This window comes from Tritonibacter sp. SIMBA_163 (genome assembly GCF_046535935.1).
Classification (GTDB): Bacteria; Pseudomonadota; Alphaproteobacteria; order Rhodobacterales; family Rhodobacteraceae; genus Epibacterium; species Epibacterium scottomollicae.
In genome coordinates this window covers 1-56,440 of sequence record NZ_JAWJBP010000006.1, presented here as the reverse complement: position 1 = coordinate 56,440, position 56,440 = coordinate 1, and the positions used below count along the sequence as shown (strand labels likewise).

Sequence of the window (56,440 nt, the reverse complement as noted above, 5' to 3'; positions counted from 1 at the left end):
AAACGCCACGAACACCTTCCTGTACAACTACTCTTTCTGGGCTGACTACCGCGACGATATCGATGCGAAGTTCCAAGCCTGGCTCGCTAAGTAATAGGGCGCACCGCCCGTACCGGAGAGCGATCTTCGCTCTCCGGTCTCCTCTTCGGCGCGGCATCGCATGACCCGCCTGCGGCGAAGAGATAAACCCCGCTCTCAAAAAACGACGCGGGAAGACAACAGGGACAATCATGAGTGACACAACTCAATCCGGCCCGGTCCTTGCGGCAGACGGTACGCCGCTGAAGCGCAGCCTGGCCCGTGCGTTGAGGATGCAGAAGGTGCGGGCCTTGATGCTTATCGCACCGCTTCTGCTCTTCGTTCTTCTGACATTCATTCTCCCGATCGCGGACATGTTGTTCCGCTCGGTTGAGAATCGCATCGTATCCGACACCCTGTCCGAGACCGTGGTGAGGCTGGAAGACTGGGATGCTCTCAGTGGTGAGACCCCGGATGAAGCGGTCTACGAAAGCCTCTATTACGATCTTTTCGTCGCAGCCGAGGCCAAGGAGCACACCAAACTTGGCACCCGACTGAACTACGAGCAGACTGGCATTTCATCGCTCTTCCGTGGCAGTGGCCGTAAAGTGGATGATATTGGCGAAGATCACGTCAAGGCCATCGAACGTGCCAGCGACGGGGCGCTGAAGGACGAGGCGCTCTGGTTCGAGATCATGACAGGCGGTAGCAATGCCGAGGGCAACACGGCCCTTCTGGACGCTCAGCGCTTGAAAATGGAACAGCTGACGAGCGAGAGTTTTGCGGCTGACATCGGCTTTGTGCCCGGCGCTGAAATCTCAGAACTCTTCCCGCGCATGGCTGTTGCCTACACGGATTTCGCGCTCTTCACAGCTGTCGCTGACGAAGATGTCGTGGCTGAAGAAGATCCATGGGAAACGGTCTTCGTGGCCTTCGCGCACTCAGTTCAGGCAGACGGCGGTGCCGAGGCTTTGGCCAGTTACTCCGGTCCCGGAGCGGCAGAACTTCAGGCTGCGGCTGCGGCCATCGCTGATCTGGAGCCGATCGCGTTCAAAACCGCATTCCTCGAAATCGACGAGGATTGGGGCGACCTTGGCAACTGGCGGACGATGCAGACCTATAGCCCGACGTACACCAGCGGTTATTTTCTGAATTCCATCGACATGCAAAAGGGGCCGGAAGGCGCCGAGCCACGTCCTGAGAATCAGCAGATCTACATGACGCTGTTTGTACGCACGATGATCATGTCGCTGATGATTACCGGGTCCTGTATCCTTCTGGGGTATCCGGTTGCCTGGATCTTGGCGAACCTGCCGACACGCTCGGCCAACATGCTGATGATTCTCGTTCTGTTGCCATTCTGGACATCGCTGTTGGTGCGGACCTCTGCCTGGAAAGTCATGCTGCAGCAGCAGGGTGTCATCAATGATGTGCTTGTCTGGCTCGGACTGGTGGGCGACGATGCGCGCCTGGTGATGATCAACAACCAATTCGGTACTATCGTGGCAATGACCCACATCCTGTTGCCGTTCATGATCCTGCCAATGTACTCGGTGATGCAGACCATCAACCCGACCTACCTTCGGGCGGCGAAATCGCTGGGTGCAACCAATTGGACAGCCTTCTGGCGGGTCTACTTCCCGCAGTCGGTGCCCGGTATCGGCGCGGGTTCGATCCTCGTCTTCATTCTGGCGATCGGCTACTACATCACGCCTGAAATCGTTGGTGGTACCAAGGGTGTCTTTATTTCCAACCGGATTGCCTACCACATCTCGTCCTCGCTCAACTGGGGCTTGGCGGCGGCGCTCGGGAGTATCCTCCTGGCTGTCGTGCTGCTGCTCTACTGGGCATATGACAAGATCGTCGGCATCGATAATGTGAAGTTGGGATAAGACAACATGGCACTGACACCTGTTCAAAATCAGACCCCCGCCTTCACTGCCGCAGTGGCAGCCTGCGCGGGGGGCTTCTTCGGCCTCTTCGTTGGCACCGCGCAGGGATCGGGTCTTCTCGGTCTTGTGATCGGCGCTGTCCTTCTGGGGGCGATGGGCTTTGCCTTCACCCATATGCTGGACCAGCAGAAACCGATCCGCTGGGCGACTACTGCGATCTTTGGCGTGCTGGGCTTCCTGTTCGGCGGCCTGCCCGCAGCGGTACTCGGGTTGCTCTTTGGCTGGTTTGCTGGCTGGTTCACCTTCTGGCTCGCGACCTCCAGCTATCGCAAACGCCTGCCGCCTTACCTGACCCCCGGTCAGGTTCTGTGGCACTTCAGTTTCCGGGTGATCTGCGGTGCGATCTTTGTGTTCCTGATCACGCCGATCCTCGTGGTGATGCCGCTGAGCTTCAACGCCGAGAACTTCTTCACCTTCACCCCGGAGATGTTGCGGTTCGATCCGGAGGGCTACTCGCTCCGCCACTACAGGGACTTTTTCACCAATGACGACTGGCAGCAGGCGTTGTGGAACAGTCTGAGTATTGCGCCGATGGCCACACTGCTTTCGGTGAGCTTCGGAACCTTGGCGGCGATCGGTCTCAGCCAGCCCCATGTGCCCTTCCGCCGCGCGATCATGGCGGTGCTTATCTCGCCAATGATCGTGCCGTTGATCATTTCGGCTGCGGGCATGTACTTCTTCTACAGCCGGATCGGCCTGCAAGGCACCTACTTTGGTGTGGTTCTCGCGCACGCGGCGCTTGGCATTCCCTTCGTGATCATCACTGTCACCGCAACACTGGTGGGTTTTGATCGTTCGCTGACGCGAGCGGCTGCGAATATGGGGGCGGGACCCATTACGACCTTCTTCCGGATCCAGATGCCATTGATCCTGCCCGGTGTGATCTCGGGCGGCCTGTTTGCCTTCATTACTTCGTTTGATGAGGTGGTTGTGGTGCTTTTCGTCGGCTCTGCCGGTCAAAAGACGCTGCCGTGGCAGATGTTCACTGGTCTGCGTGAGCAGATCTCGCCGACAATCCTTGCGGTCGCGACCATTCTGGTGGGGATCTCGATCTGCCTGTTGACGACGGTCGAATTCCTGCGCCGTCGCAGCGAGCGCTTGCGGGGCATGTCCCCCAGCTGATCCGGCGTACCTGCATGAAACAACAAAGCCCCGCTGAAAGGCGGGGCTTTTGGTTTGTGGGAAGCTGCGTGTGGGCACGAGGGCGAGCATGCCCGTCCGTTGGCCTGTGTCACCTCAGCATTTTCAGCAGATCGAGCGAAGCATATCCATCGGGCATTACGTTTTGGGTCGTTTGATAGGACCGGATCGCGGAGACGGTGTTGGGGCCGATCCGCCCGTCGATGCCTTGCGTTGAAAATCCGGCCTCGGTCAGCCGCTTCTGAAGTTCCTTGCGTTCGGTGAAGGTCAAGGCACGATCTCCGCGTGGCCAATCGCCTTGGATCTTTGCACCGCCTTTCAGCCGATCACTCAGGTGGCCGACGCCGATGACATAGGCGTCGGCGGTGTTGTAACGCTCGATCACGGCGAAATTCTTGAAAATCATAAAGGCCGCCCCTTTGCCGCCTGCGGGGAGCAGGATCGAGGCGCTGCCATGGTTGGCCACCGGTTTTCCATCCACCCCGCGCACGCCAAGTTTCGCCCAGTCGTCGGGGCTTTTCTTGATCTTGCGACTCGCCAGAGCGTAGTTGAAATTGCGGGGCAGGGTGACTTCAACGCCCCAGGGTTGGCCCTGAACCCAGCCGAATTTCTTCAGATACGCGGCGGTTGAGGCCAATGCGTCCGTTGGATTATCCGACCAGATGTCACGCTTGCCATCCCCGGTAAAATCGACTGCGTAGTCGAGGTAGGAGGTCGGAATGAACTGGGTATGCCCCATTGCGCCAGCCCAACTCCCGGTCATGTTGCGCGGTGCCACGTCACCGGATTGCAGGATCTTCAGCGCCGCAATCAACTGACTCTCGAAGAACGGACCACGCCGTCCGTCAAAGGCCAGCGTCGCGAGCGAGCGGACGATGTCCATGCTGCCGCGATAGCTGCCATAGTTGCTCTCCAACCCCCAGACAGCAACCACCACTTCCTTGTCGACCCCATAGGTCTGTTCGATCTGGTTCAGAGCGCTGCGATTCTCACGCAGGGCTTTGCTGCCGCTTGTCACACGGGTATCTGAGGCCGCGCTGTCGAGGTACTCCCAGATCGTTTTGCTGAATTCGGATTGGTTCCGGTCGCGTTTGATCACCTTGGGGTCATAGGTCACACCCTCAAAGGCCTGAGACAGGGTGGCCTTACGAATGCCCTGCGCCTGTGCACGGGTCTCAAACCCCTGCATCCAAGTCTGAAATCGCAGGTTTCCCGCCGCTTCAGTTGGTGTCGAAGTTGAGGGCGTGGGGATGGCCACAGAACTCCGGGCGACGGGGCGGACGGTCGTGGCGGCGGCGATCTGCACTGGCGCCGGAGCGTCCTGACTCGTCTCAGGCCGCACCAGAGGGCGCGGTGTATCGCTCAAACTACTCTGACCCGATGGCGCTGCGTGCAGCAGACCCGCTTGGAATGCGACCCCGAGCCACAGCGCTGTTTTTGCCCAACTGCGCATGTTCCACCTCAATACCGTTTTATGATCTTTAGATCAGTGTAGCTTGATGCGGACGGGTGCAAAAGCGCCCTGACGCGACAGGCTGGCGGTCAGCGCGCCATTGCCGGTCAGTCGAAGGTCTGGCTGCGCAGATGGTCCAGCGCCTCGCGATAGAGCCGCACGCGATGCGGACGAAAGGAAACCTCCGTCACCACCAGCTCGCACATCCGGTCCAGTCGGAATACCCGGAAGCCCTTTCGCAGCAAGCACCAGGCCACCAAAACCGTGGATCGATCAAAGTAGACCAGACCCAATGGCTTGACTTGGCGCTGGGTGATCGCGCCCTTGGCATCTGCATACCCAAAGGCCACTTCGCATTCATCCCATGTGGCCTGCCTCAGCTGCGCGGCATCAACTGCAGGCAATATGGGTGGGGCAAATCTGTGGGCCGAGAGCACCGCATGTTGCAGCCTGTCCGCCTGACTCTGCGGCAGACGTGCGCGGAGCTTTTTCAGCGCGATGCCGGCGGCTTCTGCCAGATCCGGGTCGCCTCTTTGCTGCACTTCGCACAGCCCCAAGACCAGTGCCTCAAGCTCTGTGGCGCCAAAGCCGAGCGGCGGCAGTGTGGCATCCTCTATCAGGGTGAAGCCATATCCTGCTGCGCCGTCGATCACCGCTCCAAGCGCTCGCAACGCGTCGATGTCGCGGTGAATGGTGCGGCCCGAGACGCCGAGATCCTGCGCCAGCTGCTCGGCCGTCACCGGCGGCGGCAGCTGCCGCAGGGTTTGCATCAGACGAAAGAGGCGCTCTGTTTTGGTCATCTTCTGAGTGTGCCTTCTCCTGATGACAATATCTGTCATGAGTGACTTGTAGCACGGTCGCATCACATCCCAAATGGAGAGAGACGATGTTGACCCTACTCACGCACGGTGGAAACGACGAATTTTACAGCTTCAGCATGTTCTGCACCAAAGCGGCGCTGCTGTTGCAGATGTCTGGTGAGACCTGGCAGCGGCAGGACGTGCACGATCCGGCAGAGCTGACCTCGATGCCGCACTCAAAACTGCCTGTGCTGAGCGACGAGACCGGTACATTGATCCCCGACAGCGAAGGCATCCGTCGTTTCCTCGAGCAGCGCGGTGCGGAATTCGATACGGGGCTGAGTGCAGCGCAGAAAGGTCAGTCACGTGTGCTCATTCGAATGGTGGATGAGGGGCTTTGGCTGCAACTCATGTGTGCTCGGTGGCTCGAGGAAGACGGTTGGGCCGGGATGAGGCAGACAGTCTTTGCCGGGGTGCCAGAAGCGCCGGTAAACGAATTTCGCGCAGGGGTTCTTGAAGGGCTGCACTTTGCGGGACATTCCCGGTTTGACAGCTCGGAGCGGTTGGTGCGGTTGTCTCAGGACCTTACGGCGATTGAGGGGCTCCTCGGCGACCAGCGCTTTTTGTTCGGGGACGATATGACCGCTGCCGATTGCTCAGCCGCGCCGATGTTGCAGGCGCTCGCCCGCCCGCCCGCCGCGCCGCAGGTGGTAGATGTTGTTCAGCAACATCCAAGACTGCTGGCGTATATCTCCCGCGTCATGGACCGCGCCGCGCTGGAATTGCCCCGGGCCGCCTGAGCCCAGGTCGGCGATAGGACCATCCGGGAGCCCTCCCGCGCGTTTCCCTTGCATTGGAGATGCAAGTTCTCCCCTTGGGCCAGGCAGGCCGCGCCAAAGGCGCGGCCTGCCCCCGGGCGCTCCGCGGAGCGGAGTGCAAAATCTCCGGCACTTACTCCTGTGCCAATGGTTGCCAGCCGCTGTTTGCAAGTGTCACTTGCGCTTTCGGGCGACCTTGCGCTTGACCTTGGCGGCCTTGTGTTTCGCCTTCGCGGCCTTGCTGCGGGTCACGGTTCGTCCCGCCGGGCTACGACGGTGACCACCCTTGCCGGGCGCGCCACCGCGTCCCTTAGGCAGTTCCGCATCTTCCAGCGCCAGTAGCTCAAGCTCCAGCCCGCCGGTAACAGGCGCCGCCTGTGTCAGGCGCACGGTCACCCGCTGGCCGATGGTGATAAGCAACCCGGTGTCGGAGCCCATCAAGGTGCCTGCATTCGGGTCGAAGTGGAAATACTCCCGACCGATGGAGCGCACCGGTACCAGCCCGTCGGCACCGGTCTCGTCCAGCTTCACAAAGGCCCCGAAACGGGCGATGCCGGAAATGCGACCGGTGAATTCATTGCCCACCCGCTCTGCCAGATAGGAGGCAAGATAGCGGTCGGTGGTGTCACGTTCCGCCAGCATCGAACGTCGCTCGGTGGTGGAGATATGCGTGGCGGTGTCTTCCAGCCGCTCGACCTCTTCCACCGACAGCCCGTCCTTGCCCCAGCCATGGGCGGTGATCAGCGCGCGATGCACGATCAGGTCGGCGTAACGGCGGATCGGCGAGGTGAAATGCGCGTAGTTTCGCAGCGCCAGACCAAAATGGCCGAAATTCTCTGGGTAGTAGTAGGCCTGCTGCATCGACCGCAGGGTGGAGATGTTGATCAGCTCCGCATCATCGGTTCCGGCGGCGGCGTTCAGCAGTGCGTTCAGATGCCGGGTCTGCAACACCTGCCCCTTGGCAAGGGTCAGACCGGCAGCGCGGGCGGTATCGCGTAGATTGTCGAGCTTGTCCTGACTTGGTTCCTCGTGCACCCGGAACAACAGCGGCTGCTGCTTCTTGATCAGGGTCTCGGCGGCGGCGACATTGGCCAGCACCATGAATTCCTCGATCAGCTTGTGCGCATCCAGCCGGTCGCGGAAATTGACCGAGGCCACCTTGCCGCTGTCGTCCAGCACGATCTTGCGCTCCGGCAGGTCGAGCTCCAGCGGTTGGCGGGTGCCGCGGGCGGACTTCAGGGCCTCATAGGCGGCATAGAGCGGTTTGATGACCTCCTCGAGGAAGGGCTCGGTGCGTTTGGTGACACGGCCCTCCATGGCGTCCTGCACCTCGCCATAGTGTAGCGAGGCCTGGGACTTCATCAGTCCGCGCACAAAGCGATGGGCGATCTTGTTGCCCTCGGTGTCGATCTGCATTCGTACAGCCAGGCAGGGGCGCGGCACGCCTTCATGCAGCGAACACAGATCGCCCGACAGCCGATCCGGCAGCATGGGCACCATCCGGTCTGGGAAGTAGCTGGAGTTGCCGCGTTTGCGTGCTTCGCGGTCCAGCGCAGATCCGGGTGTTACATAGGCCGCGACATCGGCGATGGCGACCCAGATCACATGGCCGCCCGGGTTCTTGGGATCTTCGTCTGGATGGGCGAAACAGGCATCGTCGTGGTCGCGAGCATCTGCCGGGTCAATGGTGATCAGCGGCAGGTCACGCAGATCTTCGCGGCCCTTGAGGCCCATTGGCTTGGCGCTGTCGGCCTCACCTATGACGGCATCGGGAAAGTGGTCGGGGATACCGTGCTGATGGATCGCGATCAGCGACACCGCCTTGGGGGCGGAGGGATCTCCAAGCCGCTCGACAATGCGGGCCTTCTGCAGCCCCAGACGCGCCTTGGGACCGGCCTGTTCGGCCTCCACCAGCTCGCCGTCCTTCGCGCCGTGGGTATTGGCCTCTGGCACCTGCCAGTCGTTGGAGCTGGCCTTGTCTATGGGCACGATGCGCCCGCCTTCGGAGCCGGCACGGTAGATGCCGAGGATGCGCTTCGGATTGCTTCCGATACGACGGATCAGCCGGGCCTCGTAGTTGTGGTCCTCTTCCTGCACCACGGTGAGGCGGGCCAGAATGCGATCCCCTTCGCCAAGGGCCGGGTCGGAGGCGCGCGGGATCACCATGACGACAGGCTCCACCCCCTCGCCATGCCATTCCAGCGGTTGGGCAAAGAGGTCGCCATTGTCGTCCGGCGCTTTGACCAACAGAACCGTGACCGGCGGCAGGCGATCAGGGTCGGTATAGCTGCGTTTGCGCTTTTCCAGATGGCCCTCGGCCTCAAGCTCCTTCAGGACGCGCTTGAGGTCGATCCGCTCAGCACCCTTGATGCCAAAAGCCTTGGCAATGTCACGTTTGGAGGTTTGGGTCGGGTGGGCGGAGATCCATTCGAGAATCTCGGCCTTTGTGGGTATACGCGCCATATCGTTGCCGTAGCACGGCGCGCAGGCGACGTCATGCTGAAAAGAGGTGTGGCGCCAAGGTCGGGCGCGCTCCCGCCCGTCGGGTCTGCATCACAGACGCAGCCCCTCCCGTTGGGCCGGGCGCCGCACCTTTGGTGCGGCGTAAGGATCGCGCCATTGAGGTCTTGCAAAAAGACCGGACCGACGAGGACGCAGTGGCCGCGGTTTTCGGCCCGGCAGCGCGCCGCAGGCGCGCTGCCGGGCCGAACGGGCAGGTTTGCATTTTCAAAGCAAATCGGACGGGCGGGAGCGCTCCCGCGGTGGTCTGGAGTAGTCGATCAGCAGTCACGTCCACGTTCTTCCGCAAGCGAAACCAATAATTAGGAACGCCGCCAGGTATTGTGGGCGTTGTCAGACGCGCGCACCGCCAGCTCGGCCCCTGTCGCTCACCGCCGCAAGCGTTTGACCTACAGAGGTTTCATCATGTCGCGGTGGTCGATACCAGCGTCGAGGTAGATCGGGCCAAAAGCCTCGAACCCAAGTTTTTCATAAAACCCCAGCGCGTGGATCTGCGCGCCCAGCTTGGCTTTGGTGACACCGTCGTGCTTGCTCGCTTCGGCCACGCAGGCTTCGATCAGCTTTGCCCCGAGACCTGTTCCGCGCCCCGGTTTCACCACGCAAACGCGACCGATCTTGGCGACATCATCCTGAAAAACAACCCGGGCCGTGCCAACGGGCGTACCATCCAGTGTTGCCAAAATATGGGTCGCGGTATCGTCAAGCGCATCGCGCTCTTCTTCCACTGGCACGCCTTGTTCATCCACAAAGACCTCGAAGCGCAGCGTCAGGCAGGCGTCGAGGTCGTCGGTCACGGAGATGAGCAGGCTCATGCGAAATAATCCGATAGAATACGGGTGTAGATGGACTTCAGCTGGTGGATTTGCGCAATGTCGACGCATTCATCAACTTGATGCATGGTCTTGCCCACAAGGCCGAATTCCACCACCGGGCAATGCGATTTGACAAACCGGGCATCGGACGTGCCGCCTGTGGTGGACAGCTCTGGCACTTGATTGGTCTCGGTTTGAACTGCCTTTGAGACCAACGCCGATAGGTCACCGGGAGGCGTGATAAAGCTTTCACCGGAAATCTGTACTTTCATGTCGATCTTCAGGCCAAAGTCCTCCGCCACCCTGTCCGCCTCGGTCTGCAACCACTTGGTCAGCGATGCGCCGGAGTGCAGCTCGTTGAAGCGGATGTTGACGGCGGCGCGGGCTTGCGCCGGGATCACATTGGTGGCCGGGTTGCCAGTGTCTATGGTTACAATCGCCAGCGTGGAGGCATCGAAATGCTCGGAGCCTTCATCCAAAGTGTGACTGCCAAGGTGATCCATCAACCGCGCCATGCCGTTTAGCGGATTGTTTGCGCGGTGCGGATAGGCTGAATGCCCCTGCACGCCGGTCACGGTGAACCAGGCGGTCATCGAGCCACGGCGGCCGATCTTGATCATCTCGCCCATGTGGTTGGGGCAGGTGGGTTCGCCCACAAGGCAGACGGACATCTGCTCTCCTGCCTGCTCCATGTAGTCCAGAAGCGCGGTGGTGCCGTCCACGGCATCACCTTCCTCGTCGCCGGTGATCGTCAGCACAATGGACCCGTCAGGAGGGGTGTCGCGGACGAAGTCGATGGCGGCTGCAGCAAAGGCTGCAACGCCCGATTTCATGTCGGTGGCCCCGCGCCCGTACATCACGCCGTCAATGATTTCCGCAGCGAAGGGGTCATGGGTCCAGGCGGCCTCGTCGCCGATGGGTACAACATCCGTATGCCCATTGAACCCAAAGGTCCTAGCATGCGCCTTGTCGCCCCAGCGGGCAAACAGATTGGAGACCTCTCCGCGATCAACGCGCGTGCAGGAGAAGCCCGCTTCGGTAAGAATACGCTCCAGTAGCGTCAGCGCGCCGCCCTCTTGGGGTGTGACCGAAGGGCACCGGATCAGATCGGCTGTCAGCTGAACGGGGTCTGTGGCGGTCATGCGGAGGTCTCCTGAGTTGTCCGGGCACCGACCTAGCGCGAATTGGCGGTCTCGTGCAATCGGCAGCATCGTCTGTGGCGCAAATGCTCGTGCTGGCGGGGTCGCGACAATCATGGCCCTGACAGGTGATAAGGCACGTGCTAGGATGGAGAGAATAACAGACCGAAGCATGGAATGGGGCGGCGACAAGATCGCCCGCATGCGCGACGAGCAGGTCAAGCATATCACTGAATAGACGCCCTGCCGGAGACTACGGTTCTTCGGGCATGCGTGACACATGTGCCTTTTTCTGCGCCGTGCATGGCCCCTGACCGGGAACGTCGGGACTGAAACTGAGGGACGCCCCGGGCATCAAAAGGCCGATCAACGTGCCGCCCGGGGCACGACATATACGCGCGGCGAGGTGCAGGATGACGGGCAACAGGTACAGGACAGAGTGCTCCGGCGTTGTGGAGGCTGGTTCATGACGTGGCTGGGGCTCTGGCACCTTGATGCGCAGTATTTCGACCCGGCCGGGCTGACGCCGGAGGGAGAAAACAGCTGCCTTTTGCTGCGGGAAGCCAATGCGTTGCTGGCGCGCGGCGCGTTGGTGTTGGAAGTCGCCATGCCGGTGCTGCACAAGCCAGAGCCATTGATCCTTTTTGAGCGCGGCGGTGACTGGCCGCTGCGCTTTGCACTGTCGGCGGTGCCCGGTGGCGGGATCAACCTCGTTCTGGAGCAATATGGCACGGTCCTGCACAAGACGGTGAATCCAACCACAAAGGGCCGTGCGGATCGTGTGCGCCTGACATACAGCTGGGATGCACCAGCCTTTCGCGGGCAGTTGGCACTGGAATGGCCGGAGGGCGGGCGGGCCGAAATCGCACAGATCGAAGGGCCACGGCCCTGGCGGTTGGAAGATTTGCAGGCGCTGCTAAGCGGTGTGCCACAATGCTATGTTGCGCCTGGGGTCGATTATATCGCGCTATCCGGCAATCTGGAGCCGGTCGGCCCGATGCCCGGACTTGCGCCGGATACGCCTGTTGAAACGGAAGCGGGGCTGCGAAGGATCGGAGACCTGCGGCGCGGAGATTTGCTGCGCTGTGCCAGTGGTGAGCTGGTGCCCGTGCTGCATGTGGCAACACGGCAGGTGCCGGCACTGGGTGCCTTTCACCCGGTGCGTCTGCGTGCGCCTTATTTTGGTCTGACACAGGATATCGTCGTTGCCCCCTATCAGCGCATGGTGCTGACGGGATCGGAGGTCGAGTATCTTTTTGGATGCGAGGCGGTACTGGCCCCCGCGGAGATGTTGGCTGGCACGCGTACCGCTCATCGAGAGCTGCGCCAGAAACCACTGACGACCTACACCCAGGTGATCCTTCCGGGACATGAGGTGCCAGTGGCCGCAGGTCTCGGTGTTGAGAGCCTGTTTCTGGGGCGGCTCAGGCGGGACCGTCAGGCCTTGGCCGCGAGCCTCTTTTCCGATGTGGATCGCAACAGCCTGCCAGAACATGCCCAGCCCCGATATCCGGTCGTGCGCGCCTTTGATGCAGCAATTCTCGCGGAACATCGTACAGCCTGAGCGGAAGGGCTTGAAAAATACTATTCCTCCCCTCTAAGGCAGATCCGATGCTGCATGCGAGACTGACGCCATGACCCTGCGTTCCCTTTGGTTCTGCCTGTTTACATTCCTGATGAGCCTGCCTGCCATGCCGCTACGCGCGCAGGAGCAGGTGGTGGTCAATACGGTGACCCGCCCGCCCTTTTCGATGCCACTGGGCGGTCAGGAGGTTGGGTTCACCATGGATCTGATGCGCGAGGTGTCGCGCCGTCTGAATTGGGACATGCGCGTCAAACGCGTCGAGAGCTTTGAGCAGATGCTGGAGGAAGTGGAGCGCGGCGAGGCGGATATGGCGGCGGCCAACGTCTCCATAACGGCAGGGCGCGAAGCGGTGATGGATTTCAGCCAGCCGATCTTTGAGAGCGGGCTGCAGATCATGCTGCATGAGGACGATGTCTCGGAGCCGAGCCTGATGGCGGCGCTGCTGTCCTGGGACCTTTTCGCAGCAATCGGCATCGCCTTTGTGCTGCTTTTGGTCGGTGGCATGCTGATGTGGCTGTTCGAGCGCCGCGCACAACCCTATTTCGACCGCCCACTGAAGGACGCCTGGTTCCCCTCTTTTTGGTGGGCTTTGAACCTGGTGGTGAACGGCGGATTTGAGGAACGTGTGCCACGCAGCTTCCTAGGGCGAATTTTTGGCGTCCTCCTGGTGTTGTCCTCGCTCTTTGTCGTGTCGGTCTTCGTGGCGAAGATCACCGCTGCCATGACGGTGGATGCGATCAACGGATCGGTCAATTCCGTCAATGACCTCTATGGCAAACGGGTGGGCACGATTCAGGGATCCACCGCCGCCGGCTTTCTGGATCGGCGCGAGATCGACTATGTCGCCTTTCCGGGGCTCGACAAGATGCTGAAGGATTTCGAGGACGGCGACACGCGAATCGTGGTCTTCGACGCACCGGTGCTCAACCACTATGTGCGTACCGAGGGGGCCGGGATCGGGCACGTGATGGGCCGCACGTTCCTGACGGAATATTACGGCATCATCTTTCCACAGGGCTCGGAGAAGGTGGAGCCGACCAACCAAGTGCTGCTGCAGATGCAGGAAGACGGAACCTATGAAACCATCTATCGAAAATGGTTTGGGCGCAGGTCCTGATCTGCGCCAACAAGAGCGATCAGTGCAGCGCGCTGCCGTCTTCTGAGCTGTTCAGCTCGTCGCCGAAAAATGGCGTCACCTGAGCAACGATCACTGCGTTCTCATCCAGCGCACGCTGCATCAACTCGCGTTCTTCGTCTGGAATTTCATGGCCTTCTGCCTCACGCTCGGCAATGGTGCCGTAGCCTGTGACGTCGAGTGGTGCAGTGTCGGCCTGTTTGAGAATTGCGACAGTCTCGCGCACCGCTTCGGCTTCGTCGACGCCGGACGCATAAATCATGAGCGCAGCGCCGGTTGCACCCGCAGGCAGGCCGTCGCCATCCTTGCGACCGATTTGAACAAGCAAGGTATAGACCTGCTGACGAGAGGGCTTCTTTTGTGTCATGGGCCTGCATTAGACGGGTGCGGCAGGGAAGGTCAAACCAATTTGCTTGCCGGCTGATCCAAAGGTCGCCACAGTTTTGCCAACTTCCTCGGGCAGAGGATCGCTACGCGAGATTACTGCGCATCATGGGGATGTATTCGCAATACTGTGGGTGACAATGCTATGGCGACTGCTCAGGAACTGCCAATCGACACGGGTGCAACGGCTGACGAGATGGCCCAAGCCATGTTCGGCAATGGCATTGTCGTTGAATCGGCCAGCTATACGGGCGCCAGCGGGGCGTCGGGTATCTACAGCGATGGTGACGCGGTTGCGCCCAATGTGACGCCCTCCGACAGTGGTGTGATCCTGTCCACCGGCAACGCTCGCGACTTTACCAACAGTTCCGGCTCCACAAACACCAATACCAGCGCCGGCACGTCGACGAGCCACGGTACAGCCGGTGATTCCGACTTGGACGAGATCGCCGGAGCCACGACCTATGACGCGGCGGTGTTCGAGGCAGAATTTGTGCCGGAAGGTTCCACTCTGACGATGCAGTTCGTGTTTTCGTCCGAGGAGTACCTCGAATACGTGAACTCCGGTTTTAACGATGCGGTGTCGGTCTGGGTCAACGGGGTCGAGGCGCAGTTGGTGGTGGGGGATGGAAATATCACCATCAACAACATCAACGATTCTTCCAATCAGGATCTGTACGTTGACAACCCTGCAGGGACGGATCCCTTCAACACCGAGATGGATGGCTTTACCATCACGCTGAAGCTGACCGCGCCGGTAAACCCTGGCGAGACCAACGACATCAAGATTGCGATCGCGGATGGCGGTGACTCAAGCTACGATTCCAACCTCCTGATCGCTGGGGACTCGGTCCAGACAGCGCTGGTGGCGGGCGATGACGAGGTCGAGGTGCAGGAAGGGGATACGGTCAACGTAGATGTTCTGGCCAATGACGATCAGAGCAATGGCGCGCAACTGACCATCACCCACATCAACAACCAGCCCGTTACGGCTGGCAGTTCCGTCACCTTGGCCAATGGCGAGATTGTCACGCTCAACGCGGACGGGACATTCGACATCTCCGGCCAGGATGATGTGGACGATGATGAAACGACCACCTTCACTTATACGATCGAAGATGACGAAGGGAATTCCGACGTCGGGTTCGTCAATGTCACCACAACGCCCTGTTTCGTGGCGGGCACTCTGATCGAAACAGACCAAGGCCCGGTCCCTGTCGAAGATCTGACGGTGGGGATGAGGGTTCTCACCCGCGATCATGGCGGACAGTCCATTCGCTGGATCGGGCGTAGCACCCGTGTTGCAGAAGGCGTGCAGGCCCCGGTGCGCTTTGCGGCCAATGCGCTTGGAGAACATGACGAAATAGAACTTTCGCCCAGCCATCGTGTGCTGGTGCAGTCGGCCACCGCCGAGGTCTTGTTTGGGCAGGATGAAGTTCTGGTCCCTGCGCATCACCTGGTGAACGACACCTCCATTCGCCGCCGTGTGGACGGACAACCGGTCACGTATTTCCATGTTCTGTTTGATCGTCACGAAGTCATTCGTGGCAATGGTTTGGAAAGCGAGAGCTATCATCCCGGTGCGGCCAGCCTTGATGGGCTGGATGCCGAAACCCGCGCCGAGTTCTTTGCTCTGATGGGCGACAGCTGGCGGAGCTACAAAAGCATGTCGCGCCCAACGCTCAGGTCTTTTGAAACCAAGGCGCTGATTGGCAAGGCTCAATAGCGACTGCGCATGCGATAACCCGGGTGGAAGGTCATCCGGGCAAAGGTCACCGGCTCCTCCTGAAACCACGTTGATCGTTCCATCTGAAACAGTGCCGCACCGGGTGCGCAGGCCAGATACTCTGCCAGCGCCGCATCCGCAGATGTCGCACCAAAACTCACCTCGGCATTGGAAAACGGCACCGCTGCCAGAAGCCATTCCCCCGGGGGCGTTTCGGCGTAATCGGCCTCGGCGCTGTCAGGGACAGCCGCAATGTTGATCCAGCGATCCTCGAAATGGAAGGGCTGACCATCGGCGTAATGCATGCCTTCCAGGTGTAGCACCTCGGTCCCAGCCGCCAGTTGCATCTGCGAAATGAGCCAGCCGGGTGCGACGCGCATCTCGCGCGATACCAAGGCAAAGCGGTAGGTGGCGTTGCGTTCCTCTACCAGCCTGCGAGAGGTTGCGATCTCCAGCTTGGCCTGCTTCACTGGCAATGTTGCAACCCGAGTGCCGCTCTTGCGTTTGCGATCGATCACGCCACGATCAGCCAGTTCGCGCAGGGCGCGATTCACGGTGGCGCGGGCGCAGCCGAATTCTTCTGCCAGTTCCGCTTCCGTCGGCAGCAGGGCGCCTTGCGGCCAGACGCGCGCCTCGATCCGCCGCATGACCTCGTCACGCACGTCCTGAAAGCTGATTTTCTTCTGCTGTGGCACCTCAGGGCTCCGCTTGAATAATAACTCTGGCTTATGTTCAATATGTCTGCATTAAACTGCGATTGTAAAGGAGAGCTCATGCGCTTTGATGCAACAACAGCGGAGCCCGTGCCGTGGAAGAACGGTGGCGGTACAACGCGGGAGCTTGCGCTGCAAGAACGGGCGGGCAAGCTGCTGTGGCGGTTGAGCCTTGCGGACATCACGCGGAACGGACCGTTTTCAGCCTTTCCGGGGGTGCAGAGAATCCACACCATCGTGGAGGGGCGCGGGCTCGACCTTCGCGGTGCGGATGAGGTGTTGCAGGCCAGACCGCTGAAACCGCTGCGTTTCGACGGTGGAATACCATTGGACGCGACGCTCATTGGCGGTCCCTGCCGGGCCTTCAATGTGATCTACGATCCTGCGCAAGTTCAGGCTGATATGGTGGTGTTTGCAGAGAGCATCAGAGCGGCGGCCGGGGATATCCTCTATGCGATCACTTCCGATTTGACGCTGTCTGACGGTACCATCCTGACCGAGGGGCAGGGCATGCGCTGTCCGGTCGCCACCGAAGCGGCGACCGTAGGTTCAGCGGTGCGGCTTTGGTTTACATCGCTGCCAGAAGATCGCTGATCGCGGTGCGGTAATGCGCCAAAATGGCGTCGCGGGCGATGTGGCGCCCACCCTGTACCATATGGCGCCCGGCGGCCCAGACATCGGTGACGCTCCGGTCGTCGGCGGCAAAACACAGGCCGTCAAGGATTTGCCCATCTGGCAGGCCGAACAGTGCCGGATGATTGCGATCAATGGCCACCAGATCCGCCAGCGCGCCGACCTCCAGCCGTCCGGCGTCCCGTCCCAGCGCCTGCGCACCGCCCATGGCCGCGCCGCGGTAAAGCGTGTCGCCAACAGAGCCTTCGCCGGGCACCAGTACATTGCGGGCGAGATCCCGCAGTCGCTGGGAATATTCTAGCGTGCGCAGCTCCTCGACCAGTGAAATTCGCACATTAGAGTCTGATCCGACCCCAAAGCGCCCGCCCTCTGCCAGATACTGCGGCCCATTGAAGGGGCCGTCGCCAAGGTTTGCTTCGGTCACCGGACACAGGCCGGCCACCGCGCCGCTGCGGGCCATGTCGCGTGTCTCGTCCTTGGTCATATGGGTGGCATGGATCAGGCACCACTGATCGTTGACCGGGGCGTTGTCCAGGAGCCATTCGACAGGCCGCGCGCCAAGCCAAGTTTTGATCTCGGCCACTTCGCGCGGCTGCTCAGCGATGTGGATGTGGATCGGGTTGCCCTCGGCCACCGCCAGAACGGAGGCGAGGTCTTCGGGGCAGGTGGCGCGCAGGGAATGCGGCGCGATACCGACCCGCGTGTCGGACGGTAGCTCTTGCGCCGCGCCGCGGGCCTCGGTGACAAGCCGCGCGAACTGCTCCACGTCATTGCCAAACCGCTGCTGACCGCCAGCCAGCGCCTGCCGCTCGGCACCGCCATAGGAATAGAGCACCGGCAGATGGGTCAGGCCGATGCCGGTCTGTGAGGCGCCCGCCATCACCCGCTGGCTGAGTTCGGCGAGTGTGTCATAGGCGCCGCCTCCGGGTTGGTGGTGGACGTAGTGGAATTCTCCCACTGAGGCATAGCCGGCCTCAAGCATCTCCATGAAGGTGAGCGCCGCAATGGCCTCGTAGTGCTCTGGCGTCAGGTGGTCGAGGAAGCGGTACATCAGCTCGCGCCAAGTCCAGAAGCTATCCTGACCGCCTGCGCGATATTCGGTCCGCCCGGCCATGGCGCGCTGAAAGCTGTGCGAGTGCAGATTTGCCAACGCCGGCAGTACGACGTCCACGCGGGTATCGCGGGGTTGTGGCGCGGCTCCGACGTCGATCCGCTGAAGGCGGCCGCCGTCGATGGTCAGACGAACATCACTAGCCCAACCCTCGGGCAAACAGGCGGTGGCGGCAAAAATTGTCTGCATCTGACCCTCTTATGTATAGACATAATGAGAATATGCGCATACCGTCTAAGGAGCAAGTGAATTCTAAGGGGGGCGATATGCGCGACAGATACGTGCTGACCGGGGCGAAGCTGGCCACGATGGAGCCAGGGGCGCCTTATGGGTTGATCGAGGACGGGGCGATGGCCGTTCAGGGCGACAGGATCGCATGGTGTGGGCCGGCGGATGCGCTGCCTGACTCCTATTCCGAATGGGCCGCTGAGGATCTTGGCGGTCGGCTGGTGACGCCGGGGCTGATTGATTGCCACACCCATATCGTCTTTGGCGGCGACCGCGCGGGCGAGTTCGAAATGCGGTTGAACGGCGCCTCTTACGAGGAAGTCGCCCGCGCTGGGGGCGGTATCGTCTCTACCGTGACGGCAACGCGGGCGGCGGATCTGCATGCATTGGTGGCGGGTGCACTGCCGCGCCTGGATACACTGATCGCCGAAGGGGTGACCTCGATCGAAGTGAAATCCGGCTACGGGCTCGACCGTGAAACCGAACTGACCATGCTGCGTGCGGCGCGTCGATTGGGCGAGCTGCGGGATGTGACGGTGAAGACCACTTTCCTCGGCGCCCATGCCGTGCCGGCGGACTATGCGAATCGCGCCGATGCCTATCTCGACGAGGTCTGCCTGCCGACGCTACGCGCCGCCCATGCCGAAGGGCTGGTTGATGCGGTAGATGGATTTTGCGAGGGGATCGCCTTTTCCGCCGAACAAATCGCACGTGTGTTCGATCTGGCGGCAGAACTGGGCCTGCCGGTGAAGCTGCACGCCGAACAGCTGTCGCATCAGGGCGGCACCAAATTGGCCGCCGAACGCGGCGCGCTGTCGGTGGATCACGTGGAGTACGCCACCGAAGACGACGCCCGCGCCATGGCGGCGGCGGGCTCCGTTGCGGTGCTGCTGCCCGGCGCTTTCTACACCATCCGAGAGACGCAACTGCCGCCGATGGAGCATTTCCGTGCCCATGGCGTGCCGATGGCGCTGGCGACGGATTGCAACCCCGGCTCCTCACCGCTGAGCTCGCTTCTGCTGACGCTCAACATGGGCTGCACCCTGTTTCGTCTGACGCCCGAAGAGGCGCTGGCGGGTGTGACCTGCAACGCAGCCCGCGCGCTGGGCCTGTCGGACCGGGGCCGCATCGCCTCTGGCCTGCGCGCCGATCTGGCGATCTGGGATGTAACCCGCCCGGCAGAGCTGGCTTACCGCATTGGCTTCAACCCGCTTCACGCCCGCGTATCGGGCGGCAAACTGGAGACCCGCACATGATCGAGATGATCCCCGGCACAGTCACCCTCGCTACGCTGGAAGAAATCTGGCGCAAGGGCACCCCCGCCCGTCTGGACCGCTCCGCCCGCGAGGGCGTCGAGGCGGCTGCCGCCATGGTGGCCGAGGCCGCCGCGGGCGAGGCGCCGGTCTATGGTATCAACACCGGATTTGGCAAACTGGCCTCGACCAAGATCGCCGCCGGAGACACCGAGACGCTGCAACGCAACCTGATCCTCAGCCATTCCTGCGGGGTGGGTGAACCGCTTGCGGAAGACAAGGTTCGGCTGATGATGGCGCTGAAGCTGCTGTCGCTGGGTCGAGGTGCCTCCGGTGTGCGCTGGCTGGTGATCGAACAGATCGAGGAGATGCTGGCGCGCGGCGTCACCCCCTTGGTGCCCTCGCAGGGCTCTGTTGGGGCGTCGGGCGATCTGGCCCCGCTGGCACATATGACCGCGGCGATGATCGGCGAGGGCGAGGCGACCTATGAAGGTGCGCGTCTGACCGGAGCCGAGGCGCTGAAACGCGCCGGGCTTGAGCCGATCGTGCTGGGCCCGAAGGAAGGCCTCGGCCTGATCAATGGCACGCAGTTTTCCACGGCTTGTGCCTTGGCGGGACTGTTCCAGGCGCTGGAGCTGGCGCGTGCCTCGATGGCGATTGCCTCGCTCACCACGGATGCGATCATGGGCTCCACCGCGCCGCTGGTGGCGGACATCCACACCCTGCGCGGTCATGCTGGTCAGATCGACGTGGCGGCCCAGATGCGCGACATCATGCAGGGGTCGGAGATCCGCGAAAGCCACCGCGAGGGCGACACCCGCGTCCAAGACCCCTACTGCATCCGCTGCCAGCCGCAGGTTGTGGGCGCGGCGCTGGATGTCCTGCGCATGGCTGCCCGCACGCTGGAGGTCGAGGCCAACGCGGTGACCGACAATCCGCTGGTGCTGGTCGAACAGGGACTGATCGTTTCAGGCGGCAACTTCCACGCCGAATACGTGGGCTTTGCTGCCGATCAGATCGCCCTCGCGGTGGCCGAAATCGGCGCGATCGCGCAGCGCCGGGTGGCGCTTATGGTCGACCCGACCCTCAGCCACGACCTGCCGCCGTTCCTGACACCGAACCCGGGACTGAACTCCGGTTTCATGATCGCCGAGGTGACGACAGCTGCGCTGATGAGCGAGAACAAGCATCTGGCCAATCCCTGCGTGACCGATTCCACGCCGACCTCCGCCAATCAGGAAGATCACGTCTCGATGGCCGCCCATGGCGCGCTGCGTCTGGCGAAGATGACCGCGAATCTCTCGGTCATTCTGGGGGTGGAGATGCTCTGCGCGGCGCAAGGCGTCGAGGCGCGCGCACCGCTGAAAACCTCTCATAGGCTGCAGGATCTGCTCGCAATGCTGCGCAGCGAGATCCCCAGCCTGGGCGATGACCGCTACCTCGCGCCGGAAATCGAAGGGGCCAGCGCTATGGTGCGCGCGGGACGCGTGGGTGATGCCGCAGGCGTGGAGGTCGCGGTATGATCGAGGTTTCTCAAGGCACCTCTCCGTTGGTCCTTGGTCTGCCACATACTGGCACCGAAGTGCCTGAGGATATCAGCGCAAATCTGAACGCGCAGGGCCTGGGGTTGGCTGATACCGACTGGCACATCCATGATCTCTATGCCGGGCTGGCGGACGGGGTGACCACCGTGCGCACACCGATCCATCGCTATGTGATCGATGTGAACCGCGACCCCTCTGGCGTCAGTCTCTATCCCGGGCAAAACACCACCACGTTGGTGCCGCTGACGGATTTTGACGGCAACCCGATCTGGGAGCATGAACCGGACGCGGCAGAAATCACCCGTCGCCGAGACAGATATCACGCGCCCTATCACGCTGCACTGACGGCAGAGATGGAGCGTGTCAAAGCACTCCACGGTTTTGCCATCCTCTATGACTGCCACTCGATCCGGGGTGACATTCCGTTCCTGTTCGATGGCCGCCTGCCGGATTTCAACGTCGGCACCAACCTCGGCACCACCTGTACCCGCGATCTGGAGGTGATGGTTTTCAATCACTGCGAGCAGGCCGAGGGCTATACGTCGGTGCTGAACGGTCGCTTCAAGGGCGGCTGGACCACGCGCCACTATGGCCGCCCGAACGAAGGCTGGCACGCGATCCAGATGGAGCTGGCGCAGGCCACCTACTGCGACGAGACGCCGCCCTGGCGTTACGATCCAGCGCGTGCTGACCGGATGCGCGCGCATCTTTCCCGAATTTTGACTGACCTGATCCAATGGAGGCCCGCATGAGCGATCCGCGCAAGAACACCCGTGACATCTACCCCGCCACGGGCACCGAACTGACCGCAAAGTCCTGGATGACCGAGGCACCTTTGCGGATGATGATGAACAACCTGCACCCCGATGTGGCAGAAAACCCGCATGAGCTGGTGGTTTACGGCGGCATCGGACGCGCCGCACGGACTTGGAAGGATTTCGACCTGATCGTCGACAGCCTGCGTGATCTGGAAGAAGACCAGACGCTGATGGTGCAATCGGGCAAGCCTGTTGGCGTGTTCCAAACCCACAAGGACGCGCCGCGTGTGCTGATCGCCAACTCCAACCTGGTGCCGCATTGGGCCAATTGGGACCATTTCAACGAGCTCGATAAGAAAGGCCTGATGATGTATGGCCAGATGACCGCAGGGTCCTGGATCTACATCGGTACTCAGGGCATCGTGCAGGGCACCTATGAGACCTTTGCCGAGGCGGGCCGTCAGCATTTTGACGGCGACCTGACTGGCAAATGGATCCTGACCGGCGGCCTCGGCGGCATGGGCGGCGCGCAGCCGCTGGCTGCGGTGTTCGCAGGCGCCTGCTGTCTGGCGGTGGAGTGCAACCCGGACTCGATCGATTTCCGCCTGCGCACCAAGTACCTCGACGAGAAGGCCGAGACTCTGGACGAAGCGCTGGAAATGATCGAGCGCTGGACCAAGGCCGGTGAGGCGAAATCCGTGGGCCTTCTGGGCAATGCCGCGGATGTCTTTGCAGAGCTGGTGGAGCGCGCAAAGGCCGGCGGCACATGCCCTGACATGGTGACCGACCAGACCTCGGCTCATGATCCTGTGAATGGCTACCTGCCGCAGGGCTGGACCATGGCTGAGTGGAAAGAGAAGCGCGAGACCGACAAGAAAGCGGTGGAAAAGGCCGCTCGCGCCAGCATGCGCGTGCAGGTAGAGGCCATGTGTGCCTTCCACGCCATGGGCGTGCCCACAGTGGATTACGGCAACAACATCCGTCAGGTGGCGCTGGATGAGGGGCTGGAGAACGCTTTTGACTTCCCCGGTTTTGTGCCCGCCTACATCCGCCCGCTGTTCTGCCGTGGCATCGGCCCGTTCCGCTGGGTTGCCCTGTCCGGTGACCCGGAGGACATCCGTAAGACCGACGCCAAGATGAAGGAGCTGTTCCCCGAGAACGAAGGCCTGCATCGCTGGCTCGACATGGCGCAGGAACGCATTGCCTTTCAGGGTCTGCCGGCTCGGATCTGCTGGATCGGTCTGGGGGATCGCCACAAGGCGGGGCTTGCGTTCAACGAGATGGTGCGCACGGGCGAGTTGTCGGCGCCGGTTGTGATCGGTCGCGATCACCTCGACAGTGGCTCCGTGGCCTCGCCAAACCGCGAGACAGAGGCGATGATGGACGGTTCCGACGCGGTGTCGGACTGGCCGCTGCTGAACGCGCTGCTGAACACCGCATCCGGTGCCACATGGGTGTCGCTGCACCACGGTGGCGGTGTCGGCATGGGTTTCTCGCAGCACTCCGGCGTGGTGATCTGCTGTGACGGGTCCGAGGATGCGGATCGCCGCATCGGGCGTGTATTGTGGAATGATCCGGCGACGGGCGTGATGCGTCACGCCGATGCGGGATACGACATCGCCAAGGATTGCGCGAAAGAACATGGGCTGGATCTGCCCGGCATTCTCGACTGAGCCAGCTGCAGCGAAAAAATCATGGGGGCTTCTTAAGGAGCCCCCATTTTTGTGCACCAGAGGTGGGTTTCAGACTATGGTGCAACCTGAGTAGCCAGCCACCAGGTGGTGCCGCTTGGTCCCTTGATCCCGCCCCTGATGTCGCCCTCGGATTGTTTGCGCAGGGGTTCCTGCACGATCATGCCGCCAGCGGCGATGGCCCGATCAAAGACGGTTTGAACGTCTGGCACATAGAGGTGGACATGGGTGTCGTTGTCTTCGGCCTCGGGCAGTCCTCCGATCATGATGATGCTATCATCAATCCGCATCTCCGCATGCATCAAGCTGCCATCCTTGTGATCGTAGCGCTGCAACACGCGGGCATCGAAGACGGTTTCCAGAAAAGCGATGGTGGCCTCTGGATCATGACAGACGAGGTAGGGACTCAATGACGGATAGTTCGTCGGCTTCCAGGACGCAGGCATTGGGGCTACTCCTTCAGCTGTTCACATCCGGGCGATGCAATGACGGTGCAATCAACAATTCATCGTAATTATTAATAATATTCCACATACACTATGCTTGGCGCAATAAAAAAACAGGCAGCCGAAGCTGCCTGTGGTAAAACTTTCGTGTTAACGCCGCGAACCGCCGCCGCTGTCAGTCGCGCAGCAGCTCGTTGATGCCGGTCTTGGAGCGGGTCTTGGCGTCAACGCGCTTCACGATCACCGCGCAGTAGAGGTTGATGCCGTTTTTCGACGGCATCGAGCCCGCCACCACGACTGAGTAGGGCGGTACTTCGCCATACATCACTTCGCCGGTTTCGCGATCAACGATCTTGGTGGACTGGCCGATGAAGACGCCCATGCCCAGCACCGAACCTTCGCGCACGATGCAACCCTCGACCACCTCGGAGCGGGCGCCGATAAAGCAGTTGTCCTCGATAATGGTTGGGCCCGCCTGCATCGGTTCCAGCACGCCGCCGATGCCGACACCGCCAGACAGGTGCACGCCCTTGCCGATCTGCGCACAGGAGCCGACGGTGGCCCAGGTGTCGACCATGGTGCCTTCGTCGACATAGGCGCCGAGGTTCACAAAGGAGGGCATCAGCACCACGCCGGGGGCGATATAGGCGGATTTGCGGACCACGCAGTTGGGAACCGCGCGGAAGCCAGCGGATTTCCAGTCAGCGGCCTGCCAGCCCTTGAACTTGCTATCTACCTTATCCCACCAGCCAGCGCCCTGCGGGCCACCGGATTGCTCTTCCATATCTTTCAGGCGAAAGCCGAGCAGAACCGCTTTTTTCGCCCATTGGTTCACATGCCAGTCGCCGTTTTCCTGTTTCTCGGCCACGCGGAGCTTGCCGCTGTCGAGCGCGGCGAGGGTCTGTTCGATGGCGTCACGGGTTTCGCCGGTGGTGGCGGGGGTGATGGTGTCACGGGCCTCCCAGGCGGCCTCAATTGCGGTTTCCAGCTGCGCGTTGGACATATGTTCCGGCTCCGGGTTTTGTTGGATTCGAGCGCTTATAGCCACAAAATCTCCGGAGGTCATGTCCTGAACGCGCCCCCGTTCAGTTGCGGAGCGGCATCGGCGGGTGTGGTCAGCTGACCCGGCGCAGGTGACGGCGCAGCAGATCGCAAGCCAGCGTCAGATCCTGAGCGCGCAGCGCCTGCAGCAGTGCTGCGTGATCACCATCGGGGCGTGGGACCCAGCGATCCTGCCAATGGGCAAAAAGATGCCGCGCGGCGGTGATGTGCAGATCCTCGATCGCCGACAGCAGCCGGGGCATGTCGCACGGTGCCAGCAGCGCCAGGTGAAAGCGACGGTTGCAGCGATCCCAAGTGATCATGTCGCTGGCCAGATCACAGGCGCGGCAGGTGTCTTCAATGGTTGCCAGTGTGTCCGCGTCGTGGCGGGGCAGGGCATGGGTCAGTGCGAGCACCTCCAGGGCCACCCGCATCTCAATCACTTCGCGGATTTCCGTAGGCTCCAACGCGGTGACCCGCATGCCCTTGTGGGGTACGGATTTTGCCAGCCCCTTGGCCTCCAGCCGTAGAAAGGCCTCGCGCACCGGCACATGCGAGGTCTCGTAGTCGCGCGCGATATGGTCCTGCCGCAGCTTGTCGCCGGCGGGCAGGTCGCCGGTGACGATCCGTTCCATCAGGGCGCGAAATATCTTGTCGGCTGTGGTCTCACTCATGCCCGTTCGATAGGCGCGCACGCCGTCCGCCGCAAGGCTTTCCCATTCTCAGGTGAAGGAGACGTCCACCTGTGTTGCGGGATCGCTCAGGGGTTCCGGGTCGATATTGCCACCACAAAGCAGTACCGCAACCTTCTCCCCCCGCGCGGGCAGGTAAGCGCCGCACATCAGCGCCGCCAGTGCGGTGGCCCCAGCGGGCTCGACCAGCAGGCGGTGATCGCGCCAAAGCGCATGTTGCGCGGCCTCGATTGCGGCATCTGGGACGATGACACTTGGGGTGCGCTGGGCGCTAGCGAGGTCGAAGCAGATGTCACCGATGCGGCGCGCGCCAAGCGCATTGGCGGCGATACCGCTGACCTCTACGTTGGTGGGGGCTCCGGTCATCAGCGCCGATTTCAGCGCGCAGGAGGTGGCAGGTTCGACAGCAACCACCTTGCGCCGATCCTGAAACCAGCCAAGTGCGCCACTGATCAGCCCGCCGCCGCCGACCGCGATCAGTACGGTATCAGCGTCAAGCCCCTGCGCCTCCCACTCGGCAAAGAGCGTGCCTTGTCCGGCAACCGTGGCGGGGGCGTCATAGGCGTGGATCTGCATGGCGCCGGTCTGCAACTCCCAGTCCTGCGCGGCCTCCAGCGCATTGGCATAGGCGCCGGGGATTACTTCTAGGTCGGCGCCGGTGGAGCGGATCAGATCAATCTTGGCCTGTCCTGCGATTTCAGGCACGTAGATTTTCGCGTGAAAGCCCAGTGCGCGGGCGGCAAAGGCCACCGCAGCGCCGTGATTGCCGCCGGATGCGGCCACCAGGCCGGCTTCCGGGACCGGTTCCGACAGCAGCGTGTTGAAGGCGCCGCGCGCCTTGAAACTGCCTGCGTGCTGCAGCTGTTCGAGCTTCAGTTGCACCGGGTAGCCGAGGCCGAAGCTCTGCACGTTGAGCAACGGGGTTTCCACCACATGTACGGCAATCCGATTGTGCGCGCCGGAAATCAACGGTGTCCAGTCCATTGTCTGTCCTCGAGTCTTTGCAGTTGCGGCGAACCCTAGGGGATTATCGGCCGGAGGCAAGGGGAGGGCTGATCTCAAAGCTGGTTTGCCGTCGTCTTCCGGGCTAAGACAAGGTCTGACCTTTGGTACCGCAGAACAGGCAAGAATTGATATGAGTGACGACCGCCACAGCCGCTTCACGGATGCAAGCGCCGACCGCAACCGCGCCGAACATGTGCCCGTGACCCCGCAGACCCAGTCCCCGGCCTACCAGCTCGCCTTTGCGGACGAAGGCTTCCTCTGTCGCGAGGAGCTGCGTCCGGTGCGTCTGCAGCTGGAGCTGTTGAAGCCGCAGCTGATGCTGGATGAGCAGGGGATCGAGAGCACCGTGGTGATGTTCGGTGGCGCCCGCATCCCGGCACCGGCCGATAGAGCCAAGGCACGTACCAAAACATTGGCCGACCTCAGCCATTTCTATGACGAGGCCCGCGCCTTTGCGAAGAAGATGACCGAGAAATCCAAGACCACCGGCGGACGTCGCCATGTGGTGGTCACGGGTGGCGGACCGGGAGTGATGGAAGCGGGCAACCGCGGTGCGGTGGATGCGGAAGGCGTCTCGATCGGCCTCAACATCGTTCTGCCGCATGAGCAGGCGCCGAATGAATACGTGACGCCGGAGCTGTGCTTCAATTTCCACTATTTCGCGATCCGCAAGATGCACTTTCTGATGCGGGCAGAGGCGATCTGCGTCTTCCCTGGCGGCTTTGGCACGCTGGACGAGATGTTCGAGGCGCTGACCCTGATCCAGACCGGGCGCATGGAGCCGGTGCCCTTCCTGCTGTTCGGACGCGCCTTCTGGGAGAAGATCATAAACTGGGATGCGCTGGCGGATGCGGGCACCATTTCGGAGCAGGATCTGGAGCTATTCAAGTTCGTCGAAAGTGCCGATGAGGCGATCCAGGTGATCGAGACTTGGAGTCCGGTTCCGGCGCGTCAGAATCTCCCCGGTCGCGAGCGTTGAGGCGCGGCTGCATTGGGCCAAAGCAGATGAGAAACACGCCCGCGCGCCGAGCCCATGGGGCTCGGCGCGCGGGTCTGCCCGAGAGGGCAGAAGCCAATGATCAAATGTCGGTGTCCCTCTTGGGTGGGGTGAGAACGTTTGTGGGAACGTCGGGAGCGCGTCAGATCATTGGTATGTCGAGAGTTTCTTGTGTTCTAACTGTCAAGCCTCAGGTCAGTTCTGCGGGCAGTACGCCAAGCGCTTCGCCGCGCGGCAGGCGGGTCAGGATCTGTGCCCCATCCTCATCCCGGATGGCATAGCCGTAGCCGCGCAGGCGGAATTGCCATTCCCGCGTGCTCAGTGCCTTGCGCCGTTCCTCGCGTACCAGCGAAAGAATGCCGTCATCCATTGTTGCGCCCTGCTGTCCAATCATTGTGCTGCCCTTTGCTGCCCAGAAGTTTTTCCGTGTACTGTTTCTGATTCTGAGACTGTCGGCAGCTGATGGCGCAAATTTTGCTAAAATTGGGAAAGAATAAGGCGCCGCGAGTTTCGCAGCGCCTTTTGGGGCAGAATAGGAAATGTTGGATGTGGTGGCGTCAGCTTTCGGCGATGCCAGCCTCGGCCTCGATCTGCTTGCGGCTCTTGCGGGCGCGCTCGGTGGCCGACTTCAACTGACCGCAGGCCGCCATGATGTCATCGCCGCGGGTCTTGCGGATCGGCGAGGCATAGCCCGCCTGATAGATGATATTGGCAAAAGCGCGAATGCGGTTGTTCGACGACCGTTTGTAGGGCGCGCCGGGCCATTCGTTGAAGGGAATGAGGTTGATCTTGGCCGGGATATTGTAACGCTTGATATGATCGAGCAGCCGTTGCGCGTCCTCATCGGAATCGTTCACCCCGTCGAGCATCACATATTCAAAGGTGATACGCTCGGAGTTCGACACTTTGGGGTAATCCGCCAGCGCCTGCAGCAGCGCGTCGATATTCCAGCGCTTGTTGATCGGCACCAGCTTGTCGCGGACCTCATTGGTGGTCGCGTGGAAGGAAACCGCCAGCAGACAGCCGATTTCCTGCGCGGTGCGGGCAATTTCCGGCACCACACCGGAGGTCGACAGCGTGATGCGGCGACGCGACAGAGAGATCCCTTCCGGGTCCATCGCGATCTTCATCGCGTCACGCACGTTTTCGAAGTTATACAGCGGCTCGCCCATGCCCATCAGCACGATATTCGACAGCAGTCGGGTCTCGTCCTTGGGTGCGCCCGGCGTCGGCCACTCCTCCAGGTCATCGCGCGCCATCATCACCTGCCCGACGATTTCGGCCGGAGTCAGGTTGCGCACCAGCTTCTGGGTGCCGGTGTGGCAGAAGGAACAGGTCAGGGTGCAGCCGACCTGGCTGGAAATACACAGCGTGCCGCGGTCATCCTCGGGGATATAAACCACCTCGACCTCATGGCCGCCTTCGATGCGCACCAGATACTTGCGCGTGCCGTCGACGGATACCTGACGCGAAACCACCTCTGGGATGCGGATCTCGAAGGTCTCTTCCAGCTGCGCGCGATAACCCTTTGCGAGGTTGGTCATCGAGGCAAAGTCGCGCACGCCCCATTGATAGATCCACTGCCAGATCTGACCGACGCGCATCTTGGCCTGCTTTTCCGCGGTGCCATTGGCAATCAGCACCTCGCGCATTTGATCGCGGGTCAGGCCGACAAGGTTGATCTTGCCGCCTTCGGGTGCCTTGCGGGGCAGGGTCAGGACATCTTGAGTGATCGGCGCTGAGGCTGTCATGAGACGGGACTCGCTGGGTTGTGGATAAAACGTGGCTGGATGCGGCTCTATATAGGAGATTGGCCCGAGATCAAAAGGATTCTCGTTCAACCCTGCTATGCGTGCACAGGTCTCCTGACCTCTTTTCTAGCGTAAAACATCCCAAAGCGCGAGGCGGGGCTTTGAAAAGAAAACGGCGAAGCCGCAGCCCCGCCGTCAGAATTCTCTTTACACTCAGTCCGCGATCACCCGGCGCAGCGCTTCTCCGCATCCTCGATAGAGGCGGTGAACCCCAGCAGGGAGAAGGTATCTTGTGTCTGTGTACCGCGCGAAGACCGTGCGGTCAGCACCGCATCGGTGCCGCGTTTCATCGCGGTGATGATCTTTGAATCATCTGTCGGCGTCGCTGGCCAGGCCCATTCGCCCTCGGTGAACAGCTCAAACTCCGAGTCGCCAATTTTCATGTTGACGGTTGAGCCGGGAGCAAAAGGATATCCGCCGGTAAAGGTAACCTGGCCCTTGTTGCCGCCATCCGGGCGGTAAAACACGAACAAGCGAATTTCGCTGCGGCGCACGGCGACCACGCGACCATCCCTTGTGTTCACAGTTTCTTTTGGTGCCGATACACCGATACACTCACGCGGAGAGCTCTCTTCAAAGACGCTCCAATCCACATGCGCGCCCACGCGATTTTCGGTCGTTGCTTGCTGTGCGCTTGCAGTGGTGGCCATGCCAACCAGCAAGAGCGCCCCTGCCAAGCAACGGAGTTTAAATGCCATGCGTCCCGCCTCCAAGACTCTCTTGTCCTCAAATGTCCCTGGGCTGTCCGCGATGTTTTGCACATCGTCTTTGCCCATGTCTCATGATCCTTGACACAAGCATATTAGCGGAACAAGGGCCATGCGCAAATGCCGGGTTTGGCGGGTTTCTGCCGCCTTTTCCTTGAAAGCCCGGGGTTTTGGATGTTTGGTGCTGCTCAAACACACCCCAAGCAATGAGTTCGCCAGATGACGTGCCAGAACACCCCCGCCCCTTTGACAGAGATTTGGCGCGGCAGCCTGCTGGAGAGTCAGCACCACGGTCATGCCGTCGTCTGCAATGGCAAGGGTGAGATCGTGCACAGTTGGGGCAATCCAGATCAGGTGATCTACCCACGCAGCTCCTGCAAGATGGTGCAGGCATTGCCGCTTCTGACCTCCGGTGCTGCGGCGCGCTACGGGTTGAACAGCGAACAGCTCGCGCTTGCCTGTGCGTCCCACAACGGGGCCCGTATCCATGTGGATCGTGTCAGCCGTTGGCTCGATCAACTGGAGTTGAGCGAGGGCGATCTGCGCTGCGGCGCCCAAATGCCGCGCGACAAAGAGGTCATGCATGGTCTCATCAAGACCGACGACAGCCCTTGCCAGATCCACAACAACTGCTCCGGAAAGCATGCGGGCTTTCTGACATTGGCGCAGCACTTGGGCGCGGGTCCGGAATATGTGGAGATCGATCATCCGGTTCAGCAGGCCTGCCATGAGGCCTTTGAGGAGGTCACCGGTGAAACCAGTCCGACCTATGGGATTGACGGGTGTTCTGCGCCCAACTTCGCCTGCACCGTGACGGGACTGGCGCGCGGCATGGGGTGGTTTGCCTCTGCTCACACACGCTCCACCCGGTCCGACGAGGCCGCCGTGCAATTGCGTGCCGCCATGGCGCAGCACCCGGAGCTGGTCGCGGGAGAGGGGCGGGCCTGCACCGCCCTGATGCGTGACATGGGCGGCAAGGTATCGGTGAAAACCGGGGCTGAGGGGGTGTTTGTCGCGATCCTGCCAGAGCAGGAACTGGGGATCGCGCTGAAGGTGTCCGACGGTGCAACGCGTGCAGCTGAGAATGCCATCGCTGCCTTGCTGGTCAGCCTCGGAGCGCTCGACAAAGATAGCCCATCGGCCAAGGCCTACATGAGCGCCGCCATCACCAACTGGAACGGTATCCACTGCGGCGAGATGCGCCCCGCCGCAGAATTGCAGTTCTGATCAGATCAAATCCCAGATCAATTTCAGAGCCAGGGTGATGGTGGTCAGAACCAACAGCGGTTTGATGACCTTCGCGCCCTGTTTTTGAGCAAGCCCAGCGCCGACGCGCGCGCCCGCAATCTGTGCAATGCCCATGGCAAGCCCGGTGAACCACCAGGGCGTCGCCACAACTGCAAAGGCCGCAAGCGCGCCGGCGTTGGAGGCGAAATTCAGCAGTTTTGTATGTGCCGTGGCTTTCAGGATGCCGTAGCCTGCAAGGCCAACAAAGGCGAGCATGTAGAAACTCCCCGCACCGGGGCCGAGCAGGCCGTCATATGCGGCGCAGAGCGGCACCACAGTGGCGGCAAAGATCGCAGGCGACAGGCGGCGCGCCCGGTCAACATCATCCAGGCCTTTCTTGGTGGCAAAGAAGATCGCGATTCCCACCAGCAGGATCGGCAGAGCGTATCGGATCAGTTCCACCGGCAACAAGGACACCAGCAGCGCACCCCCTATGGAGGCGAAGAAGGCGATCACCGCAGACTTCCATTGGCTACGAAGGTCCACGTGCCCACCGCGGGCATAAGAGATCGCCGCGGTCGCCGAACCGAACAGGCCCTGTATCTTGTTGGTGGCCAGCGCGGTCACCGGATTGGCACCGGCGATGAGCAGAACCGGCACGGTGATCAGCCCGCCGCCACCGGCCACCGCATCAATGAAACCGGCCACAAACCCCGCTGCGATCAACAGCAGCAGGACCTCGAAGGTCACTTCGAACATGTCTTATCCTTTGAAGTCGTCCCGGCTGTAGCCCTGAACGTACAAGAGCGCCGTGAGATCGCTGTGATTGATGCGGATTTCGCATTCCGCCGCCACCGATGGTTTGGCGTGCAGCGCCACACCAGCGCCTGCCCGGGTCAACATGCCGAGGTCATTGGCACCATCGCCGACCGCGATCACATCGGCCTCGGAAATCCCAAGGCGGGCGGTGATTTGTTCCAGCGCCTCCACCTTGGCCTCGCGGCCCAGAATGGGACGGCCGACCTCGCCAGTCAGCTTGCCATCCGCAACGATCAGCGTGTTGGCACGGTTCTCGTCAAACCCCAGTTCCGCGGCGACCCGCGCGGTAAAGGCGGTGAAACCGCCAGAGACCAGCGCCGCGTAGGCGCCATCCGCCTTCATTGTTGCCAGAAGCTCGCGCCCACCGGGCATGAAGCTAATGCGGCTGTTCAGAACCTGCGTGATGACATCTTCGGGCAGGCCTTGCAGCAGGCCGACACGTTCGGTCAGCGCGCCCTCGAAATCCAATTCACCGTTCATGGCGCGAGCAGTGATATCCTTGACCCGGGCGCCCACTCCCGCCTCATCGGCCAGCTCGTCGATGCATTCCTGCTGGATCATCGTCGAGTCCATATCCGCCAACAGCATCTTCTTGCGTCGGCCTTGGGCAGGTTGCAGCACCAGATCGACGCCCATGCCCTGCAGGTCGCCCCAGACGTCCCAGCGGTTGTCGGGTGGGCTCTTCAGGGTGAATTCCGCTGCAATGCCGGGGTTGAGCCAGTTGGCCTCTCCCCCGCCCCAGGCGTTCCTGAGAGATTCGACCAACGCGGGCTCCAGCGTCGGGGTGGCGGGGTTCACGAGCAGCGTGGCGATATACATGGCGTTCTCCGGTCTAAACGGGATGCCTTCTCTTAACGGCGGCTTTCCAGCGGCACCAGTGGGGGCGGGGTGCGTGGTGCAAAGTTTCCGATCGGCGTCATTCGAGGTCGCATTATTTTTCCAAAGCGGCGCAAACGGGCAATTTTCCCAGTTGCGCGGAATCAAACCGCCGCATATCGCTGTCGGTGGGACACCCCTCCCCAACGAGGGGCGCTTATCTGGAAGGGTAGCATCAATGGCTATTGCACAACCGGCATCGCGGCCGGCCAATCCGCGTTTTTCTTCTGGCCCCTGCGCCAAACCCCCCACATATGATCTGTCCAAACTCGCTGGCGCGCCTCTCGGTCGCAGCCATCGTGCTGCCGTCGGCAAGGAAAAGCTCCTCGCCGCCATAGAAGGCACCCGCGAGATCCTTGGCATCCCCGCAGACTACAAGATCGGCATCGTGCCCGCGTCCGACACCGGCGCGATGGAGATGGCGATGTGGAACCTGCTGGGCGAACGCAAGGTCGAGATGATCGCCTGGGAAAGCTTTGGCGCTGGCTGGGTCACCGATGTGGTGAAACAGCTGAAGATCGACGCCGAGGTGAAGACCGCCGACTATGGCGACATTGTCGACCTCACCACCGTGAACCCCGCGCATGATGTGGTGTTCACCTGGAACGGCACCACCTCCGGCGTGCGGGTGCCCAATGGTGACTGGATCGCGGATGACCGCGAGGGCCTGACCATCTGCGATGCGACCTCTGCCGCCTTTGCGCAGGAGCTGCCTTGGGACAAGCTCGATGTCACCACCTTCTCCTGGCAGAAGGTGCTGGGCGGCGAGGCGGCACACGGCGTCATCGTCCTCAGCCCCCGCGCGGTGGAACGTCTGGAAAGCTACACGCCGGCATGGCCGCTGCCGAAGATCTTCCGCCTGACCAAGGGCGGCAAGCTGATCGACGGGATCTTTACCGGCGCAACCATCAACACGCCGTCGATGCTGGCGGTGGAGGATTACCTCTTTGCGCTGGACTGGGCCCGTTCGGTGGGTGGCCTCGAGGGGCTGATCGGTCGCGCCAACGCCAATGCGGATGCGATCCACGCCTTTGCCTATGCCAACGACTGGATCGACAACCTCGCCAATGATCCGGCGACGCGGTCGAATACGTCTGTCTGCCTGAAGTTCACCGACAAGCGCATCAAGGATGGTGCCAGCTTTGCCAAATCCGTGGCCAAGCGGCTGGAGTCTGAAGGCATCGCCTATGACATTGGTGCTTACCGCGATGCACCCGCCGGTCTGCGGATCTGGTGCGGTGGCACGGTAGAGACCTCGGATATCGAGGCCATGCTGCCGTGGCTGGCCTGGGCCTTCGAGGCCGAGATCGCCGCGCAAGGCTAAAGCAAACTGCCCGGGCGACAGTCCGGGCAGCGCCCACCCCTATTCCCAGTTTCAGGCCGCATCCCGGCCCCCGCAGACAAAGGACCAAGACAATGGCCCCCAAGGTACTCATCTCCGACAAGCTCTCGGACGCCGCCGTACAGATCTTTCGCGACCGTGGCATCGACGTGGACTTCCTGCCCGACGTGGGCAAGGACAAGGACAAGCTGGCCGAGATTATCGGGCAGTATGATGGCCTCGCCATCCGCTCCGCCACCAAGGTGACCCCGACCATCCTCGAAGCGGCGGACAAGCTGCAGGTGATCGGTCGCGCCGGTATCGGCACCGACAACATCGACAAGGACGCCGCCTCCAAGAAGGGCGTGATCGTCATGAATACCCCCTTCGGCAACATGATCACCACCGCCGAACACGCCATTGCGATGATGTTTGCCGTTGCCCGCCAGATCCCCGAGGCCTCTGCCTCCACCCATGCGGGCAAATGGGAAAAGTCCAAGTTCATGGGTGTCGAGCTGACCGGCAAGACCCTTGGCGTGATCGGAGCGGGCAACATCGGTGGCATCGTCTGCGACCGCGCCCGGGGCCTGAAGATGAAGGTCGTGGCCTATGATCCCTTCCTCAGCGAGGAAAAGGCCAAGAAAATGCAGGTCGAGAAGGTCGAGCTGGACGAGCTGCTGACCCGCGCCGATTTCATCACCCTGCATGTGCCGCTGACCGATCAGACCAAGAACATCCTTAGCCGCGAAAACCTCGCTAAGACCAAGAAGGGCGTGCGCATCGTCAACTGTGCCCGCGGTGGACTGGTCGACGAGGCCGCATTGGCCGAGGCGTTGACTTCCGGCCATGTGGCGGGTGCCGCCTTCGACGTGTTCTCGGTGGAACCGGCCAAGGACAACCCGCTGTTTGACCTGCCGAATGTGGTTTGCACCCCGCATCTGGGTGCCGCGACGTCCGAAGCACAGGAAAACGTCGCCCTGCAGGTTGCCGACCAGATGGCCAACTACCTGCTGACCGGCGCGGTGGAAAACGCACTCAACATGCCGTCGGTGACCGCCGAGGAAGCCAAGGTCATGGGGCCCTGGATCAAGCTTGCCGATCACCTCGGCTCCTTTGCCGGGCAGATGTCGGACGAGCCGATCACTGCGATCAACGTGCTTTACGATGGTGTGGTGTCGGACATGAACCTGGAGGCGCTGAATTGCGCGGTGATCTCCGGCATCATGAAGAATGTGAACCCGGACGTGAACATGGTCTCCGCTCCCGTGGTGGCCAAGGAGCGCGGCATCCAGATCTCGACCACCAACCAGGACAAATCCGGCACCTTTGACGGTTACATCAAGGTGACGGTGGTGACGGCCAAGCGGGAGCGTTCGGTTGCGGGCACGGTGTTCTCGGACGGCAAGCCGCGGTTCATCCAGATCAAGGGCATCAACATCGACGCCGAGGTGGGCCAGCATATGCTCTACACCACGAACAACGACGTGCCGGGCATCATCGGCGCGCTGGGTCGCACCATGGGCGACATGGATGTGAACATCGCCAACTTTACGCTTGGCCGGTCGAACGAGGGCGGCGAGGCGATCGCGCTTCTGTATGTCGACGCACCGGTGCCTGCGGATGCACGGGCGAAACTGGCCGAAACCGGCCTGTTCACCCAGATCAAGCCGCTGGTGTTCGACGTCGCCTGAACCGCGTTTGTGCAGGCTGGCTTATGAGATGATCGGGTTCGCCAGCAATGGCGGACCCGAACTTGCGTCACGCAGCGCGGCTGCGGATGACCGTGAACAGGAATATCAGGGCGCTCGCGAGCGTGAGAAAGCTGCCCAGAATGGCCAGCGCATCACCGCCGCCGCTTTTGACGATGGCGATACCCGGCGCGATGGTACCCACGGCCAGCACCGAAACCACCAGATGCAGGCGTGGCAATCGGCCCTGTGCGGCGGACGGCACCACGTGATAGTAAAATCCATAGAGCGCAAAGCCGACCCAGCCGATCAGGTTCAGATGCGCGTGGGCATTTGCCAAAGTGTGGTCCTTGGAGGCCGCCATCTGGATGCCCCAGATCATTCCGAGTATGCCCAAACATACAGCCAGAACCATGAATCCGAATGCTATTCCTTTCATCCCACGTTCCTTTCCTGGGTGACGGGGTTTACACCTTGCCCTTGATGCCCCGTTTGCCTTTGTTACCGGTCGAGATGTTATCTCTCCGTGATCTTAGCCGGATAAGACCCGGGCTTGCAGAAAAACTGAAAGAAGAGCCGCTATGACCAAACCCATCTATGCCATCGGTGACATTCACGGGCAGACCGCCCAGCTTGACCGCGCGTTGGAGCTGATCGCAGCAGATGGCGGGCCGGAGGCCGAGGTGGTCTTTGTCGGCGACTATGTGGATCGCGGCCCGGACAGTCGCGGCGTGATCGCGCGGTTGATGCAGGGGCAGACCGAAGGGCGCAACTGGACCTGCCTCAAGGGCAATCACGACCGGATGTTCGAATGGTTCATGGAGGATGCGCCGCGGCATGATCCGCACATGCTGGTGGGCTATCACTGGTTCCATGAACGGATCGGCGGCGTTGCAACGCTAGGGTCCTATGGCCTGGAGGTCCCGGATCGCATCCGGTTGGAGGATCTGCATCGGCAGGCCAAGGCAACGGTCCCCGAGGATCACGTCACCTTCTTGCGGAACCTGTCGCTGTCCCATTTGTCGGGCGATCTGCTTTTCGTGCACGCGGGTGTCCGCCCCGGTATCGCCCTCGCGGATCAGGCGGAAAACGATCTGGTCTGGATCCGGGACGGGTTTCTGGATCACGCCGCGCCGCACCCCTGGCTGGTGGTGCATGGGCACACCGCAGAGCAGTATCCCGTGCACTATGGCAACCGCGTCGATATCGACTGCGGCGCGGGCTATGGACGGGCTTTGGTGCCGGTGGTGTTCGAGGGGACGCAGGCCTGGTGCCTGACCGATCAGGGACGGCAACGCCTGCTGCCGGAAGGATAGATCCAACAGAGCAAATACTTGAGAGAGTTGTGTTGCACTAACTATCGCAAAGGTTGTATGTAGGAACTGCATGTCTCACATACTGACATGTCTGTAACCCCATGCAGACAGCCCCCTGTCATCAGCGATGTTGAGGTGTGATTCACGTTGTCCTTACTCAGGCAGGCGCCCAGAACCCGGGTCGCCTGCCTTTTTTGTCAGCTCCACTCAGGCTTTGGTCCAGTCCAGTACCACCTTGCCGCTCTGACCGGACTTCATCGCCGCAAAACCTTCGGCAAAGTCATCAACCGCAAACCGGTGGGTGATGACTCGGCTCACGTCGAGGCCGTTCTGCAACATCGCGATCATCTTGTACCAGGTTTCGAACATTTCGCGCCCATAGACGCCCTTGAGGGTGATTGCCTTGAACACGATCCGCGACCAGTCCACCGGCGATTTGCCGGGCGGAATGCCCAGAAGCGCGATCTTGCCGCCCATCACCAGCGCTTCCACCATCTGATCAAGCGCCTGCTGGTTGCCTGACATCTCAAGCCCGACGTCAAAGCCCTCCTTCAACCCCAGCTCGTGGATCACATCGTTCAGGTCCTCCTTGGCAACATTCACGGTGCGCACCCGGGTGACCTCCTCGGCCAGCGTCAGTCGGTCTGGGTTCACATCGGTGATCACCACATTGCGCGCGCCGGCATGGCGGGCCACGGCGGCGGCCATGATTCCGATGGGGCCAGCGCCGGTGATCAGTACGTCCTCGCCCAGCAGATCAAAGCTCAGCGCGGTATGCACTGCGTTGCCCAGCGGGTCGAGGATGGCACCGATCTCGTCCGGGATGTCATCCGGCAGCGGCACGACGTTGAAGGCGGGCAGCCGCAGATATTGCGCAAAGGCCCCCTGTTCGTTGACGCCAATCCCCCGGGTGCCGGGGTCGAGGTGAAATTTGCCCGAGCGCGACTGACGGCTGTCGGTCCGCACCAGATGCCCCTCGCCGGAACACCGCTGCCCGATGCTCAGCCCGCTGACATTGCGGCCCAGCTCGACGATCTCACCGGCGAATTCATGACCGGTGATCATTGGCACCGGCACGGTATGCGCGGCCCAGTCATCCCAGTTCCAGATATGGATATCGGTGCCGCAGATGCCGGTGGTGTTGATCTTGATCAGCACCTCATCAGGTCCGATCTCCGGCACCGGCGCCTGTACCATCCACAGGCCTTCCTCGGGCTTGGATTTCTCCAGGGCTTTCATCGTGTTTGGTCGCATCTCAAATCACCCCGCAAGCTTTGCCAGCCCGTTCAAATGCACCAAGCGCCCGGGTCAGCTCATCCCGGGTCAGGGCGGCGTTCATCTGGGTGCGGATGCGGGCCTTGCCTTTGGGCACCACCGGGAAGAAGAAGCCGGAGACATAGACACCCTCCTCAAACAGCTTTGCGGCCATCGCCTGCGCCAGCTTGGCGTCGCCCAGCATCACCGGGATGATCGGGTGCTCTCCGGGCAACAGGTCAAACCCCAGCTCTGTCAGCCCGGCGCGCCAGAACCGGGCGTTTTCCACCAGCTGTTGACGCAGCTCCGCGCCTTCCTCAACCAGCCGGATCGCTTCCAGCCCCGCAGCCACCACCGCAGGGGGCAAGGAATTCGAGAACAGGTAGGGCCGCGCGCGCTGACGCAGCAGGTCGATCACCGGTTGCGGCCCGGCGATATAGCCGCCGATCGCGCCCCCCAGCGCCTTGCCCAGCGTGCCGGTGAGGATGTCGACCTCGACCCCGAAATGATCCGGCGTCCCGGCGCCCCTTGTGCCCATGAAGCCGGTGGCGTGGCAGTCATCGACCATCACCACCGCATCATAACGGTCGGCAATCTCGCGGATCGCGGGTAGGTTTGCCAGATAGCCATCCATGGAGAAGACCCCATCGGTCGCCACCATGATATGACGCGCACCTGCGGCGCGGGCGTCTTTCAACTTGGCCTCAAGGTCCTCCATATCGTTGTTGGCATAGCGGTAGCGCTGCGCCTTGCAGAGACGAATGCCGTCGATGATGGACGCGTGGTTGAGACTGTCGGAGATGATCGCATCTTCCGGCCCCAACAGCGGTTCGAAAAGCCCGCCATTGGCATCAAAACAAGCGGCAAAGAGGATCGAATCATCCATGCCGAGGAACTGCGCAATGCGCTGCTCCAGTTCGCGGTGCAGATCCTGGGTGCCGCAGATGAAGCGGACCGAGGCCATGCCATAGCCTTTCTTGTCCATCACCGATTTGGCCGCCGCAATCAGGTCTGGATGATCGGCGAGGCCGAGATAGTTATTGGCACAGAGGTTGATGACCGCGCGGTCGCCCACGTGGATCTCGCCCGCCTGGGGCGAGGTGATCATTCGCTCGCGCTTGTACAGACCATCGGCCTCGATCTGCGTCAGGGTTTCGCTGATGTGGCTGAGAAAAGCATTGGACATGAGCACGACTCCGGTTGTTTCCCGAAGTCTGTCATACTGGATGTGTATCCGTAAAGGTGGAATTATGGCTTTGCGGAAAAAAATCCGCAATACTGGAATTTTGGGCCGTTCAGCCCGTCTTCACGATCAGAAACACCCGCGCCGGGCCATCGAGGGCCGTGATGGCATGGGGCACATCCGCGGCGTAGCGTGCAGTGTCCCCCGGCGACAGCTGCTCATTGGCGGTGCCAGAGGTGATCACGACGGCCCCTTCCAGCACCGTCAGCTGCTCCAAAGTGCCCGGCCCATGCGGTTGGCTGTTCAGCGCGCCGCCCGAGGCAAAGCTGATGTCATAAACCTCATGCCCGCCGACGTCCTCTGGCGGTGACAGGATCGCGATGGTGCAACGGGCGGATTTGCTGTCGATGACCGGAACCTGCGGTGCGCGCAGCACCTCGATATGATCCACCGCCTCGCCGGTTTCCAAGAGCCCGGCAAAATCCACCTGCAAGGCCCGGGTCAGGTTCCACAGGGTCGCGATGGTGGGCGAGCTTTCGCCGCGTTCGATCTGGCTCACCATGGAGCGGCTGACGCCGGAGAGGTTGGCCACCGCCTCCAGGCTCAAACCCTGCGCCCGGCGCGCCTCTTTCAGGCGGGCAGGCAGGAGGGTCAGGATATCGTCTGTCGTTTCCGTCATAACGGAGTAGTGGCGCGCCGGCTGGGGAGTGTCAATGACGGGACGTTGCGGGCGACAGGTTGATGCTGCGGGTGCATAGTGATCGGCAAAGCACATGAGGAGTGAGACATGACCGATATCGTGATTCTGGACGGCGCGCGCACCGCCATCGGCACCTTTGGCGGATCGCTTGCGGGGACTGCGCCGATCGATCTGGGTACCGTGGTGGCACAGGCGGCGATGGAGCGGTCCGGGGTGGAGCCCGCGCAGATCGGCTCTGTTGTGTATGGCCATGTCATCAATACCGAGCCGCGCGACATGTATCTGTCCCGCGTGGCGGCGATGCAAGCTGGCGTGCCGGACAGTGTGCCGGCGATGAACGTGAACCGGCTGTGTGGCTCGGGCGCGCAGGCGATCGTCTCTGGTATTCAGGCCCTGATGCTGGGGGATGCGGAGTTTGCACTCACAGGCGGGGCCGAGAACATGTCGCGCAGCCCCTTCATCACGCCCTCGGCTCGCTGGGGGCAGAAGATGGGGGATGTGCAATCCCTCGACATGATGCTGGGGGCCCTGAACTGCCCCTTCGGCACGGGCCACATGGGCGTCACCGCCGAGAAGGTTGCCGATGAGCACGAGATCACCCGCGCCCAGATGGACGCCTTTGCCCTGGCCAGCCAGACCCGAGCTGCGGCGGCCATCGAGGCGGGGTATTTCAAGGAGCAGATCGTCCCGGTCGAGGTGAAGGTCAAGCGCGACATGGTGCCGTTTGAGGTGGATGAGCACCCCAAGGGCACCTCGATGGAGGCGCTGGCAGGCTTGCGCGCTGTGTTCCAGAAAGACGGCCGGGTTACGGCGGGCAATGCCTCCGGCATCAACGACGGCGCGGCAGCACTGGTGCTGGCAACGGCGGATGCGGCGGAGAAGGCTGGGCTGAAACCCAAGGCCCGCATCCTCGGTTATGCCCATGCCGGCGTGCGCCCCGAGGTGATGGGCATCGGGCCGATCCCGGCGGTGGAGAAGCTGCTGCAGCGGATCGACATGACTGTGGGTGACTTTGACCTGATCGAATCCAACGAGGCCTTTGCCGCGCAGGCCCTGGCGGTGAACAAGGCGCTGGGACTGGATGCAGATCGGGTGAACCCCAACGGTGGTGCAATTGCGCTGGGCCATCCGGTGGGCGCAACGGGAGCCATCATCACCGTCAAGGCGCTCTATGAGCTGGAGCGCACCGGCGGTACCCGCGCGATCATCACCATGTGCATTGGTGGCGGTCAGGGCATTGCGCTGGCGATCGAACGGCTGTGATCCGCGCCTTGGGGGAGGGGCGCTGCCCCTCTGGCCTTTTGGGCCATTCACCCCGGGATGTTTGGAGTTAGAAGAACGAGGGGCGTGGCGTTGGGCCGCGCCCCCTACTGTCAGAGCATATGTGTGGCGAGGAGGGTTGTGACAATCCCGGCCACCACGCCGAGGGCGGCGGCGCGTTTCCACGGGCGATGGCCCTGATCGGCTTCCGGCTCGCCAGCCTGGGCTATCAATGCGCGTTCCACCAGTCCCGGCAAACGGGGGCCGAAACGGGCCAGAACCATCGCGGTCTTGCCCAGATCGGCGGCGATGGCGCGGGGGCCGATCGACGACTTAATGTAATCCTCCACCACCGGTTTGGCGACGTCCCAGATGTTGATGCGCGGATCGAGCGAGCGGGCCACGCCCTCCACCACCACCATGGTGCGCTGCAACAGGATCAGCTCGGTGCGGGTTTCCATGCCAAACCGTTCTGTGACCTCGAAGAGATAATTCAGCAGGCGGCCCATGGAGATATGGGTTGCGTCCATGCCAAAGATCGGCTCACCCACCGCACGCAGAGCACGGGCGAATTCGTCCACATCCTGATGGGCGGGCACGTATCCGGCCTCGAAATGTACCTCGGCCACGCGCTGATAATCGCGCTTGATGAATCCATAGAGGATCTCGGCATAGACCCGGCGGGTGTAGAGGTCGATATGCCCCATGATGCCAAAGTCATAGGCGATGATGTCACCGTCGGCGGCCACCTTCATGTTGCCCTGATGCATATCGGCATGGAAGAAACCGTCGCGCAGGGCATGGTTGAGGAAGAGCGACAGCACCCGTTCGCCGAGGGCGCGCCGGTCATGACCGGCGGCATCCAGCGCCGCATTGTCGCCGATCGGTAGCCCGTCGGCCCAGCCCAGCGTCATCACCCGGCGCGCGGAGAGGTCCCATTTGACCGGCGGCAGCTTGAACCCCGCATCCTTGGCGGTGTTATCGGCAAATTCCGAGGCGGCAGCGCTTTCCAGCCGCAGATCCAGTTCGCCCCGGACCACCCCGTCGAAATGTTCGATCACATCCATCGGCCGCAGGCGCCGGGCGCCGGGGGCGCAGATATCAACGATCCGGGCGGCAAAATAGAAGGCATCCACATCCTTGCGAAAGGCGCGCTCGATGCCCGGGCGCAACACTTTTACGGCCACATCCTGGCCGGTCTCGGCCAGTTTCGCGTGATGGACCTGGGCGATCGACGCGGCGGCGATCGGCTCGGAAAACTCCGAGAAGATCTCAGACACCGGGCGGCCCAGCTCCTTTTCCACCTCGGCCATGGCACGCTCTTTGGCGAAGGGCGGCAGCTTGTCCTGCAGCACGCGCAATTGCAGTGCCATGTCCTCGCCCACCACATCCGGGCGGGTCGACAGCACTTGGCCGAACTTTATGTAGGCCGGACCCAGCGCTGTCAGCGCGCGCGGGGCAGGGGGCATTGCGGGATCGCCCTTGTAGCCCAGCCACTGGAACGGCCAGCCGAGCGTGTAGGCCACCATGCGCAGGGGCGCCGGGGCATCAAAGGCGTCGAGCACCACGTTCATGGCACCTGTGCGCACCAGGGTGGCGCCTGTCCGGATCAGGCGGATGATGTTGTGAGGACCGCGCATGGCTCAGATCTTCCAGCCGGAATGCAGCGCCGCGATACCCATGGACAGGTTGCGGAATTTGGCATTCTCGAAACCGGCCTGTTTGACCATCCCGAGGAAGCTGTCCTGATCGGGGAAGTTGCGGATCGATTCCACCAGATACTGGTAGCTGTCGTAGTCGCCGGCAATCATCTCGCCCATGCGGGGGATGACGTTGAAGCTGTAGAGATCATAGAGCTTTTGCAGCCCGTCGTTGGGCAGCTGCGAGAATTCCAGCACCATCAGGCGGCCGCCGGGTTTCAACACGCGGTAGGCTTCGTTCAAGGCCTCCTGCGGGCGGGTCACATTCCGGATGCCGAAAGAGATCGTGTAGACGTCAAAGGTATTGTCCTTGAACGGCAGTGCCATCGCGTCACCGGTGACCCAATCCAGACTGTCGGCCATCTGCTCGGCCTCGGCACGCTTGCGTCCCTCTTCCAGCATCGGCGCGGTGAGGTCCAGCACAGTGGAATGACCGTGGCCTGCGCGTTTCAAAAAGCGGAAGGAGATATCGCCGGTGCCGCCCGCCACATCCAGCAGCCGCTGGCCGGGGCGCGGGGCCAGCCAGTCCATCATCGCATCCTTCCAGACCCGGTGAATCCCGAGGCTCATCACGTCGTTCATAACGTCATATTTGGAGGCGACGGAGTTGAATACGCCCTGCACCCGGCCCGCCTTTTCGTGCTCCGGCACGGATTGGAAGCCGAAATGGGTGGTGCTGTCAGATTTCTCGGTCATATGGCTTGCCGTCCTCGCAGTTTCGCACTTGTTATAGAGCGCTCACAGGGCGGTACAATGCGCCCATCTGTCAGGGAGTCATCTAATGCCAGAATTGCCCGAGGTCGAGACGGTGATGCGGGGGCTGCAGCCTTCGATGGAGGGAGCGGTGATCACACGCGCCGACGTGAACCGTCCTGATCTGCGCTGGCCTTTTCCCGACCGCATGGCGGATCGGCTGTCCGGGCGGCGCGTTGTTGCGATGCGGCGGCGGTCAAAATACATCCTGGCGGATCTTGATAGCGGGGAAACCCTGCTGGTGCATCTGGGCATGTCCGGGCGGATGACCGTCTCTGGCGACCCGCTGGGGCAGTTCGCGCATAACCACCCGGCGCAGGCGAAACACGACCATGTGGTGTTCCATATGGAAAACGGTGCCCGAGTGACATTCAACGACCCGCGCCGCTTTGGCGCGATGGATCTGCTGGAAACGGCCACCGCGGACCGCCACAAGCTGCTGGCGGTGCTGGGGCCGGAGCCCTTGGGCAATGATTTTCACGAGGCGCATCTGGTCGCCGCCTTCAAGGGGCGCCGCACGCCGGTGAAATCGGCGCTGCTGGATCAGGGAATCATCGCCGGACTGGGCAATATCTACGTCTGCGAGGCGCTGTTCCGGGCGGGCATTTCGCCACGTCGCGAAGTGGGCCGGATCAGTGAAACGCGGGTTGCGTCTCTGGTGCCGATCATTCGCCAAGTGCTTCAGGAGGCTATCATCGCAGGCGGCTCTTCGCTCAAGGATTTCCGGCAAGCCAATGGAGAACTTGGATATTTCCAGCACAGCTTTGATGTGTATGGACGCGAAGGTGCGCCCTGCAGGCGCGAGGGATGCGATGGTACAGTGGCTCGAATCACCCAATCCGGGCGATCCTCGTTCTACTGTGGCAAGTGCCAAAGATAGCTTGAAAGCGAGAACCGCCGTGATAAGGACTGGAAGTTCAGGAGAAACAATCGAAAGCGAACTGTCATGGCCTATGAGACGATCAACGTCGATACTCAGGACCACGTCTGCCTCATCAAGCTGAACCGGCCTGAAGCGTTGAACGCGCTCAATTCCGTCCTTCTGGGTGAGTTGTGTGCCGCTTTGGAAGAAGCGGATGCCAGCGATAAGGTGCGTTGCATCGTGCTGACCGGCTCGGAGAAAGCCTTTGCCGCGGGCGCCGACATCAAGGAGATGTCGGAAATGAGCTATGTCGATGTGTTCACATCGAACCTGTTTGCCGCTGCCAATGATCGTATTTCGGCCATCCGTAAGCCGATCATCGCGGCTGTCTCTGGCTATGCGCTGGGCGGCGGCTGTGAGATCGCCATGATGTGCGACTTCATCATTGCTGCGGACACTGCCAAATTTGGCCAGCCAGAGATCAACCTCGGTGTCGTGGCCGGCATGGGCGGCACGCAACGTCTGACCCGGTTTGTCGGCAAATCCAAATCCATGGATATGAACCTGACAGGGCGCTTCATGGCGGCCGAAGAAGCAGAGCGTGCTGGTCTGGTATCACGGGTCGTCCCGGCCAAGAAGCTGCTGGAAGAGACCATGGCTGCCGCTCAGAAGATCACCGAAAAATCGGTGCTGACCTCGATGGCAGTGAAGGAATCGGTCAATCGTGCCTACGAAGTGCCGTTGAGCGAAGGTATGTTGTTCGAGCGCCGGGTTTTCCACTCGATGTTTGCAACGGAAGATCAGAAAGAGGGTATGGCAGCGTTCCTCGAAAAGCGCGAAGCGCAGTTCCGGGATAAGTAATCGGGATTTGAGGGCGAGCCACCTGCGAAGACGTGCGGAGCCTCTGGTCGGCTCTGAGGTCCGGTAGCTGCCGAAGAGATACAGTGATACAAAGCGGGCATGATGTGCCCGCTTTTTCTTTGGCCACACCGTCTCCGAGGCGGGGGCGCATTGCTTGCTTGCGCTTGTACAGGAAATCCATTAGAAACCGCCGTCATACATGCGCGTGCAGCCCGCTCTGGCTAGAATCACGACCGGTGACTTGATCCGGGTTCGGCTGGCATTCGCCATTATTGTACACTACGAACTCGAAGATAAGGTCACCACACCATGGCAAATACACCTCAGGCAAAGAAGCGCGCACGTCAGAACGAAAAGCGCTTTGCTGTTAACAAAGCTCGTCGTTCGCGCATCCGCACCTACCTGCGTAAAGTCGAAGAAGCACTGGCATCCGGCGACAAGGAAGCTGCAACCGCAGCCCTGCGTGCGGCACAGCCCGAGCTGATGCGTGGTGTGACCAAAGGCGTTTACCACAAGAACACCGCATCCCGTAAGATTTCCCGTCTGTCCGCGCGTGTGAAGGCCCTGGGCTAAGGCTCGACTCGCACTTGCGAACAGACGATTCTAGGGCGCCGCAGGAAGCGGTGGTTTTCTAGATTTCAATACTAAAAAGCACCGCCTATGGCGGTGTTTTTTTGTCTTAGGGATTTCGGTCACTTCTGATGAGTCTCGGGGATTCTTTGCCACCGAAGCCGGAGTCAACATCATAGTTTCGTTGCCGCTCCCTGCCCGAAATTGCTACCACTGTTACAGCGATTCATTCGCTGGGGGGACAGGCTGCTCGCGGCAACTCTAACGGGCATTAGAGTTGTCATGGCCGGTGATCCGCGCGCTGCGCGTGGCACCGGGACAGTGATATATTGGCGCACTGCGCTGAACACTGTGTTTAGGCATCTGTCCTACTTCAGCGATCTAAGGGTTGAGCGTTTTTTTGCGTCGCGGACGTTTGTGTGGTGTCGCGCGCTTTTGACGTTGTTTTCGGTTTTCGAAACACGTGAATGTCAGCTTGCTTGCAGGCTGGCAGCGCTCTTTTTGTGCCCGATCGCATCTGGTTGTCGCATTAGTGGCAAGCGGATTGGGACGATACGAAAGGCCGTTACAATTGGCCATAACATAGGATGCGTGAGGCGCAGCATGACAGACGACACATGGGGTCTACTAAGAAAACGTTTGCTAAAGACGGTGGGACAGAACAACTTTACGACATGGATTGAGCCGCTTGAACTGGAGCAGGTCTCCGGTGGGGTGGCTACGTTTCAGGTGCCCACAAATTTCATGGGCAACTATGTTAGCCAGAACTTTGCGGATCTGATCCTGCATGAATTTAACCTGTCGGGTGAACCGGTTCAGCGTTTGGCCTTCAAGGTCGCCGCGAATTCGCCGACTCGTCCGGTACAGCCGACGGTATCCGAAGCGATCGAGGCACCGATGGCCTCGACTCAGAATGCCGTTTCGGAGCAACCTGCCGTGCGGGACGCCGTCGCCTCAGCGAAGTCTCCGCTGGAAGAGCTGCAAGCGGCTCCGCTGGATTCGCGGTTTACCTTTGACAGCTTTGTTGTGGGTAAGCCCAACGAGTTGGCTCATGCTGCCGCGCGTCGCGTGGCCGAGGGCGGTCCCGTGACCTTCAACCCGCTGGTGCTGTATGGTGGCGTGGGGCTGGGCAAGACGCACCTGATGCACGCTATCGCTTGGGAGCTGAAAGAACGCGACCCACAGCTGAACGTGCTGTATCTGTCGGCAGAACAGTTCATGTATCGCTTCGTGCAGGCGCTGCGCGAACGCAAGATGATGGATTTCAAGCACCTGTTCCGCTCCGTCGATGTGCTGATGGTCGATGACGTGCAGTTCATTGCCGGCAAGGATTCCACACAAGAGGAGTTCTTCCACACCTTCAACGCGCTGGTGGATCAGAACAAGCAGATCATCATCTCTGCCGACCGCGCGCCGGGCGAGATCAAGGATCTCGAGGACCGTGTGAAATCCCGCCTGCAGTGTGGCCTGGTGGTGGACCTGCATCCGACCGATTACGAGCTGCGTCTAGGCATCCTGCAGACCAAGGTGGAGCAGAACCGCAAGAACTACCCGGATCTGCAGATCGCAGATGGTGTGCTGGAGCTGCTGGCGCATCGGATCTCGACCAATGTGCGGGTGCTTGAGGGCGCGCTGACCCGTCTGTTCGCCTTCGCCTCGCTCGTGGGGCGTGAGATCGACATGGATCTCACGCAGGACTGTCTGGCGGATGTGCTGCGTGCCTCCGAGCGCAAGATCACCGTTGAGGAGATCCAGCGCAAGGTGTCGGAGTACTACAACATCCGCATGTCCGACATCATCGGTCCCAAGCGCCTGCGTTCCTATGCGCGGCCGCGTCAGGTGGCGATGTATCTCTGCAAGCAGCTGACCAGCCGCAGCCTGCCGGAAATCGGACGCCGCTTTGGCGGGCGCGACCACACCACCGTCATGCATGGGGTGCGCCGCATCGAAGAGCTGAAAACAATCGACGGCCAAATCGCCGAAGACGTGGAAATGCTGCGCCGCTCTTTGGAGGCGTAGCGCCAAAAGAAAACAGGCAGGTGGCGCCTCAAATTCATCTGCCGATCTTTACCGGCCCCGGGTGCCCACCGGGGCCGGTTTTTGTTTGGGGCGCGGCAAATCAGACGCAACCGGAAATGTTTTTTGTCTTTGAGCACAGGCGCGGCTCTCAGGCCTTGACGGCCCCTCCAATCCCTTGGAGAAATCAATAAAAAACCTTGTGTTGAAGGGTGGGGGCGTTAATCTGCCGGTCCGGTCCAACCACCGCCTTTCCAAGACTGCCAGCCAAAGAGGAATGAGGGATATGAAGATCAGCATTGAGCGCGGTACGCTTCTGAAGGCTGTGGCGCAGGCACAGTCGGTTGTTGAGCGGCGCAACACCATTCCGATCCTGGCAAATGTGCTGATCGAGGCGGAGGGCAGCGACGTGATGTTCCGCGCCACCGACCTGGATATCGAGGTGGTCGACAAGGCCCCCGCTCAGGTGGAGCGCGCCGGTGCCACCACGGTCGCCGCCACCACTCTGCATGAAATTGTCCGCAAGCTGCCCGATGGCGCGCTGGTGACCCTCACTGCGGACGCCGCAACGGGCCGCTTGACCGTAGAGGCCGGCCGGTCGAATTTCTCGCTGGCGACCCTGCCGCGCGAGGATTTCCCGGTGATGGCCACCTCGGAGTATCACTCGAATTTCACCGCCAACGCGGCCGTGCTGCGCCGGTTGTTCGACAAATCGAAGTTCGCCATCTCCACCGAGGAGACGCGCTATTATTTGAACGGTGTCTACATGCATGTCTCCACCGGTGAGAGCGGCGGCAAGGTGCTGCGCTGCGTCGCCACCGATGGTCACCGTCTGGCCCGCATCGACGCGGATCTGCCGATGGGCGCCGAGGACATGCCCGGCGTGATTGTGCCGCGCAAGACCGTGGGCGAGATGCGCAAGCTGCTGGACGATGACGAGATGGACATCGCGGTGTCGGTTTCAGAGACCAAGGTGCGCTTTGCCACGCCGAACATCACCCTGACCTCCAAGGTCATCGACGGCACCTTCCCCGACTACACACGGGTGATTCCGGTGGGCAACACCCGGCGGCTGGAAGTGGACGCCAGCGAGTTTGCCAAGGCGGTGGACCGGGTGGCCACGGTGTCATCGGAACGCTCGCGCGCGGTGAAGCTACAGCTGGACGAGGACCGCCTGGTGCTGTCGGTGAACGCGCCCGATAGCGGTGCCGCCGAAGAAGAGCTGGCAGTGGCTTATAACGACGAGGGGCTGGAGATTGGCTTCAACGCCAAGTATCTTCTTGAGATCGCCAATCAGGTGGACCGCGAAAACGCCGTGTTCATGTTCAACTCCTCCGGCGATCCGACCCTGATGCGCGAAGGCAGCGACGAGAGCGCGGTTTACGTGGTCATGCCGATGCGCGTCTGACCCCTGTTGGAGCGGGCCTTTCGGCCCGGCCTCCGGCGGAGGTATTTCTGGAAAGATGAAGGCCCGTGCTGGCACTGACTTCCCTGTTCATCTCTCACTTCCGCTCGCATTTGCGGGCGGATTTGCATTTGGATGCGCGGCCTGTGGCCATCCATGGCAACAATGGCGCTGGCAAGACCAATATCCTGGAGGCGGTGTCGCTGTTTTCTCCGGGACGCGGATTGCGGCGGGCTTCGGCTGCCGACATGGCGCGCCAGCCCGAGGCGCTCGGTTGGAAGCTGCGCGGAGTCTTGCAGACCACCGGACAGGTCTACGAGGTGGAGACATCTTCTGAGGGCGGCAATGCCCGGCAGGTGAAGATCGACAACAAAAGCGCCAGTCAGGTGGCACTGGGTCGCATCGCCCGAGTGGTCTGGCTGGTTCCTGCGATGGACCGGCTGTGGATCGAGGGCGCTGAGGGGCGGCGGCGGTTTCTGGACCGGATCGCGCTCAGCTTCGACCCCGATCATGCCGAGGCGACATTGACCTATGAAAAGGCGATGCGGGAGCGTAACCGGCTGCTGAAGGACAATGTTCGCGACGCCGGTTGGTATCGGGTGCTGGAAGGGCAGATGGCAGAGGCCGGCCACCGCATCCACGCCACTCGCGTGGCGTCGGTGGCACGGCTTGCGGCGGCACAGGCCGAGGCCGAGACCGCCTTTCCGGTGGCCGATCTGCAGCTTATTCAGGCCGAGGGCGAAATGCCCGGAAATGCCGCCGATCTGCACGCCGCACTTGCGGATGGGCGCGCCCGCGACCTGGCGGCCGGGCGCACCCTGGTGGGGCCGCACCGCAGCGATCTATTGGGCACTTACGCCGCCAAAAATTTACCAGCAAAAGAGTGTTCCACCGGCGAGCAGAAGGCGCTGCTGGTGTCGCTGATCCTCGCCAATGCGCGCGCGTTGCAGGCGGAGGAGGGGGCGGCACCGATCCTGCTGTTGGATGAGGTGGCCGCGCATCTGGATGCGGGGCGCCGCGGCGCGCTTTATGACGAGATTTGCGCCCTGGGCACCCAGGCCTGGATGACTGGCACCGGGCCGGAGTTGTTTGCAGAGCTTGGCGACCGGGCGCAGCATCTGACTGTAACCGACAGGACTGGTATAAGCGAAGTGAGCCAGACATGACCTTGACCCCCTGGGATCTCGCGATCTACGCGGGCGCTGTCTTTGTGCTGTTCCTCACCCCCGGACCGGTCTGGCTGGCGCTGGTGGCGCGGGCGATGGCGGGGGGCTTTTACGCTGGCTGGCCACTGGCGATCGGGGTCTCGGTTGGGGATGCTGTCTGGCCGCTGGTGGCGATCCTCGGGGTTGGATGGATCACCGCCGCCTCGGCCCAGATTGCGCTGGTGCTGAAGGGCGTGGCGGTACTGGTGTTTCTGGTGATGGGGGTTGCGACGATCCGCAGCGCAGGCCAGCCGATCAGCACCAACAGCCGGTTGACCCGGCCTGGCCATTGGGCAGGATTTGTGGCCGGGGTCATCGTGATCCTCGGCAACCCCAAGGCAGCGCTGTTCTACATGGGCATCCTGCCTGGGTTCTTTGATCTTTCTGCGGTGAGCGCGCAGGACATCGCGGCGATCATCGTGGTGTCGATGGTAGTGCCGATGCTGGGCAACATCATCCTCGCGGGCTTTGTCGGGCGGGTGCGGATGTTGCTGTCATCGCCCACGGCACTCAGGCGGATGAACCTTGGCGCAGGCTATCTGCTGATCGCTGTCGCGGCCATTATCCCCTTCACCTGACCAGCCAGCGTTCCAGGTAAGGCAAGATCGCCTCTGCAGGTGGCCTCTTGTCTGCGTGTTCCATGCAAAAGCCGATGGCGAGCACATGGTTCAGGAAGGCCTGTACACCCTCTGCCAGCAGTGCGGGGTCCGTGTCGGCGCGCAGGGTGCCCTCGGCCTGCAGGGCATTGATCCAGCCAGCAAACATAGTGATCTGGCGGATGAAGCCTTGGGTGATGACCTCGTCCACCTCCGCCCCGGTGGTGCCCGAATAGCGCAACAGCAGGTCGAAGATCACCCGATCTTGCGCCACGAAGTTCAAAAGCGGCGCGAGCCGGTCGGCGATCTCGGCGGGGCTCTGCGGCCTGGGTGCGGCCTCCATCTCGTCGAGAAAACCCATCACCCGAGCGCCGAGAATCACCGTCAGCAGCCCGTCCTTGTCGCCGAAATGCGAGAAGAACGTGCCTTTGGCGACGCCGGCTTTCTCCACCACGTCTTCAACGCGCAGCGCGGAGCAGCCCTGTGTGTCGATGATCTCCTCGGCGACAGACAGCAGCTTGGCCCTTGTTTCCAAACGACGTTTCTGCGGGGCGCGTGGCATTGGGTCGAAACCTCCGATAAGAAAAATATGACCGCGGTCAATTTATAAGTTGACCATGGTCACTTTTGTGGACATTGACGGGGCAGCGGCAAATTGACCGCGGTCACAATTAGCAGAGCGGAGCCTGTCATGTCCACGCGAAAGATCATCATCCTGAACGGTCATCCCGGCCAAACATCTCTCAACAAGACCCTTGCCGAAGCCTATCGGGACTCGGCGATAAATGCCGGTCACGAGGTTCGATACCACGACCTTTCGGCGATGCAGTTCGACATGGACTACGGGCTGGGTGGCTATCATAACGCCAAGCCTCTGGAAGCGGATCTGGAGGCATTCGTCGGCGATTTGGAGTGGGCGGAGCATGTGGTGCTGACAACGCCGCTGTGGTGGGGAGCGATACCCGCCAAGCTCAAGGGGGCTTTTGATCGCGCATTATTGCCGGGCCGCACCTTCGACACGCGCAACACCTCTGCGCTTGGGTTGCCCGCGCCGATGCTGACCGGAAAAACGGCGCGCGTTCTGATGACGTCGGATACGCCGTCGATCTTCCTGAAACTGTTCTACGGGAACGCGATCAAGAAGATCCTGTCGCGGCAAATCCTTGGTTTTGTGGGCATCAAGCCAACCCGTTTCACCTCTTTTGCACCAGCGTCACATCCGGCGGAGTCACAGGTCAAAGCATGGTGTGAAAAATCAGCTGAACTTGGGGCGCGCGCAGCATGATTCTGCCAAGAAAAAAGGGGGCTTGCGCGTGACATCCCCCCTTGGAGCGCGTATAAAATCCGAAAGTAAAAATAGGATCACGTGAATGTCCGAAAACGAGCAAGCTCCGACAGAATATGGCGCCGATTCCATCAAGGTTCTCAAGGGGCTGGAGGCCGTGCGTAAGCGGCCCGGCATGTATATCGGCGACACCGACGACGGCTCCGGCCTGCACCACATGGTCTATGAGGTCGTGGACAACGGCATCGATGAGGCGCTGGCTGGCCATGCGGACCGTGTAACAGTCACAATTCATGCCGATTCCAGCGTCTCTGTCAGTGACAACGGTCGCGGCATTCCGGTGGATATCCACCAGGAAGAAGGCGTTTCGGCAGCGGAGGTCATCATGACCCAGCTGCATGCGGGCGGTAAGTTCGACAGCAACTCCTACAAGGTCTCCGGCGGCCTTCACGGCGTCGGGGTCTCTGTTGTGAACGCGTTGTCGGACTGGCTGGAGCTGCGCATCTGGCGCAAGGGCAAGGAGCATGTGGCGCGGTTTGAACGTGGCGACACGGCAGAGCACCTGAGCGTCGTTGGCGATTGCGGCGATCGCACCGGCACCGAGGTGCGCTTCCTGGCCTCAACCGACACGTTCTCCAATCTGGAATTCTCGTTCGAGACGCTGGAAAAGCGCCTGCGGGAACTGGCATTCCTGAACTCCGGTGTGCGCATCGTGCTGGCAGACGAACGCCCGGCCGAGCGGCTCGAGACAGAGTTGTTCTACGAGGGCGGCGTCAAGGAATTCGTGAAATACCTCGACCGCTCCAAGAGCCCCGTCATGGAGGCCCCGATCTACATCAAGGGTGAGCGCGATGAGATCGGCATCGAGATCGCGATGTGGTGGAACGACAGCTATCACGAGACTGTTCTGCCCTTTACCAACAACATTCCCCAGCGCGATGGCGGCACCCACGTGGCGGGCTTCCGCGGCGCGTTGACCCGGACCATCAACAATTACGCACAGTCTTCCGGTATCGCCAAACGGGAGAAGATCTCCTTCACCGGTGATGATGCCCGCGAAGGCCTGACCTGCGTGTTGTCGGTGAAAGTGCCAGATCCGAAATTCTCCTCCCAGACCAAAGACAAGCTGGTGTCTTCCGAGGTGCGCCCGGTGGTCGAGAGCCTGATGGGTGAAAAGCTCTCTGAATGGTTCGAGGAAAACCCCAACGTGGCCAAGCAGGTGGTCGGCAAGATCATCGAAGCTGCATTGGCCCGTGAGGCGGCGCGCAAGGCGCGCGAGCTGACCCGCCGCAAGACCGCGATGGATGTGAATTTCCTCGCTGGAAAGCTCAAGGATTGCTCGGAAAAAGACCCCTCCAAGACCGAAGTCTTCCTCGTCGAGGGTGACTCCGCCGGTGGCTCCGCCCAGACTGGTCGTGATCGTCAAACTCAGGCGATCCTGCCCTTGAAGGGTAAGATCCTGAACGTGGAGCGCGCACGGTTTGACCGTATGCTCGGCAGTCAGGAGATTGGCAATCTGGTGATGGCGCTCGGCACCGGTATCGGCCGCGACGAGTTCAACATTGAAAAGCTGCGTTACCACAAGATCGTCATCATGACCGACGCGGACGTCGATGGTGCGCACATCCGTACGCTGCTGCTCACCTTCTTCTACCGTCAGATGCCGGAGCTGATCGAGGGCGGGTATCTCTACATCGCACAGCCGCCCCTTTACAAAGTGGCGCGTGGCAAATCCGAGGTCTACCTCAAGGATGAGGCCGCGATGGAGGAATACCTCATCAATCAGGGCGTAGATGGTGCGCTTCTGCGTCTTGGTGACGGGTCTGAAATTGCCGGTCAGGATCTGACCCGGGTGGTCGATGAGGCACGCCGCCTGAAGCGTCTTTTGGATGCATTTCCAACGCATTATCCACGCCACATCCTCGAGCAATCTGCTATTGCGGGTGCCTTCGTGCCTGGTGCAGTGGACAGCGATCTTCAGGGCGTGGCTGACAAGGTTGCAACCCGTCTCGATCTGATTGCGCTGGAATATGAGCGTGGCTGGCAGGGGCGCATCACGCAGGATCACGGCATTCGGCTGGCCCGCATTCTGCGTGGCGTCGAAGAGGTGCGCACGTTGGATGGCCCAATGCTGCGTTCTGGTGAGGCGCGCAAGACCGGTAGCTTCACCAAGTCCCTGCAAGAGATCTATGGCACGCCTGCAGTGCTGCATCGCAAGGACCGCCAGCAGGCGATCTATGGCCCGTTGGAGCTGCTCAAGGCGATTTTGGATGAGGGCGAAAAAGGCCTCAGCCTGCAGCGCTACAAGGGTCTGGGGGAGATGAACCCGGATCAGCTGTGGGAGACAACGCTGGACCCGGATGCCCGCACGTTGCTGCAAGTGCGTGTCGACGACATGATCGAAGCGGATGACCTCTTCACAAAGCTCATGGGCGATGTGGTGGAGCCGCGGCGCGAGTTCATTCAGAAGAATGCGCTCAGCGTCGAAAATCTCGATTTCTGAAACATTGTAGGGAAGCTGATAAGTTTGCGTGGCGCGCGTAAGTTTGCGCGTCGCGGATGATGCCAAAGAGTCTGAAATCCCTTTAATTCAATAACTTATTTGATTTTCGCAAATATGAAGGGCTTAGAGGTTTGCGCCAGGCTTCCCGCTTCCCCTTTCAAAGCCGAGTGAACATTCCAATTGGACTTCAGTCACCCCATGGCCATTGCCCATGACAGCGGACTGGACGCTTACCCCCCCCCTAATCAGCTGCGCGCTTTCATGTTTACAATTTCTTTCACTAAGGACAGGCGGCGGCCTACAGCCCTGAGCTGCCATTCGTGCCGGGCGCAGCAAATGACGAGTCTCAGCCCAATCTCAACGATGTCGCAACGGCTCTGTGGCTTGGATAAATTAGTAAAGAAAACAGGATACAGCCTTCACCTTTTGCATTGATTGCTTTCGCTTCGTTAGATCGATCCCGATAACTTGGATATTCGAGATTCCAAGTTCATCAACTATCAGCTTCTGAGCATACTCCTGAAGCGCAACAACCAAAGAGCTGACGCTCAACCGTTTATTTCGGGAATCGGGCAATCCCAATGCCTCCCCTCCTGCTCATTCACAAGAAGGTAAATCCCGTTCATGGATTCTGCATCTCTCAGGTAATCACCGCACAACTGGTCCTAGAGTTTCGCGAATAACGCTGTCCCACTCCATCTATCTGCAATCTTGATTTCGACAGGAACCATACCCGGTATGCCAGCCCTGACGAACCGGATGTCGGTTCGTTGATCATTCGGCATTTCATCTTCCTGCGAAATCGAGTACATAGCATGCCCGCTCTTGTTTAGGTCGTGTTGACAAAAGGAATTCACATCCGCTCGCGGGCGTGATTCAAGCTGGTATCTGTAATGGAGACCAACTTGGCACGAGACCTGATGTCGGA

Annotated in this window: 51 protein-coding genes (1 of these 51 cut by a window edge); 27 read left to right on the top strand and 24 right to left on the bottom strand. The window is 61.3% G+C overall.

From position 1 onward, the window contains the following. The 3 genes from R0J92_RS11635 to R0J92_RS11625 form a co-directional block, all read left to right on the top strand. Nucleotides 1–94 carry the 3' portion of an extracellular solute-binding protein gene (locus R0J92_RS11635; protein WP_106162399.1) on the top strand. The gene continues 1,010 nt to the left of window position 1, outside the view, so 94 of the gene's 1,104 nt are visible here — the last part of the coding sequence; the start codon falls outside the window, past its left edge; its stop codon occupies nt 92–94. Nucleotides 95–230: 136 nt separating this feature from the next. Then, on the top strand, nt 231–1,910 hold the full coding sequence (locus R0J92_RS11630) for an ABC transporter permease (protein WP_106162398.1): 1,680 nt from the start codon (nt 231–233) through the stop codon (nt 1,908–1,910). Between the two features lie 6 nt (nt 1,911–1,916). Beyond that, a complete protein-coding gene (locus tag R0J92_RS11625) occupies nt 1,917–3,092 on the top strand; it encodes an ABC transporter permease (protein WP_106162397.1) in 1,176 nt (391 codons plus the stop codon). A 109-nt stretch (nt 3,093–3,201) separates the two neighbouring features. On the opposite strand, the gene R0J92_RS11620 is transcribed toward R0J92_RS11625, so the two are convergent. Continuing rightward, on the bottom strand, nt 3,202–4,563 hold the full coding sequence (locus R0J92_RS11620) for a lytic murein transglycosylase (RefSeq protein WP_411051794.1): 1,362 nt from the start codon (nt 4,561–4,563) through the stop codon (nt 3,202–3,204). A gap of 107 nt (nt 4,564–4,670) precedes the next feature. Then, nucleotides 4,671–5,363 (bottom strand): helix-turn-helix transcriptional regulator, encoded by a 693-nt coding sequence (locus R0J92_RS11615; protein WP_411051793.1) that lies wholly within the window; start codon nt 5,361–5,363, stop codon nt 4,671–4,673. Nucleotides 5,364–5,449: 86 nt separating this feature from the next. Here R0J92_RS11615 and R0J92_RS11610 point away from each other — a divergent pair, with 86 nt between their 5' ends. After that, nucleotides 5,450–6,163 carry a glutathione S-transferase family protein gene (locus tag R0J92_RS11610; RefSeq protein ID WP_411051792.1) on the top strand — a complete coding sequence of 238 codons (714 nt, stop codon included), beginning with the start codon at nt 5,450–5,452 and terminating at the stop codon, nt 6,161–6,163. 192 nt (nt 6,164–6,355) lie between these two features. On the opposite strand, the gene rnr is transcribed toward R0J92_RS11610, so the two are convergent. The 3 genes from rnr to dapE all read right to left on the bottom strand — a co-directional run bounded on the left by rnr (nt 6,356) and on the right by dapE (nt 10,655). Further along, nucleotides 6,356–8,644, bottom strand: a complete 2,289-nt coding sequence (rnr, locus tag R0J92_RS11605) for a ribonuclease R (protein ID WP_411051791.1) — start codon at nt 8,642–8,644, stop codon at nt 6,356–6,358. Nucleotides 8,645–9,090: 446 nt separating this feature from the next. After that, nucleotides 9,091–9,513: a GNAT family N-acetyltransferase gene (locus R0J92_RS11600; protein ID WP_106162392.1), complete on the bottom strand. Its 423-nt coding sequence runs from the start codon at nt 9,511–9,513 to the stop codon at nt 9,091–9,093. Continuing rightward, complete coding sequence (dapE, locus tag R0J92_RS11595) at nt 9,510–10,655, bottom strand: succinyl-diaminopimelate desuccinylase (protein ID WP_411051790.1); 1,146 nt, start codon at nt 10,653–10,655, stop codon at nt 9,510–9,512. Before dapE ends, R0J92_RS11600 begins: the two co-directional genes overlap by 4 nt. Before the next feature lie 463 nt (nt 10,656–11,118). Here dapE and R0J92_RS11590 point away from each other — a divergent pair, with 463 nt between their 5' ends. Together R0J92_RS11590 and R0J92_RS11585 are read left to right on the top strand one after the other, a co-directional pair. Then, the gene (locus tag R0J92_RS11590) at nt 11,119–12,216 is read left to right on the top strand and encodes a Hint domain-containing protein (protein ID WP_411051789.1); all 1,098 of its coding nucleotides are present in this window, start codon (nt 11,119–11,121) and stop codon (nt 12,214–12,216) included. Between the two features lie 70 nt (nt 12,217–12,286). Further along, on the top strand, nt 12,287–13,354 hold the full coding sequence (locus R0J92_RS11585) for a transporter substrate-binding domain-containing protein (protein ID WP_106162390.1): 1,068 nt from the start codon (nt 12,287–12,289) through the stop codon (nt 13,352–13,354). Between the two features lie 19 nt (nt 13,355–13,373). Here R0J92_RS11585 and R0J92_RS11580 read toward each other — a convergent pair whose 3' ends face one another. After that, complete coding sequence (locus R0J92_RS11580; protein WP_106162389.1) at nt 13,374–13,739, bottom strand: hypothetical protein; 366 nt, start codon at nt 13,737–13,739, stop codon at nt 13,374–13,376. Between the two features lie 162 nt (nt 13,740–13,901). Between R0J92_RS11580 and R0J92_RS11575 the strand changes: the two genes are divergently transcribed. Next, nucleotides 13,902–15,482: a choice-of-anchor L domain-containing protein gene (locus R0J92_RS11575; protein WP_106162388.1), complete on the top strand. Its 1,581-nt coding sequence runs from the start codon at nt 13,902–13,904 to the stop codon at nt 15,480–15,482. Here the strand turns inward: R0J92_RS11575 and R0J92_RS11570 are convergent. Continuing rightward, nucleotides 15,476–16,177, bottom strand: a complete 702-nt coding sequence (locus R0J92_RS11570) for a GntR family transcriptional regulator (protein WP_411051788.1) — start codon at nt 16,175–16,177, stop codon at nt 15,476–15,478. The genes R0J92_RS11575 and R0J92_RS11570 overlap by 7 nt on opposite strands. Before the next feature lie 78 nt (nt 16,178–16,255). Here R0J92_RS11570 and R0J92_RS11565 point away from each other — a divergent pair, with 78 nt between their 5' ends. After that, nucleotides 16,256–16,789, top strand: a complete 534-nt coding sequence (locus R0J92_RS11565; RefSeq protein WP_411051787.1) for a HutD family protein — start codon at nt 16,256–16,258, stop codon at nt 16,787–16,789. Here the strand turns inward: R0J92_RS11565 and R0J92_RS11560 are convergent. Further along, nucleotides 16,764–18,128 (bottom strand): formimidoylglutamate deiminase, encoded by a 1,365-nt coding sequence (locus R0J92_RS11560; RefSeq protein ID WP_411051786.1) that lies wholly within the window; start codon nt 18,126–18,128, stop codon nt 16,764–16,766. The genes R0J92_RS11565 and R0J92_RS11560 overlap by 26 nt on opposite strands. Before the next feature lie 77 nt (nt 18,129–18,205). On the opposite strand from R0J92_RS11560, the gene hutI reads away from it, so the two are divergent. Genes hutI through hutU form a run of 4 tightly spaced genes read left to right on the top strand, consistent with a single transcriptional unit; the run spans nt 18,206 to nt 23,395 of the window. Then, nucleotides 18,206–19,423, top strand: coding sequence for an imidazolonepropionase (gene hutI, locus R0J92_RS11555; protein ID WP_411051785.1), 1,218 nt, complete (start codon nt 18,206–18,208; stop codon nt 19,421–19,423). Further along, entirely contained in the window at nt 19,420–20,943 is a 1,524-nt protein-coding gene (hutH, locus tag R0J92_RS11550; protein WP_411051784.1) for a histidine ammonia-lyase, read from the top strand. Before hutI ends, hutH begins: the two co-directional genes overlap by 4 nt. Continuing rightward, the gene (hutG, locus tag R0J92_RS11545) at nt 20,940–21,716 is read left to right on the top strand and encodes an N-formylglutamate deformylase (protein WP_411051783.1); all 777 of its coding nucleotides are present in this window, start codon (nt 20,940–20,942) and stop codon (nt 21,714–21,716) included. The genes hutH and hutG overlap by 4 nt, the downstream gene beginning before the upstream one ends. Beyond that, a complete protein-coding gene (hutU, locus tag R0J92_RS11540; RefSeq protein WP_106162381.1) occupies nt 21,713–23,395 on the top strand; it encodes a urocanate hydratase in 1,683 nt (560 codons plus the stop codon). Before hutG ends, hutU begins: the two co-directional genes overlap by 4 nt. A gap of 74 nt (nt 23,396–23,469) precedes the next feature. On the opposite strand, the gene R0J92_RS11535 is transcribed toward hutU, so the two are convergent. The 4 genes from R0J92_RS11535 to R0J92_RS11520 all read right to left on the bottom strand — a co-directional run bounded on the left by R0J92_RS11535 (nt 23,470) and on the right by R0J92_RS11520 (nt 26,576). Then, entirely contained in the window at nt 23,470–23,859 is a 390-nt protein-coding gene (locus R0J92_RS11535) for a VOC family protein (protein WP_106162380.1), read from the bottom strand. 175 nt (nt 23,860–24,034) lie between these two features. After that, nucleotides 24,035–24,862: a 2,3,4,5-tetrahydropyridine-2,6-dicarboxylate N-succinyltransferase gene (gene dapD, locus R0J92_RS11530; protein WP_106162379.1), complete on the bottom strand. Its 828-nt coding sequence runs from the start codon at nt 24,860–24,862 to the stop codon at nt 24,035–24,037. Between the two features lie 112 nt (nt 24,863–24,974). Further along, a complete protein-coding gene (locus tag R0J92_RS11525; RefSeq protein ID WP_411051782.1) occupies nt 24,975–25,574 on the bottom strand; it encodes a GntR family transcriptional regulator in 600 nt (199 codons plus the stop codon). Nucleotides 25,575–25,622: 48 nt separating this feature from the next. Continuing rightward, nucleotides 25,623–26,576: a threonine/serine dehydratase gene (locus R0J92_RS11520; protein WP_411051781.1), complete on the bottom strand. Its 954-nt coding sequence runs from the start codon at nt 26,574–26,576 to the stop codon at nt 25,623–25,625. A gap of 151 nt (nt 26,577–26,727) precedes the next feature. On the opposite strand from R0J92_RS11520, the gene R0J92_RS11515 reads away from it, so the two are divergent. Continuing rightward, nucleotides 26,728–27,576 carry a TIGR00730 family Rossman fold protein gene (locus R0J92_RS11515; RefSeq protein ID WP_411051780.1) on the top strand — a complete coding sequence of 283 codons (849 nt, stop codon included), beginning with the start codon at nt 26,728–26,730 and terminating at the stop codon, nt 27,574–27,576. A gap of 208 nt (nt 27,577–27,784) precedes the next feature. Here the strand turns inward: R0J92_RS11515 and R0J92_RS11510 are convergent, their stop codons facing one another. The 3 genes from R0J92_RS11510 to R0J92_RS11500 form a co-directional block, all read right to left on the bottom strand. Then, on the bottom strand, nt 27,785–27,988 hold the full coding sequence (locus R0J92_RS11510; RefSeq protein WP_106162376.1) for a hypothetical protein: 204 nt from the start codon (nt 27,986–27,988) through the stop codon (nt 27,785–27,787). Between the two features lie 163 nt (nt 27,989–28,151). Further along, nucleotides 28,152–29,345: a 23S rRNA (adenine(2503)-C(2))-methyltransferase RlmN gene (rlmN, locus tag R0J92_RS11505; protein WP_317384912.1), complete on the bottom strand. Its 1,194-nt coding sequence runs from the start codon at nt 29,343–29,345 to the stop codon at nt 28,152–28,154. Between the two features lie 224 nt (nt 29,346–29,569). Beyond that, nucleotides 29,570–30,103 (bottom strand): invasion associated locus B family protein, encoded by a 534-nt coding sequence (locus tag R0J92_RS11500; protein WP_317384913.1) that lies wholly within the window; start codon nt 30,101–30,103, stop codon nt 29,570–29,572. A gap of 228 nt (nt 30,104–30,331) precedes the next feature. Here R0J92_RS11500 and R0J92_RS11495 point away from each other — a divergent pair, with 228 nt between their 5' ends. After that, entirely contained in the window at nt 30,332–31,339 is a 1,008-nt protein-coding gene (locus R0J92_RS11495) for an asparaginase (protein ID WP_411051779.1), read from the top strand. Here R0J92_RS11495 and R0J92_RS11490 read toward each other — a convergent pair whose 3' ends face one another. Both R0J92_RS11490 and serB read right to left on the bottom strand, forming a co-directional pair. Then, nucleotides 31,340–32,098 (bottom strand): TSUP family transporter, encoded by a 759-nt coding sequence (locus R0J92_RS11490; RefSeq protein WP_411051778.1) that lies wholly within the window; start codon nt 32,096–32,098, stop codon nt 31,340–31,342. It abuts the gene before it with no gap. Between the two features lie 3 nt (nt 32,099–32,101). After that, on the bottom strand, nt 32,102–32,977 hold the full coding sequence (gene serB, locus R0J92_RS11485) for a phosphoserine phosphatase SerB (RefSeq protein ID WP_411051777.1): 876 nt from the start codon (nt 32,975–32,977) through the stop codon (nt 32,102–32,104). A gap of 235 nt (nt 32,978–33,212) precedes the next feature. Between serB and R0J92_RS11480 the strand changes: the two genes are divergently transcribed. Next, nucleotides 33,213–34,358, top strand: coding sequence for a phosphoserine transaminase (locus R0J92_RS11480; RefSeq protein ID WP_411051776.1), 1,146 nt, complete (start codon nt 33,213–33,215; stop codon nt 34,356–34,358). A 92-nt stretch (nt 34,359–34,450) separates the two neighbouring features. Next, nucleotides 34,451–36,046, top strand: coding sequence for a phosphoglycerate dehydrogenase (gene serA / locus R0J92_RS11475; RefSeq protein WP_106162371.1), 1,596 nt, complete (start codon nt 34,451–34,453; stop codon nt 36,044–36,046). A gap of 67 nt (nt 36,047–36,113) precedes the next feature. Here serA and R0J92_RS11470 read toward each other — a convergent pair whose 3' ends face one another. Continuing rightward, entirely contained in the window at nt 36,114–36,482 is a 369-nt protein-coding gene (locus tag R0J92_RS11470) for a hypothetical protein (RefSeq protein ID WP_411051775.1), read from the bottom strand. A 142-nt stretch (nt 36,483–36,624) separates the two neighbouring features. On the opposite strand from R0J92_RS11470, the gene R0J92_RS11465 reads away from it, so the two are divergent. Next, nucleotides 36,625–37,359, top strand: a complete 735-nt coding sequence (locus R0J92_RS11465) for a metallophosphoesterase family protein (protein WP_411051774.1) — start codon at nt 36,625–36,627, stop codon at nt 37,357–37,359. A gap of 207 nt (nt 37,360–37,566) precedes the next feature. On the opposite strand, the gene tdh is transcribed toward R0J92_RS11465, so the two are convergent. From tdh to R0J92_RS11450, 3 genes are all read right to left on the bottom strand, one after another. Continuing rightward, entirely contained in the window at nt 37,567–38,598 is a 1,032-nt protein-coding gene (tdh, locus tag R0J92_RS11460) for an L-threonine 3-dehydrogenase (protein ID WP_106162368.1), read from the bottom strand. Nucleotides 38,599–38,614: 16 nt separating this feature from the next. Further along, nucleotides 38,615–39,799: a glycine C-acetyltransferase gene (locus tag R0J92_RS11455; protein WP_411051773.1), complete on the bottom strand. Its 1,185-nt coding sequence runs from the start codon at nt 39,797–39,799 to the stop codon at nt 38,615–38,617. A 109-nt stretch (nt 39,800–39,908) separates the two neighbouring features. Beyond that, the gene (locus R0J92_RS11450; RefSeq protein WP_411051772.1) at nt 39,909–40,475 is read right to left on the bottom strand and encodes a helix-turn-helix domain-containing protein; all 567 of its coding nucleotides are present in this window, start codon (nt 40,473–40,475) and stop codon (nt 39,909–39,911) included. 108 nt (nt 40,476–40,583) lie between these two features. Here R0J92_RS11450 and R0J92_RS11445 point away from each other — a divergent pair, with 108 nt between their 5' ends. Further along, complete coding sequence (locus R0J92_RS11445) at nt 40,584–41,759, top strand: acetyl-CoA C-acyltransferase family protein (protein ID WP_411051771.1); 1,176 nt, start codon at nt 40,584–40,586, stop codon at nt 41,757–41,759. Nucleotides 41,760–41,869: 110 nt separating this feature from the next. Here R0J92_RS11445 and ubiB read toward each other — a convergent pair whose 3' ends face one another. Together ubiB and ubiE are read right to left on the bottom strand one after the other, a co-directional pair. Then, nucleotides 41,870–43,396 (bottom strand): 2-polyprenylphenol 6-hydroxylase, encoded by a 1,527-nt coding sequence (gene ubiB, locus R0J92_RS11440; protein WP_411051770.1) that lies wholly within the window; start codon nt 43,394–43,396, stop codon nt 41,870–41,872. Between the two features lie 3 nt (nt 43,397–43,399). Beyond that, nucleotides 43,400–44,152, bottom strand: coding sequence for a bifunctional demethylmenaquinone methyltransferase/2-methoxy-6-polyprenyl-1,4-benzoquinol methylase UbiE (gene ubiE, locus R0J92_RS11435; RefSeq protein WP_106162363.1), 753 nt, complete (start codon nt 44,150–44,152; stop codon nt 43,400–43,402). 85 nt (nt 44,153–44,237) lie between these two features. On the opposite strand from ubiE, the gene mutM reads away from it, so the two are divergent. The 7 genes from mutM (at nt 44,238) to R0J92_RS11400 (ending at nt 51,706) form a co-directional block, all read left to right on the top strand. Then, nucleotides 44,238–45,089: a bifunctional DNA-formamidopyrimidine glycosylase/DNA-(apurinic or apyrimidinic site) lyase gene (mutM, locus tag R0J92_RS11430; RefSeq protein WP_106162362.1), complete on the top strand. Its 852-nt coding sequence runs from the start codon at nt 44,238–44,240 to the stop codon at nt 45,087–45,089. A gap of 66 nt (nt 45,090–45,155) precedes the next feature. Further along, nucleotides 45,156–45,932 carry an enoyl-CoA hydratase gene (locus tag R0J92_RS11425; RefSeq protein WP_106162361.1) on the top strand — a complete coding sequence of 259 codons (777 nt, stop codon included), beginning with the start codon at nt 45,156–45,158 and terminating at the stop codon, nt 45,930–45,932. Nucleotides 45,933–46,241: 309 nt separating this feature from the next. Further along, entirely contained in the window at nt 46,242–46,505 is a 264-nt protein-coding gene (gene rpsT, locus R0J92_RS11420) for a 30S ribosomal protein S20 (protein ID WP_106162360.1), read from the top strand. Nucleotides 46,506–47,105: 600 nt separating this feature from the next. Continuing rightward, complete coding sequence (gene dnaA, locus R0J92_RS11415; RefSeq protein ID WP_106162359.1) at nt 47,106–48,521, top strand: chromosomal replication initiator protein DnaA; 1,416 nt, start codon at nt 47,106–47,108, stop codon at nt 48,519–48,521. 283 nt (nt 48,522–48,804) lie between these two features. Beyond that, nucleotides 48,805–49,926, top strand: a complete 1,122-nt coding sequence (gene dnaN, locus R0J92_RS11410; protein ID WP_106162358.1) for a DNA polymerase III subunit beta — start codon at nt 48,805–48,807, stop codon at nt 49,924–49,926. A gap of 65 nt (nt 49,927–49,991) precedes the next feature. Beyond that, nucleotides 49,992–51,089 (top strand): DNA replication/repair protein RecF, encoded by a 1,098-nt coding sequence (recF, locus tag R0J92_RS11405; RefSeq protein ID WP_411051769.1) that lies wholly within the window; start codon nt 49,992–49,994, stop codon nt 51,087–51,089. Beyond that, nucleotides 51,086–51,706 carry a LysE family translocator gene (locus tag R0J92_RS11400; RefSeq protein ID WP_411051768.1) on the top strand — a complete coding sequence of 207 codons (621 nt, stop codon included), beginning with the start codon at nt 51,086–51,088 and terminating at the stop codon, nt 51,704–51,706. The genes recF and R0J92_RS11400 overlap by 4 nt, the downstream gene beginning before the upstream one ends. Here R0J92_RS11400 and R0J92_RS11395 read toward each other — a convergent pair. Next, the gene (locus R0J92_RS11395) at nt 51,699–52,286 is read right to left on the bottom strand and encodes a TetR/AcrR family transcriptional regulator (RefSeq protein ID WP_317384927.1); all 588 of its coding nucleotides are present in this window, start codon (nt 52,284–52,286) and stop codon (nt 51,699–51,701) included. The genes R0J92_RS11400 and R0J92_RS11395 overlap by 8 nt on opposite strands. Before the next feature lie 129 nt (nt 52,287–52,415). Here R0J92_RS11395 and R0J92_RS11390 point away from each other — a divergent pair, with 129 nt between their 5' ends. Beyond that, a complete protein-coding gene (locus R0J92_RS11390; protein ID WP_411051767.1) occupies nt 52,416–53,009 on the top strand; it encodes an NAD(P)H-dependent oxidoreductase in 594 nt (197 codons plus the stop codon). Between the two features lie 85 nt (nt 53,010–53,094). Further along, on the top strand, nt 53,095–55,512 hold the full coding sequence (gene gyrB / locus R0J92_RS11385; RefSeq protein WP_106162353.1) for a DNA topoisomerase (ATP-hydrolyzing) subunit B: 2,418 nt from the start codon (nt 53,095–53,097) through the stop codon (nt 55,510–55,512). The last annotated feature ends 928 nt before the right edge of the window (nt 55,513–56,440 follow it).

What these genes read in the sequence shown, in the direction of transcription:
- R0J92_RS11580 (WP_106162389.1), bottom strand. Translation starts at nt 13,739, where the DNA reads ATGACACAAAAGAAGCCCTCTCGTCAGCAGGTCTATACCTTGCTTGTT.
- serA (WP_106162371.1), top strand. Translation starts at nt 34,451, where the DNA reads ATGGCCCCCAAGGTACTCATCTCCGACAAGCTCTCGGACGCCGCCGTA.
- R0J92_RS11630 (WP_106162398.1), top strand. Translation starts at nt 231, where the DNA reads ATGAGTGACACAACTCAATCCGGCCCGGTCCTTGCGGCAGACGGTACG.
- hutI (WP_411051785.1), top strand. Translation starts at nt 18,206, where the DNA reads ATGCGCGACAGATACGTGCTGACCGGGGCGAAGCTGGCCACGATGGAG.
- R0J92_RS11495 (WP_411051779.1), top strand. Translation starts at nt 30,332, where the DNA reads ATGACGTGCCAGAACACCCCCGCCCCTTTGACAGAGATTTGGCGCGGC.
- R0J92_RS11600 (WP_106162392.1), bottom strand. Translation starts at nt 9,513, where the DNA reads ATGAGCCTGCTCATCTCCGTGACCGACGACCTCGACGCCTGCCTGACG.
- rlmN (WP_317384912.1), bottom strand. Translation starts at nt 29,345, where the DNA reads ATGACAGCCTCAGCGCCGATCACTCAAGATGTCCTGACCCTGCCCCGC.
- dnaA (WP_106162359.1), top strand. Translation starts at nt 47,106, where the DNA reads ATGACAGACGACACATGGGGTCTACTAAGAAAACGTTTGCTAAAGACG.
- rnr (WP_411051791.1), bottom strand. Translation starts at nt 8,644, where the DNA reads ATGGCGCGTATACCCACAAAGGCCGAGATTCTCGAATGGATCTCCGCC.
- R0J92_RS11470 (WP_411051775.1), bottom strand. Translation starts at nt 36,482, where the DNA reads ATGAAAGGAATAGCATTCGGATTCATGGTTCTGGCTGTATGTTTGGGC.
- R0J92_RS11450 (WP_411051772.1), bottom strand. Translation starts at nt 40,475, where the DNA reads ATGACGGAAACGACAGACGATATCCTGACCCTCCTGCCTGCCCGCCTG.
- R0J92_RS11480 (WP_411051776.1), top strand. Translation starts at nt 33,213, where the DNA reads ATGGCTATTGCACAACCGGCATCGCGGCCGGCCAATCCGCGTTTTTCT.
- R0J92_RS11500 (WP_317384913.1), bottom strand. Translation starts at nt 30,103, where the DNA reads ATGGCATTTAAACTCCGTTGCTTGGCAGGGGCGCTCTTGCTGGTTGGC.
- R0J92_RS11520 (WP_411051781.1), bottom strand. Translation starts at nt 26,576, where the DNA reads ATGGACTGGACACCGTTGATTTCCGGCGCGCACAATCGGATTGCCGTA.
- R0J92_RS11445 (WP_411051771.1), top strand. Translation starts at nt 40,584, where the DNA reads ATGACCGATATCGTGATTCTGGACGGCGCGCGCACCGCCATCGGCACC.
- ubiB (WP_411051770.1), bottom strand. Translation starts at nt 43,396, where the DNA reads ATGCGCGGTCCTCACAACATCATCCGCCTGATCCGGACAGGCGCCACC.
- R0J92_RS11510 (WP_106162376.1), bottom strand. Translation starts at nt 27,988, where the DNA reads ATGATTGGACAGCAGGGCGCAACAATGGATGACGGCATTCTTTCGCTG.
- R0J92_RS11565 (WP_411051787.1), top strand. Translation starts at nt 16,256, where the DNA reads ATGCGCTTTGATGCAACAACAGCGGAGCCCGTGCCGTGGAAGAACGGT.
- R0J92_RS11625 (WP_106162397.1), top strand. Translation starts at nt 1,917, where the DNA reads ATGGCACTGACACCTGTTCAAAATCAGACCCCCGCCTTCACTGCCGCA.
- R0J92_RS11515 (WP_411051780.1), top strand. Translation starts at nt 26,728, where the DNA reads ATGAGTGACGACCGCCACAGCCGCTTCACGGATGCAAGCGCCGACCGC.
- R0J92_RS11425 (WP_106162361.1), top strand. Translation starts at nt 45,156, where the DNA reads ATGGCCTATGAGACGATCAACGTCGATACTCAGGACCACGTCTGCCTC.
- R0J92_RS11390 (WP_411051767.1), top strand. Translation starts at nt 52,416, where the DNA reads ATGTCCACGCGAAAGATCATCATCCTGAACGGTCATCCCGGCCAAACA.
- R0J92_RS11610 (WP_411051792.1), top strand. Translation starts at nt 5,450, where the DNA reads ATGTTGACCCTACTCACGCACGGTGGAAACGACGAATTTTACAGCTTC.
- R0J92_RS11575 (WP_106162388.1), top strand. Translation starts at nt 13,902, where the DNA reads ATGGCGACTGCTCAGGAACTGCCAATCGACACGGGTGCAACGGCTGAC.
- dnaN (WP_106162358.1), top strand. Translation starts at nt 48,805, where the DNA reads ATGAAGATCAGCATTGAGCGCGGTACGCTTCTGAAGGCTGTGGCGCAG.
- R0J92_RS11465 (WP_411051774.1), top strand. Translation starts at nt 36,625, where the DNA reads ATGACCAAACCCATCTATGCCATCGGTGACATTCACGGGCAGACCGCC.
- R0J92_RS11585 (WP_106162390.1), top strand. Translation starts at nt 12,287, where the DNA reads ATGACCCTGCGTTCCCTTTGGTTCTGCCTGTTTACATTCCTGATGAGC.
- R0J92_RS11525 (WP_411051782.1), bottom strand. Translation starts at nt 25,574, where the DNA reads ATGAGTGAGACCACAGCCGACAAGATATTTCGCGCCCTGATGGAACGG.
- dapE (WP_411051790.1), bottom strand. Translation starts at nt 10,655, where the DNA reads ATGACCGCCACAGACCCCGTTCAGCTGACAGCCGATCTGATCCGGTGC.
- tdh (WP_106162368.1), bottom strand. Translation starts at nt 38,598, where the DNA reads ATGAAAGCCCTGGAGAAATCCAAGCCCGAGGAAGGCCTGTGGATGGTA.
- R0J92_RS11395 (WP_317384927.1), bottom strand. Translation starts at nt 52,286, where the DNA reads ATGCCACGCGCCCCGCAGAAACGTCGTTTGGAAACAAGGGCCAAGCTG.
- R0J92_RS11620 (WP_411051794.1), bottom strand. Translation starts at nt 4,563, where the DNA reads ATGCGCAGTTGGGCAAAAACAGCGCTGTGGCTCGGGGTCGCATTCCAA.
- gyrB (WP_106162353.1), top strand. Translation starts at nt 53,095, where the DNA reads ATGTCCGAAAACGAGCAAGCTCCGACAGAATATGGCGCCGATTCCATC.
- dapD (WP_106162379.1), bottom strand. Translation starts at nt 24,862, where the DNA reads ATGTCCAACGCGCAGCTGGAAACCGCAATTGAGGCCGCCTGGGAGGCC.
- R0J92_RS11615 (WP_411051793.1), bottom strand. Translation starts at nt 5,363, where the DNA reads ATGACCAAAACAGAGCGCCTCTTTCGTCTGATGCAAACCCTGCGGCAG.
- ubiE (WP_106162363.1), bottom strand. Translation starts at nt 44,152, where the DNA reads ATGACCGAGAAATCTGACAGCACCACCCATTTCGGCTTCCAATCCGTG.
- R0J92_RS11535 (WP_106162380.1), bottom strand. Translation starts at nt 23,859, where the DNA reads ATGCCTGCGTCCTGGAAGCCGACGAACTATCCGTCATTGAGTCCCTAC.
- R0J92_RS11455 (WP_411051773.1), bottom strand. Translation starts at nt 39,799, where the DNA reads ATGTCCAATGCTTTTCTCAGCCACATCAGCGAAACCCTGACGCAGATC.
- rpsT (WP_106162360.1), top strand. Translation starts at nt 46,242, where the DNA reads ATGGCAAATACACCTCAGGCAAAGAAGCGCGCACGTCAGAACGAAAAG.
- R0J92_RS11560 (WP_411051786.1), bottom strand. Translation starts at nt 18,128, where the DNA reads ATGCAGACAATTTTTGCCGCCACCGCCTGTTTGCCCGAGGGTTGGGCT.
- R0J92_RS11400 (WP_411051768.1), top strand. Translation starts at nt 51,086, where the DNA reads ATGACCTTGACCCCCTGGGATCTCGCGATCTACGCGGGCGCTGTCTTT.
- serB (WP_411051777.1), bottom strand. Translation starts at nt 32,977, where the DNA reads ATGTATATCGCCACGCTGCTCGTGAACCCCGCCACCCCGACGCTGGAG.
- R0J92_RS11490 (WP_411051778.1), bottom strand. Translation starts at nt 32,098, where the DNA reads ATGTTCGAAGTGACCTTCGAGGTCCTGCTGCTGTTGATCGCAGCGGGG.
- R0J92_RS11590 (WP_411051789.1), top strand. Translation starts at nt 11,119, where the DNA reads ATGACGTGGCTGGGGCTCTGGCACCTTGATGCGCAGTATTTCGACCCG.
- mutM (WP_106162362.1), top strand. Translation starts at nt 44,238, where the DNA reads ATGCCAGAATTGCCCGAGGTCGAGACGGTGATGCGGGGGCTGCAGCCT.
- hutH (WP_411051784.1), top strand. Translation starts at nt 19,420, where the DNA reads ATGATCGAGATGATCCCCGGCACAGTCACCCTCGCTACGCTGGAAGAA.
- hutU (WP_106162381.1), top strand. Translation starts at nt 21,713, where the DNA reads ATGAGCGATCCGCGCAAGAACACCCGTGACATCTACCCCGCCACGGGC.
- hutG (WP_411051783.1), top strand. Translation starts at nt 20,940, where the DNA reads ATGATCGAGGTTTCTCAAGGCACCTCTCCGTTGGTCCTTGGTCTGCCA.